The 56,719-nt window shown below is 45.7% G+C and carries 63 protein-coding genes (2 of these 63 cut by a window edge); 56 read left to right on the top strand and 7 right to left on the bottom strand.

Translation table 11 applies throughout. The features are described from left to right. Together H8R94_RS01160 and H8R94_RS01155 are read left to right on the top strand one after the other, a co-directional pair. On the top strand, positions 1–651 hold the end of the coding sequence (locus H8R94_RS01160; RefSeq protein ID WP_186853635.1) for a polyribonucleotide nucleotidyltransferase. 1,434 nt of this gene lie to the left of the window's left edge; 651 of the gene's 2,085 nt are visible here — the last part of the coding sequence; its start codon lies beyond the left edge, outside the window; the stop codon is at positions 649–651. Between the two features lie 79 nt (positions 652–730). Then, complete coding sequence (locus H8R94_RS01155) at positions 731–1,615, top strand: S8 family peptidase (RefSeq protein ID WP_186853634.1); 885 nt, start codon at positions 731–733, stop codon at positions 1,613–1,615. Here H8R94_RS01155 and H8R94_RS01150 read toward each other — a convergent pair. Further along, positions 1,582–2,790, bottom strand: a complete 1,209-nt coding sequence (locus H8R94_RS01150) for a D-alanyl-D-alanine carboxypeptidase family protein (protein ID WP_186853633.1) — start codon at positions 2,788–2,790, stop codon at positions 1,582–1,584. The genes H8R94_RS01155 and H8R94_RS01150 overlap by 34 nt on opposite strands. A 122-nt stretch (positions 2,791–2,912) precedes the next feature. Between H8R94_RS01150 and H8R94_RS01145 the strand changes: the two genes are divergently transcribed. From H8R94_RS01145 to H8R94_RS01080, 14 genes are all read left to right on the top strand, one after another. Continuing rightward, complete coding sequence (locus H8R94_RS01145) at positions 2,913–3,662, top strand: segregation and condensation protein A (protein ID WP_118534755.1); 750 nt, start codon at positions 2,913–2,915, stop codon at positions 3,660–3,662. A gap of 15 nt (positions 3,663–3,677) precedes the next feature. After that, a complete protein-coding gene (scpB, locus tag H8R94_RS01140) occupies positions 3,678–4,250 on the top strand; it encodes an SMC-Scp complex subunit ScpB (protein WP_186853632.1) in 573 nt (190 codons plus the stop codon). Between the two features lie 75 nt (positions 4,251–4,325). Continuing rightward, positions 4,326–5,570 (top strand): D-alanyl-D-alanine carboxypeptidase family protein, encoded by a 1,245-nt coding sequence (locus H8R94_RS01135; protein WP_243238427.1) that lies wholly within the window; start codon positions 4,326–4,328, stop codon positions 5,568–5,570. 129 nt (positions 5,571–5,699) lie between these two features. Further along, positions 5,700–7,127: an acyl-CoA carboxylase subunit beta gene (locus H8R94_RS01130; RefSeq protein WP_186853631.1), complete on the top strand. Its 1,428-nt coding sequence runs from the start codon at positions 5,700–5,702 to the stop codon at positions 7,125–7,127. A 12-nt stretch (positions 7,128–7,139) separates the two neighbouring features. Continuing rightward, the gene (locus H8R94_RS01125) at positions 7,140–7,853 is read left to right on the top strand and encodes an OadG family protein (RefSeq protein WP_118281135.1); all 714 of its coding nucleotides are present in this window, start codon (positions 7,140–7,142) and stop codon (positions 7,851–7,853) included. A gap of 17 nt (positions 7,854–7,870) precedes the next feature. Beyond that, positions 7,871–8,227: a biotin/lipoyl-containing protein gene (locus H8R94_RS01120; RefSeq protein WP_118281136.1), complete on the top strand. Its 357-nt coding sequence runs from the start codon at positions 7,871–7,873 to the stop codon at positions 8,225–8,227. A gap of 32 nt (positions 8,228–8,259) precedes the next feature. Continuing rightward, positions 8,260–9,408: a sodium ion-translocating decarboxylase subunit beta gene (locus H8R94_RS01115; protein WP_118281137.1), complete on the top strand. Its 1,149-nt coding sequence runs from the start codon at positions 8,260–8,262 to the stop codon at positions 9,406–9,408. A 15-nt stretch (positions 9,409–9,423) separates the two neighbouring features. Next, the gene (locus tag H8R94_RS01110; protein WP_118281138.1) at positions 9,424–10,842 is read left to right on the top strand and encodes an oxaloacetate decarboxylase subunit alpha; all 1,419 of its coding nucleotides are present in this window, start codon (positions 9,424–9,426) and stop codon (positions 10,840–10,842) included. Positions 10,843–10,930: 88 nt separating this feature from the next. Then, positions 10,931–11,857 (top strand): MurR/RpiR family transcriptional regulator, encoded by a 927-nt coding sequence (locus H8R94_RS01105; protein WP_118281139.1) that lies wholly within the window; start codon positions 10,931–10,933, stop codon positions 11,855–11,857. Then, positions 11,850–13,076, top strand: a complete 1,227-nt coding sequence (locus H8R94_RS01100) for a BaiN/RdsA family NAD(P)/FAD-dependent oxidoreductase (RefSeq protein ID WP_178009517.1) — start codon at positions 11,850–11,852, stop codon at positions 13,074–13,076. The genes H8R94_RS01105 and H8R94_RS01100 overlap by 8 nt, the downstream gene beginning before the upstream one ends. 13 nt (positions 13,077–13,089) lie before the next feature. Continuing rightward, the gene (gene cmk / locus H8R94_RS01095) at positions 13,090–13,758 is read left to right on the top strand and encodes a (d)CMP kinase (protein WP_118281141.1); all 669 of its coding nucleotides are present in this window, start codon (positions 13,090–13,092) and stop codon (positions 13,756–13,758) included. Next, positions 13,755–14,603, top strand: coding sequence for a 4-hydroxy-3-methylbut-2-enyl diphosphate reductase (gene ispH / locus H8R94_RS01090; protein ID WP_186853630.1), 849 nt, complete (start codon positions 13,755–13,757; stop codon positions 14,601–14,603). The genes cmk and ispH overlap by 4 nt, the downstream gene beginning before the upstream one ends. Further along, complete coding sequence (gene rpsA, locus H8R94_RS01085) at positions 14,591–15,733, top strand: 30S ribosomal protein S1 (RefSeq protein WP_186853629.1); 1,143 nt, start codon at positions 14,591–14,593, stop codon at positions 15,731–15,733. Before ispH ends, rpsA begins: the two co-directional genes overlap by 13 nt. A gap of 27 nt (positions 15,734–15,760) precedes the next feature. After that, positions 15,761–16,540 (top strand): CheR family methyltransferase, encoded by a 780-nt coding sequence (locus tag H8R94_RS01080; protein WP_178009521.1) that lies wholly within the window; start codon positions 15,761–15,763, stop codon positions 16,538–16,540. Positions 16,541–16,594: 54 nt separating this feature from the next. On the opposite strand, the gene H8R94_RS01075 is transcribed toward H8R94_RS01080, so the two are convergent. Next, positions 16,595–17,683 (bottom strand): ribonuclease H-like domain-containing protein, encoded by a 1,089-nt coding sequence (locus tag H8R94_RS01075; protein ID WP_186853628.1) that lies wholly within the window; start codon positions 17,681–17,683, stop codon positions 16,595–16,597. Between the two features lie 188 nt (positions 17,684–17,871). Between H8R94_RS01075 and rsxC the strand changes: the two genes are divergently transcribed. Genes rsxC through H8R94_RS01045 form a run of 6 tightly spaced genes read left to right on the top strand, consistent with a single transcriptional unit; the run spans position 17,872 to position 22,916 of the window. Beyond that, positions 17,872–19,194 carry an electron transport complex subunit RsxC gene (rsxC, locus tag H8R94_RS01070; protein ID WP_118281146.1) on the top strand — a complete coding sequence of 441 codons (1,323 nt, stop codon included), beginning with the start codon at positions 17,872–17,874 and terminating at the stop codon, positions 19,192–19,194. 15 nt (positions 19,195–19,209) lie between these two features. Next, on the top strand, positions 19,210–20,151 hold the full coding sequence (locus H8R94_RS01065) for an RnfABCDGE type electron transport complex subunit D (RefSeq protein ID WP_118281147.1): 942 nt from the start codon (positions 19,210–19,212) through the stop codon (positions 20,149–20,151). Next, positions 20,151–20,765, top strand: a complete 615-nt coding sequence (locus H8R94_RS01060) for an RnfABCDGE type electron transport complex subunit G (RefSeq protein ID WP_118534764.1) — start codon at positions 20,151–20,153, stop codon at positions 20,763–20,765. The genes H8R94_RS01065 and H8R94_RS01060 overlap by 1 nt, the downstream gene beginning before the upstream one ends. Continuing rightward, entirely contained in the window at positions 20,758–21,516 is a 759-nt protein-coding gene (rsxE, locus tag H8R94_RS01055) for an electron transport complex subunit RsxE (protein ID WP_186853627.1), read from the top strand. The genes H8R94_RS01060 and rsxE overlap by 8 nt, the downstream gene beginning before the upstream one ends. Before the next feature lie 11 nt (positions 21,517–21,527). Beyond that, positions 21,528–22,106 (top strand): electron transport complex subunit RsxA, encoded by a 579-nt coding sequence (rsxA, locus tag H8R94_RS01050; RefSeq protein ID WP_118281150.1) that lies wholly within the window; start codon positions 21,528–21,530, stop codon positions 22,104–22,106. A 12-nt stretch (positions 22,107–22,118) separates the two neighbouring features. Then, positions 22,119–22,916: an RnfABCDGE type electron transport complex subunit B gene (locus H8R94_RS01045; protein WP_118281151.1), complete on the top strand. Its 798-nt coding sequence runs from the start codon at positions 22,119–22,121 to the stop codon at positions 22,914–22,916. Positions 22,917–22,992: 76 nt separating this feature from the next. On the opposite strand, the gene H8R94_RS01040 is transcribed toward H8R94_RS01045, so the two are convergent. After that, on the bottom strand, positions 22,993–24,030 hold the full coding sequence (locus H8R94_RS01040) for an FAD:protein FMN transferase (protein WP_186853626.1): 1,038 nt from the start codon (positions 24,028–24,030) through the stop codon (positions 22,993–22,995). Positions 24,031–24,143: 113 nt separating this feature from the next. On the opposite strand from H8R94_RS01040, the gene proB reads away from it, so the two are divergent. The 17 genes from proB (at position 24,144) to H8R94_RS00955 (ending at position 38,997) form a co-directional block, all read left to right on the top strand. Next, complete coding sequence (proB, locus tag H8R94_RS01035) at positions 24,144–24,989, top strand: glutamate 5-kinase (RefSeq protein WP_186853625.1); 846 nt, start codon at positions 24,144–24,146, stop codon at positions 24,987–24,989. Further along, positions 24,989–25,207, top strand: coding sequence for a DUF896 domain-containing protein (locus H8R94_RS01030; protein ID WP_118281154.1), 219 nt, complete (start codon positions 24,989–24,991; stop codon positions 25,205–25,207). The genes proB and H8R94_RS01030 overlap by 1 nt, the downstream gene beginning before the upstream one ends. Next, the gene (locus tag H8R94_RS01025) at positions 25,200–25,775 is read left to right on the top strand and encodes a 5-formyltetrahydrofolate cyclo-ligase (protein WP_186853624.1); all 576 of its coding nucleotides are present in this window, start codon (positions 25,200–25,202) and stop codon (positions 25,773–25,775) included. The genes H8R94_RS01030 and H8R94_RS01025 overlap by 8 nt, the downstream gene beginning before the upstream one ends. Next, positions 25,772–27,019, top strand: a complete 1,248-nt coding sequence (locus H8R94_RS01020) for a glutamate-5-semialdehyde dehydrogenase (RefSeq protein WP_186853623.1) — start codon at positions 25,772–25,774, stop codon at positions 27,017–27,019. Before H8R94_RS01025 ends, H8R94_RS01020 begins: the two co-directional genes overlap by 4 nt. Before the next feature lie 22 nt (positions 27,020–27,041). Then, positions 27,042–28,478, top strand: a complete 1,437-nt coding sequence (gene miaB, locus H8R94_RS01015) for a tRNA (N6-isopentenyl adenosine(37)-C2)-methylthiotransferase MiaB (RefSeq protein WP_243238426.1) — start codon at positions 27,042–27,044, stop codon at positions 28,476–28,478. Next, on the top strand, positions 28,478–28,858 hold the full coding sequence (locus tag H8R94_RS01010; RefSeq protein WP_186853621.1) for a NusG domain II-containing protein: 381 nt from the start codon (positions 28,478–28,480) through the stop codon (positions 28,856–28,858). The genes miaB and H8R94_RS01010 overlap by 1 nt, the downstream gene beginning before the upstream one ends. An 8-nt stretch (positions 28,859–28,866) precedes the next feature. After that, the gene (locus tag H8R94_RS01005) at positions 28,867–29,358 is read left to right on the top strand and encodes a Gx transporter family protein (protein WP_186853620.1); all 492 of its coding nucleotides are present in this window, start codon (positions 28,867–28,869) and stop codon (positions 29,356–29,358) included. A 10-nt stretch (positions 29,359–29,368) separates the two neighbouring features. Beyond that, positions 29,369–29,971: a Holliday junction branch migration protein RuvA gene (gene ruvA, locus H8R94_RS01000; protein ID WP_186853619.1), complete on the top strand. Its 603-nt coding sequence runs from the start codon at positions 29,369–29,371 to the stop codon at positions 29,969–29,971. 9 nt (positions 29,972–29,980) lie between these two features. Continuing rightward, complete coding sequence (gene ruvB, locus H8R94_RS00995; RefSeq protein ID WP_118281161.1) at positions 29,981–30,973, top strand: Holliday junction branch migration DNA helicase RuvB; 993 nt, start codon at positions 29,981–29,983, stop codon at positions 30,971–30,973. Positions 30,974–31,045: 72 nt separating this feature from the next. After that, positions 31,046–31,474: a cell division protein ZapA gene (locus H8R94_RS00990; RefSeq protein WP_186853618.1), complete on the top strand. Its 429-nt coding sequence runs from the start codon at positions 31,046–31,048 to the stop codon at positions 31,472–31,474. A 44-nt stretch (positions 31,475–31,518) separates the two neighbouring features. After that, positions 31,519–33,738, top strand: a complete 2,220-nt coding sequence (locus H8R94_RS00985; protein ID WP_186853617.1) for a peptidase U32 family protein — start codon at positions 31,519–31,521, stop codon at positions 33,736–33,738. Then, positions 33,738–35,087, top strand: a complete 1,350-nt coding sequence (locus tag H8R94_RS00980) for an FtsW/RodA/SpoVE family cell cycle protein (RefSeq protein WP_186853616.1) — start codon at positions 33,738–33,740, stop codon at positions 35,085–35,087. The genes H8R94_RS00985 and H8R94_RS00980 overlap by 1 nt, the downstream gene beginning before the upstream one ends. Beyond that, complete coding sequence (locus tag H8R94_RS00975; protein WP_243238425.1) at positions 35,050–36,642, top strand: peptidoglycan D,D-transpeptidase FtsI family protein; 1,593 nt, start codon at positions 35,050–35,052, stop codon at positions 36,640–36,642. The genes H8R94_RS00980 and H8R94_RS00975 overlap by 38 nt, the downstream gene beginning before the upstream one ends. A 40-nt stretch (positions 36,643–36,682) precedes the next feature. Then, complete coding sequence (locus H8R94_RS00970; RefSeq protein ID WP_118281165.1) at positions 36,683–37,015, top strand: hypothetical protein; 333 nt, start codon at positions 36,683–36,685, stop codon at positions 37,013–37,015. After that, positions 37,016–37,960 (top strand): hypothetical protein, encoded by a 945-nt coding sequence (locus tag H8R94_RS00965; protein WP_186853615.1) that lies wholly within the window; start codon positions 37,016–37,018, stop codon positions 37,958–37,960. Between the two features lie 39 nt (positions 37,961–37,999). Beyond that, the gene (locus H8R94_RS00960; RefSeq protein ID WP_118281167.1) at positions 38,000–38,437 is read left to right on the top strand and encodes a GerW family sporulation protein; all 438 of its coding nucleotides are present in this window, start codon (positions 38,000–38,002) and stop codon (positions 38,435–38,437) included. A gap of 152 nt (positions 38,438–38,589) precedes the next feature. After that, the gene (locus H8R94_RS00955) at positions 38,590–38,997 is read left to right on the top strand and encodes a NifB/NifX family molybdenum-iron cluster-binding protein (RefSeq protein ID WP_118281168.1); all 408 of its coding nucleotides are present in this window, start codon (positions 38,590–38,592) and stop codon (positions 38,995–38,997) included. A gap of 387 nt (positions 38,998–39,384) precedes the next feature. On the opposite strand, the gene rpmB is transcribed toward H8R94_RS00955, so the two are convergent. Then, positions 39,385–39,570: a 50S ribosomal protein L28 gene (gene rpmB / locus H8R94_RS00950; protein ID WP_118281169.1), complete on the bottom strand. Its 186-nt coding sequence runs from the start codon at positions 39,568–39,570 to the stop codon at positions 39,385–39,387. Positions 39,571–39,794: 224 nt separating this feature from the next. Here rpmB and H8R94_RS00945 point away from each other — a divergent pair, with 224 nt between their 5' ends. The 3 genes from H8R94_RS00945 to recG are packed head-to-tail and all read left to right on the top strand — an operon-like array spanning position 39,795 to position 43,911. Continuing rightward, the gene (locus H8R94_RS00945; protein ID WP_118281170.1) at positions 39,795–40,154 is read left to right on the top strand and encodes an Asp23/Gls24 family envelope stress response protein; all 360 of its coding nucleotides are present in this window, start codon (positions 39,795–39,797) and stop codon (positions 40,152–40,154) included. A 15-nt stretch (positions 40,155–40,169) separates the two neighbouring features. Continuing rightward, positions 40,170–41,855: a DAK2 domain-containing protein gene (locus H8R94_RS00940; RefSeq protein ID WP_186853614.1), complete on the top strand. Its 1,686-nt coding sequence runs from the start codon at positions 40,170–40,172 to the stop codon at positions 41,853–41,855. A 7-nt stretch (positions 41,856–41,862) separates the two neighbouring features. Beyond that, positions 41,863–43,911: an ATP-dependent DNA helicase RecG gene (recG, locus tag H8R94_RS00935; protein ID WP_186853613.1), complete on the top strand. Its 2,049-nt coding sequence runs from the start codon at positions 41,863–41,865 to the stop codon at positions 43,909–43,911. Between the two features lie 35 nt (positions 43,912–43,946). On the opposite strand, the gene H8R94_RS00930 is transcribed toward recG, so the two are convergent. Further along, complete coding sequence (locus H8R94_RS00930; protein WP_158573031.1) at positions 43,947–44,147, bottom strand: small, acid-soluble spore protein, alpha/beta type; 201 nt, start codon at positions 44,145–44,147, stop codon at positions 43,947–43,949. Positions 44,148–44,241: 94 nt separating this feature from the next. Beyond that, entirely contained in the window at positions 44,242–45,996 is a 1,755-nt protein-coding gene (locus H8R94_RS00925; protein ID WP_186853612.1) for an Rqc2 family fibronectin-binding protein, read from the bottom strand. A 153-nt stretch (positions 45,997–46,149) separates the two neighbouring features. On the opposite strand from H8R94_RS00925, the gene H8R94_RS00920 reads away from it, so the two are divergent. The 10 genes from H8R94_RS00920 to H8R94_RS00875 are packed head-to-tail and all read left to right on the top strand — an operon-like array spanning position 46,150 to position 52,262. Next, positions 46,150–47,028, top strand: coding sequence for a YicC/YloC family endoribonuclease (locus H8R94_RS00920; protein WP_118281175.1), 879 nt, complete (start codon positions 46,150–46,152; stop codon positions 47,026–47,028). Positions 47,029–47,041: 13 nt separating this feature from the next. Then, positions 47,042–47,305, top strand: a complete 264-nt coding sequence (locus tag H8R94_RS00915) for a DUF370 domain-containing protein (protein WP_118281176.1) — start codon at positions 47,042–47,044, stop codon at positions 47,303–47,305. After that, the gene (gene gmk / locus H8R94_RS00910; RefSeq protein ID WP_186853611.1) at positions 47,302–47,934 is read left to right on the top strand and encodes a guanylate kinase; all 633 of its coding nucleotides are present in this window, start codon (positions 47,302–47,304) and stop codon (positions 47,932–47,934) included. The genes H8R94_RS00915 and gmk overlap by 4 nt, the downstream gene beginning before the upstream one ends. A gap of 5 nt (positions 47,935–47,939) precedes the next feature. Beyond that, positions 47,940–48,200: a DNA-directed RNA polymerase subunit omega gene (rpoZ, locus tag H8R94_RS00905; RefSeq protein WP_118281178.1), complete on the top strand. Its 261-nt coding sequence runs from the start codon at positions 47,940–47,942 to the stop codon at positions 48,198–48,200. Further along, on the top strand, positions 48,200–49,522 hold the full coding sequence (gene rimO / locus H8R94_RS00900) for a 30S ribosomal protein S12 methylthiotransferase RimO (RefSeq protein WP_186853610.1): 1,323 nt from the start codon (positions 48,200–48,202) through the stop codon (positions 49,520–49,522). The genes rpoZ and rimO overlap by 1 nt, the downstream gene beginning before the upstream one ends. Next, the gene (gene pgsA, locus H8R94_RS00895; protein WP_118281180.1) at positions 49,519–50,061 is read left to right on the top strand and encodes a CDP-diacylglycerol--glycerol-3-phosphate 3-phosphatidyltransferase; all 543 of its coding nucleotides are present in this window, start codon (positions 49,519–49,521) and stop codon (positions 50,059–50,061) included. Before rimO ends, pgsA begins: the two co-directional genes overlap by 4 nt. After that, positions 50,061–50,543, top strand: coding sequence for a CinA family protein (locus H8R94_RS00890; RefSeq protein WP_186853609.1), 483 nt, complete (start codon positions 50,061–50,063; stop codon positions 50,541–50,543). The genes pgsA and H8R94_RS00890 overlap by 1 nt, the downstream gene beginning before the upstream one ends. A gap of 1 nt (position 50,544) precedes the next feature. Beyond that, a complete protein-coding gene (rsmD, locus tag H8R94_RS00885) occupies positions 50,545–51,099 on the top strand; it encodes a 16S rRNA (guanine(966)-N(2))-methyltransferase RsmD (protein WP_118281182.1) in 555 nt (184 codons plus the stop codon). A 6-nt stretch (positions 51,100–51,105) separates the two neighbouring features. After that, on the top strand, positions 51,106–51,585 hold the full coding sequence (gene coaD / locus H8R94_RS00880) for a pantetheine-phosphate adenylyltransferase (protein WP_118281183.1): 480 nt from the start codon (positions 51,106–51,108) through the stop codon (positions 51,583–51,585). A 14-nt stretch (positions 51,586–51,599) separates the two neighbouring features. Continuing rightward, positions 51,600–52,262, top strand: coding sequence for an ATPase (locus H8R94_RS00875; RefSeq protein ID WP_118281184.1), 663 nt, complete (start codon positions 51,600–51,602; stop codon positions 52,260–52,262). Here H8R94_RS00875 and H8R94_RS00870 read toward each other — a convergent pair. Then, a complete protein-coding gene (locus tag H8R94_RS00870) occupies positions 52,249–53,184 on the bottom strand; it encodes a hypothetical protein (protein WP_118281185.1) in 936 nt (311 codons plus the stop codon). The two genes, H8R94_RS00875 and H8R94_RS00870, sit on opposite strands and share 14 nt — an antisense overlap. A 31-nt stretch (positions 53,185–53,215) precedes the next feature. On the opposite strand from H8R94_RS00870, the gene H8R94_RS00865 reads away from it, so the two are divergent. The 4 genes in view from H8R94_RS00865 to H8R94_RS00850 are tightly spaced (at most 14 nt apart) and all read left to right on the top strand, a layout consistent with a single transcriptional unit that may run on beyond the window. Beyond that, on the top strand, positions 53,216–53,938 hold the full coding sequence (locus H8R94_RS00865) for a pseudouridine synthase (protein WP_186853608.1): 723 nt from the start codon (positions 53,216–53,218) through the stop codon (positions 53,936–53,938). After that, positions 53,907–54,551 (top strand): HAD family hydrolase, encoded by a 645-nt coding sequence (locus H8R94_RS00860; RefSeq protein ID WP_186853607.1) that lies wholly within the window; start codon positions 53,907–53,909, stop codon positions 54,549–54,551. Before H8R94_RS00865 ends, H8R94_RS00860 begins: the two co-directional genes overlap by 32 nt. 14 nt (positions 54,552–54,565) lie before the next feature. Further along, entirely contained in the window at positions 54,566–56,497 is a 1,932-nt protein-coding gene (locus tag H8R94_RS00855; protein WP_186853606.1) for a YgiQ family radical SAM protein, read from the top strand. 5 nt (positions 56,498–56,502) lie between these two features. Further along, positions 56,503–56,719: the 5' end (the start) of an RluA family pseudouridine synthase gene (locus tag H8R94_RS00850; protein WP_186853605.1), read on the top strand. The gene runs 734 nt beyond the window's last position; 217 of the gene's 951 nt are visible here — the first part of the coding sequence; it begins with the start codon at positions 56,503–56,505; its stop codon lies off the right edge, out of view.

Here is a 56,719-nt window from a genome sequence, read left to right as displayed (position 1 = left end):
ACCGATATCCAGGGCTTGGAAGATTTCTTTGGTGATATGGACTTTAAGGTTACAGGAACCAAAGACGGTATTACAGCCATCCAGATGGATATCAAGATCCATGGTCTGACCAGACCGATCGTAGAAGAAGCGATCCGCAGAACCAGAGAAGCAAGATTCTTCATCATGGATGAGTGTATGTCAAAGGCAATCTCTGCACCTAGAGAGAGCGTTGGCAAGTATGCACCAAAGATCATCCAGATCCAGATCGATCCGGCAAAGATCGGCGATGTTGTAGGTCAGCGTGGGAAGACCATCAATGAGATCATTGAGCGTACCGGCGTTAAGATCGACATCACAGATGAAGGTAACGTATCTGTTTGCGGTACGGACAAGGAAAAGATGGACGAAGCCGTAGAGATGATCAAGATCATCACAACCGACTTTGAACAGGGACAGATCTTTACCGGTAAGGTCGTAAGTATCAAAGAATTCGGTGCATTCATCGAGTTCGCACCTGGCAAGGAAGGCATGGTTCACATTTCTAAGATCTCCAAAGAGAGAATCGAGCATGTAGAAGATGTACTTACCCTTGGCGATGTTGTTAAGGTTGTATGCCTTGGCAAGGACAAGATGGGAAGAATTTCCTTCTCTATCAAGGATGTAAAATAATCTATAAACACAGGAACTCTCATCGGTTTGAACCGATGGGAGTTTTTTTCATATACTGAAAAAAAGCGAAAAAATACAGATGAATCAGGTAAGGCATTGGATAGGATTTGAAGAAAACATGGATCGGCTGGGGGATAGAGAACAGCCGGTTGGTGTTTGTATTTTAGATAGCGGTGTGGAAGCACACCCTGATTTTGGAAAACGTATTGTTTTGTTCCGGGATTTTGTAGAGGAACGTCAGGGTTTATATGACGATTACGGACATGGCACCCATATTGCGGGCATCAGTTCCGGCAGCGGACTGCGTTCCAAGGGCAGGTATCGCGGAATTGCGGCACATAGCAATCTGATCATAGGAAAGGTCCTAAATCACCAGGGCGACGGACGTATTGAGGACTTTATCGCGGCAATTTATTGGTGTATGCAGATGCAGGAAAAATTCCACATTCGCATTTTAAATATTTCGGTCGGTCTGATCAAAAGTGTTGCCAAAGACTGGCAGAGAGACCTGTTAGGCGCAGTGGAAGCCGCCTGGGACAAAGGGATTGTCACGGTATGCGCGGCAGGCAACAATGGACCGGGCAAGGGGAGTGTCACCATACCGGGCACCCAGCCCAAGGTCATAACGGTAGGCAGTGCAGATTACCGGCAGGGTACTTTTTCTCCAAGCGATTACAGCGGGCGCGGACCGACAGCGGATTGCGTCAAAAAACCGGAAATCTATGCACCGGGAAGTAATATCACCAGTTGCAGCAAGCAGGGCTGGTATGTAAAAAAGACCGGCACTTCCATGTCAGTTCCTGTTGTAACGGGAGCCATTGCCTTGCTCTTACAACAGGAACCATATCTTAGCCCGGTCGATGTCAAACTCCGCCTCTATGAACGGGCGAAGCGGGGGCATATGGACGGTGGTGGCAACTGGGGCACCATTTACCTGCCGACACTCTTGGATACAAAGCAGTAATAGCAGAACAGTTCCTGTAAAATATCTCCATAACCGGCGGCTGCAATGGACTCCTTGGCTACGACCGGGATGGATCCGATCTGCTTGTCACCCAGGTAATAGTCGATGGAGCCGACGGTATCACCTTTTTTGATGGGAGCCGTGAGGTTTTCAGGCAGGTTTTGTTTACTGGTGATCTGGCTGAGATCTGCCTTCTTTTGATCCAGATAGGAAAAATCCTGCTTGGCAACTGCATGCAGGGTATCGGCGACTCCTTTTTTGACCGGAATCTGCAGGATCTTTTCGGTCGTTTTGTCCTGATAGATGGCAGTGTTGGCAAAGCCATAGGCAAACAGTGACTGGGCATCCCGAATACGGTCTTTGGAGGTCGGTGCCGCCATGATCACAGCGATCAGATCGATATTATCTTTGCTGGCTGTGGCGGACAGACAGAATTTGGCAAGACTGGTCGAACCGGTCTTAAGACCTGTGGCATAAGGATAGGATTTGAGCAGTTTATTGGTGTTGGTCAGTGTAAAAGGAGTCTGTCCTTTCTTGGTCGTATGGGTAATATCTTCCTGCCAGATCTGGCAATAGTCGTAGATGGCTGGAAAACGCAGGATCAACTGGCGGCTTAAAAGGGCAAGATCCTTGGCACAGGAGTAATGGTCGGTGTCATCCAGACCGCAGCAGTTTACAAAATGCGTGTTTTCCATGGAAAGGGCGGCGGCTTTTTCGTTCATAAGGGCAACAAAGGCTTCTTCCGAGCCGGCGACAGTCTCTGCCATGGCAACGGCTGCATCGTTGGCAGAGGCGATGCTGATACATTTGATCAGTGTCTCTACGGTCTGTATCTCGCCGGCTTCCAAAAAGACCTGTGATCCGCCCATGGAGGCAGCGTGTTCCGAAACGCTGACCTGGGTTTCCGGAGAGATCTGTCCGTTTTCGATGGCTTCAAAGATCAAAAGCAGGGTCATGACCTTGGTCACACTTGCCATGGGAAGTCTTGCGACCGCATCCTTTTCGTATAGGATACAGCCGGTCGAGGCTTCCATCAAAACCGCGGAAGGACAGGACAAGGTCAGGGCAGTATCCTGCGTCTCGTCTGCTTCTTCTGCAAGTGCGGGCATACAAAAAAGAGGCAGGAGCAAAAGAAGCGATAGAAGCAGACATAAGAGGGATTTATAGGATTTCATAAAATACCTCAGGAAATTACATTATTACCTAGTATATAAAAAGAAATGTCTCCTATGCCAAAAACTTGAAATTCATGGGAAAACCCAGTATAATAGAAAAGATTTTGCAAAGAGGTAGGCATATGGAATTAGAATTCAAGTTACAGGTGTTTGAAGGACCTCTGGATCTTCTTTTACACCTGCTAGATAAGAATAAAGTCAGCATTTATGATATTCCCATCGTGGAGATTACAAATCAATATATGGAATATATCCGACAGATGCAAAAACATGATCTGAATGTCGTCAGTGAATTTATGGTCATGGCTGCAACACTTCTGGATATCAAGTCCAAGATGCTGCTTCCGGCAGATCCTTCCGAGGAAGAGGATGAGGAAGATCCGCGGGCAGAATTGGTGCAACAGTTGCTGGAATACAAATTATATAAATGCATGGCGTTTGAATTAAAGGATCGCCAGGTGGATGCCTCCCATATTTTTTACAAAGAGCCGACCGTTCCGGAGGAGGTCCTGGCATACACACCGCCCATTGATACCAAGGAACTGGTATCAGACCTGACCTTGAACCAGTTGAACGATATTTTTAAATCCGTATTGAAACGACAGAAGGACAAGATCGATCCCATCCGTTCCAAATTCGGAGAGATCCGCAAGGAAGAAGTATCACTGGAGGACAAGATGGGCTATTTGTCAGAGTACGCCGGCCAGCATAAAAACTTTAGTTTTCGTCAGTTATTGGAAAAACAGAGCAGTAAGATGGAAGTGATCGTGACTTTCTTGGCGATATTGGAATTGATGAAATCGGGAAAGATTCTGATCTCGCAGGAGCATACCTTTGATGATATTCTGATCGAGTCGAAGATCGCGGCATAGAATAGGAGTGACGTTATGGATCAAAAACAGATGGAGTCCATCATAGAAGGGATTCTTTTTACCTTTGGCGAGGCGGTGGAACCGTCACGTATCGCAAAGGCACTGGAAGTAGAGACAAAAGATGTCGTAAAGGCATTGGAACATATGAAAGAAACATGGGCAGAAGAAGGACGCGGGGTGCAACTGACGGAACTGGACGGTTCTTACCAGATGTGCACGAAGCCGGAACTCTATGAATACCTGATCCGCATGGCAAAGCAGCCACGCAAGCAGGTGTTGACGGATGTCCTTTTGGAAACCTTATCCATCATTGCCTACAAGCAGCCGATCACCAAATCGGAGATCGAAAAGATCCGAGGCGTATCCAGCGATCATGCCGTCAGCAAACTGGTGGAATATTCCCTGGTGACCGAACTTGGACGTCTGGATGCACCAGGAAGACCGATGCTTTTTGGAACCACGGAAGAATTCCTACGTTCCTTTGGCGTATCGTCCATTGATGAACTGCCGACGCCGACGACCGACCAGGTGGAGACCTTTAAGCAGGAGGCTGAGCAGGAAATTAAACTGGATGTAGGCGGAGAATAGTTTTTCTACCGAAAATGTCATAAAAGAAAGAAGATCTCATAGTTTTTTATAAAGTCTGTTTGGGAGGATTTTGCCTTGCTTTTTATAAAAAAGATGCGGTCTTTTTTTATTGTCCTTTTTGTCATCCTGTTATGGCAGCCGCAAACCATCTGCGCAGCAGAAAAGCAAACGATCGATGCAAATTCTATCCATGCCTTGTCTGCGGTACTTTTAGATGGAGACAGCGGCAGGGTGCTTTATGAAAAAGAGGGTGAGTGCAAGCGTGCCAATGCCAGCACGACCAAGATCATGACCTGTATTCTGGCACTGGAAAACGGAAAGGAAGATGATATCGTCACGGTATCTGCCTATGCGGCATCCATGCCCAATGTGCAGTTAAATATCGAGGAAGGCGAGCAGTATTACCTCAAAGACCTTTTGTATTCTCTTATGTTGGAATCCCATAATGATTCTGCCGTTGCGATCGCAGAACACATTGGCGGGAGTGTGGAGGGCTTTTCTGCCCTGATGAATGAAAAGGCAAAAGAACTGGGCTGCAGCAATACCTGTTTTTTGACACCAAACGGTCTGGATGCTTCGGTTGGAGAAGATACCCATGGTACGACGGCACATGATCTGGCGCTTATCATGCGTTACTGTAGCTGGCAGTCGCCCCGGGCGGAGCGCTTTTTAGAGATCACGCAGACAAATGCTTATTCTTTTACGTCGCTGACGGAGCAGGCAGACGGCAGTATGATCCCGGGGACACGGAACTTTTCCTGTACCAACCACAACGCCTATTTGAGCCAGAACCCTGACTGCCTGTCGGGAAAGACAGGATTTACCGCGGATGCCGGATACTGCTATGTGACTTCACTTTCTTCCGGCGGGCGGAAATTTGTCATTGCCTTGCTGGCGAGCGGCTGGCCAAACAATAAGACCTACAAATGGCAGGACTGCAATAAGATCTACCAATATGCCACGACCTATTATCAGATGCGCAAGGTCATGGATCCGGCAGAGGGATTACAAAGCGTAAGGCTCCAAAGAGCCCAGAACCCGGACTATGATCTCAAAGCCCAAAAGTCTGCCATGCCACAACTGACGGATATGCGAAAGGAAGTACTTCTGGCAGACTGGGAGACCATGGCGATCCGCTTACATTATCCGCGCAGTATCGAAGCGACAGGCAAGGGACTTCGAGCGATCGGAAACGCAGAACTTCTGGTGGATGATGTGGTCATAGATACCTGTGACATCCTTTTGGAGGATAGTCTTGCAGTAAAAAATATGCCATGGTTCTTCCAGGCGATCCTGAAAAAATGGGCTATGTTTTTCTAACAAAAGATAGCAAAATAACTTTGTAAAAATATAGTGAAATAATTAACAAAAGTGGTTGAAAAAGGAAGGACAAAACGTTATTATTACGGTAGAGAAATTTTGAATTTATATATATGGAGGAAAAGTAGCATGAGTAATGTAACAAACAATCCTGCTATTCAGAGGATGAATGAATTACTTGATGAGCACAGTTTTGTCGAATTAGGCGCGCTGGTAACATCAAGAAACACAGATTTTGATCTGAACCAGCAGCAGACACCTTCTGATGGTGTAGTGATCGGACATGGTCTGATCGATGGCAATCTGGTATTCGTATTCAGTCAGGATGCTTCTGTATTAAACGGAAGCATTGGTGAGATGCATGCAAAGAAGATCATGTCTGTGTATGATATGGCTATGAAGATGGGAGCACCGGTCATTGGACTTTTGGATTCCACAGGTGTCAGATTACAGGAATCTGTAGACGCACTTGAGAGCATCGGAGCCATTTATGCAAAGGCAGTTTCCGCATCCGGCGTGATCCCACAGATCATGGGTGTTTTCGGCTCTTGTGGCGGTGGACTCAGCGTACTTACTTCTGTCAGCGATTTCGCACTTATGACAAAGGATGCCAAGTTATTTGTCAATTCCGCAGATGCTATTTCCGGCAATCGTGCAGACAAACTTGACACAGCAAGCGCAGACTTCCAGTATGCAGAGGCTGGCAATGTTGATTTTGTCGGTGATGAGGCAGAGGTCATGGAAGAGATCCGTCGTTTCGTTACCATCCTTCCGGGATGCAATGTCGAAGAAGGCTGTGTTGAGGAATGTATGGATGATCTCAACCGTGCCGCAGAAGGCTTAGATGGCAAGGTTAAAAATCTTGCACTTTTTGCAGAGGAGATCTCAGACAATCATCTCTTTGTTGAGACCAAGGCTGGATTTGCAAAAGAAATGCTTACCGGTTTTATCAAGTTAAACGGTATTACCGTTGGCGTGGTAGGCAACCGTGAGGAGACTATGGCAGGTGATGAAGTCGTAGATCTTGGAACCAAACTTACGTCTGACGGATGCGAAAAGGCAGCAGATTTCGTTTCTTTCTGTGATGCTTTTGATATCCCGGTACTTTCACTTACCAATACAACAGGTTACGAGGCTTCCGTATGTGCTGAAAAGCATCTGGCAAAGGCACTTGGCAAGATGGTATATGCATTCGCAAATGCCACAGTACCAAAGATCTCTTTCCTCTGTGGACAGGCACTTGGTAGTGCTTATGTGACCATGAACGCAAAATCACTCGGCGCAGATCTTGTATTTGCTTTTGCTGATGCAGATGTTGCACCGATGGATGCTGAACTTGCAGCCAAGATCATGTACGCAGATGCTTCCGCAGATGTGATCGCTGCAAAGGCTGAGGAATATGCAAACACGAATTGCGGTGTGGCAAATGCGGCAAGACGTGGTTATGTAGATCGCATTGTAGAGCCGGCAGATGCCAGAAAGTATCTGATCGCCGGATTTGAGATGCTCTTTACAAAGAGGGTAGATGGCCCATACAAGAAACACGGAACAAAATAGAAAGGTGAGCATATGAAAAAGAAAATCATATTAATGGTCAGTACTTTAGTATGTATGCTCGCGTTATGCTCCTGCGGTAAGAGTCAGGTAGATCTGAACGGTTTATCTGAGACTCAGTTACAAAGCGCATGTGAGCAGACAGCAGGAGTTTTGGAAGGACTCGATGCAAACGAGAGCGAACAGTACTATTCTTACTATGCATCACAGGATGATGGTAAGATCTATGCCGATCTGATGGAACAGTGGATTGACGTACAGCCACAGATCGGAGATTTCGTTGGATATAAGGACTTTAGCGTGACGAAGGCAGGAAAGACAATTTCTGCGGTAGAGACGATCTCTTATACCAAGCGAGACATCAAACTTACTTATGTTATCAACGCCAACAGTCTGGAGACGACAGCGATCAATGTTGAGATCGTTTATTCTCTGGGAGAGACGATGGCAAAGGCAGGACTTAATACGGTCATGTCAATCTCCATCGTATTTGTGATCCTGATCCTGATCTCACTGGTCATCAGTGCGTTTAAGGTGATCCCGGTCATTCAGGCGAAGTTCTCCAAGGAAGAAAGTGCTCCGGCAGTCAAGGTTGCCCCGGCTGCACCAGTTGCCGCAGAGGAGACGGATGATACAGAATTGATCGCAGTTATTGCTGCAGCAATCGCTGCAAGCACAGGAAGTTCTACAGATGACTTTGTAGTACGTTCCATCAAGAGAAGATATTAATTTAGGAGGAATTATAAATGAAGAATTATACAATTACTGTAAATGGAAATGTTTATGATGTTACTGTAGAAGAAAAGGGAAGCACAGGAGCAGCACCGGTCGCTGCAAGCGCACCTGCACCAAAGGCAGCAGCACCTAAGGCTGCTACAGGCGCCGGAAGCATCAAGATCGAAGCAGGCGCAGCCGGAAAGGTATTCAAGTTGGAGGCAACTCCTGGTACAAAGGTTAAGGCTGGCGATACCGTATTAGTTCTTGAAGTTATGAAGATGGAGACTCCTGTTGTTGCACCTAAGGATGGTGTGGTTGCAACAATTGATGTAGCAGAAGGACAGGCTGTAGAATCAGGCGATCTGCTTGCAACAATGAACGAGTAACAGGCAACAGGTATTATTAGGAGGAACAATTCATGAGTTACGTTACAGAAACGTTAAGTAACCTTCTATCCCAGACGGCGTTTGCAAATTTGGACTACAAGAACTTTATCATGATCGCAGTTGCATGCGTGTTCTTGTATCTGGCTATCCGCAAGGGATTTGAGCCATTACTTCTGGTTCCGATCGCTTTCGGTATGCTTCTTGTTAATATCTACCCGGATATTATTGCAAGCCCGGAGGAAACGTCTAACGGTGTAGGCGGTTTGCTTTATTACTTTTATACATTGGACGAGTGGTCCATCCTGCCATCCCTTATTTTCCTTGGTGTTGGTGCGATGACCGACTTCGGTCCTTTGATCGCCAATCCGATCAGTTTCCTGCTCGGCGCGGCAGCTCAGTTCGGTATCTTTACCGCATATCTTCTGGCTATCCTGCTCGGATTCAGTGATCAGGCAGCAGCAGCGGTTTCCATCATTGGTGGTGCCGATGGTCCGACATCTATCTTCCTTGCCGGTAAGTTAGGACAGAGTAGTCTGATGGGACCGATCGCGGTGGCGGCATATTCTTACATGGCACTTGTGCCGATTATCCAGCCACCGATCATGAAGTTATTTACAACGAAAAAGGAACGTGCGATCCATATGGAGAACCTGCGTCCGGTTTCCAAGTTGGAAAAGATCTTATTCCCGATCGTAGTAACCATTATCGTATGTTTACTGCTTCCTACCACAGCACCACTGGTTGGTATGCTGATGTTAGGTAACCTTTTCCGCGAGTCAGGCGTGGTTCGTCAGTTGACCGAGACTGCATCCAATGCTCTTATGTATATCGTTGTTATCTTGCTGGGAACCTCTGTAGGTGCTTCTACAAGTGCAGAAGCCTTCCTGAACATCACAACGATCAAGATCGTTGTTTTGGGTCTGGTTGCCTTTGCGGTTGGTACCGCTGCAGGTGTACTCTTTGGTAAGTTGCTTTGCTTCCTTACTAAGGGCAAGATCAATCCGCTCATCGGTTCCGCAGGTGTATCGGCAGTACCTATGGCAGCACGTGTATCACAGAAGGTCGGTGCAGAAGAAGATCCTACCAACTTCCTGTTGATGCATGCAATGGGACCAAACGTTGCCGGAGTTATCGGTACAGCAGTTGCCGCTGGTGTATTCATGGCTATTTTCGGTGTATAATATAAGGAGGATGACATGGCAGAAGTAGTTAAAAAACCTGTAAAGATTACAGAAACAATATTAAGAGATGCACATCAGTCTCTGATCGCTACCAGAATGACGACAGAGCAGATGTTACCAATCATTGATAAAATGGATAAGGTTGGATACCACGCAGTAGAGTGCTGGGGTGGTGCTACCTTCGACGCTTCCCTGCGTTTCTTGAAAGAGGATCCATGGGAGCGTTTGAGAAAACTTCGTGATGGCTTCAAGAATACGAAGTTACAGATGCTTTTCAGAGGACAGAACATCTTAGGATACAGCCATTATCCGGATGATGTTGTAGAATATTTCGTTCAGAAGTCTATCGCTAATGGTATTGATATCATTCGTATCTTTGACTGTCTGAATGATGTCCGCAACTTACAGACAGCAGTAGATGCCTGCAAGAAGGAAAAAGGACATGCACAGGTTGCCCTTTCTTATACCTTAGGTGATGCTTACACACTGGATTACTGGAAAGAAATGGCAAAGCGTGTTGAGGATATGGGCGCTGATTCTTTGTGTATCAAAGATATGGCAGGACTTTTAGTTCCACAGAAGGCTGACGAACTTGTCCGTACCTTAAAGGAAGCAACTTCACTTCCGATCGACCTGCATACACACTATACTTCCGGTGTTGCTTCTATGACTTACTTAAAGGCTGTAGAGGCAGGCTGCGATATCATTGATACCGCAATCTCTCCATTTGCACTGGGAACCAGTCAGCCGGCAACAGAAGTTATGGTTGAGACCTTCAAGGGTACAGAGTTTGATACCGGATTAGATCAGAACCAACTGGCTGAGATCGCTGATTACTTCCGTCCGATGAGAGAGGAAGCATTGGCATCCGGTCTTATGAATCCAAAGGTACTTGGCGTAAACATCAACACCTTACGTTATCAGGTACCTGGTGGTATGCTTTCTAACCTGATCTCCCAGTTGAAGGAGCAGGGCAAGGAAGACAAATACGAAGAAGTACTTGCAGAAGTACCACGTGTTCGTAAAGACCTTGGTGAGCCGCCACTGGTAACACCTTCTTCCCAGATCGTTGGTACACAGGCTGTATTCAATGTCCTCATGGGCGAGAGATACAAGGTTGCTACCAAAGAGACCAAGGATATGCTTCTCGGAAAGTATGGACAGACCGTTCGTCCGTTCAATCCGGAAGTGGTAGAAAAGGTTCTTGGCGATGAGAAGGATCAGGCGATCACTTGTCGTCCGGCTGATCTTTTAGAGCCGGGACTGGCTAAGTTTGAGGAAGAAATGAAGCAGTGGAAGCAGCAGGATGAGGATGTTCTTTCCTATGCACTCTTCCCAAAGGTTGCTACCGAGTTCTTCAAGTATCGTGAAGCACAGCAGACAGGTGTTGATCCGGCTGTTGCTGATACAAAAAATGGTGCTTATCCAGTTTAATTTTTAAAAGAAAAGTAGTATAATAAAATCCATTGGTGTGTTTTGCGACATGCCAGTGGATTTTTTATGTTTAGAAGGAATCGTTATTATGTCAAATAAAAGTGATCTGAATACAAAGATGAACGAACTCTACAAGTCCATGAGCAAGGGTCAGAAACTTCTGACAAATTACATCACGGACAATTATGATAAAGCGGCATTTCTTACGGCAGCAAAATTGGGTGAGACCGTCGGCGTCAGTGAATCTACCGTGGTGCGATTTGCCATGTTCTTAGGCTACAAGGGTTATCCGGAGTTTCAAAAGGCATTGGAGGAGACTGTCCGCAATAAATTAAATTCCGTGCAGCGTATGGAAGTTACCTATGGCAGGATCGAAAAAAATGCTGTACTCAGTTCTGTTTTGTCCTCTGATGCGGACAAGATCCGGGAGACCATGGAGTCTATGGATGAGGATGTCTTTGAACAGGCGGTTGATACCATTTTAAATGCAAGAAAGATCTATGTGATCGGTATTCGCAGCTGCGCACCGCTGGCATCTTTTCTGGCTTTTTACCTCAATCTGATGTTTGATAATGTCATCCTTTTGCAGACCAACAATTCCAGTGAGATCTTTGAACAGATGATACATATGAATGAGTCTGATGTCATCATTGGCATCAGTTTTCCGCGCTATTCCATGCGTACCTTAAAGGCGATGGAATTTGCCAACAACCGCAGTGCCAAGGTCATTACCTTGACAGACAGCGTACATTCCCCGATGAACCTCTATTCCTCCTGTAATCTGATCGCCAGCAGTGATATGGCATCTATTGTGGATTCCCTGGTGGCACCGCTGAGCGTGATCAATGCCCTGATCGTTGCCCTTTGCATGAAAAAACAGGATTCGGTCGCAGAGACCTTAGAAGCCTTAGAGGATATCTGGGACGAGTATCAGGTCTATGAAAATGACGAGATCGACCAGGTGGACGACTCGCTGAAGATGCGCTATGCAAAGATAGGAGATGGGGATGAGTAAGGTTCTTGTGATCGGTGGCGGCGCTGCCGGAATGATGGCGGCTTATGCGGCAGGTATGTGCGGTCATGAGGTGACCCTCTTAGAGCAGAATGAAAAATTAGGCAAAAAGATCTACATTACGGGAAAGGGCAGATGCAATTTTACCAATGCCTCGCCATTAGAAGAGATCATGCAGGCAGTGGTTTCCAATCCCAAGTTTTTGTACAGTGCCTTTTATACCTTTTCCAATGATGCGGTCATGGATTTCTTTGAAAATCAGGGCATGCCCTATAAAATAGAAAGGGGCAACCGTGCCTTTCCGGTATCGGATCATGCATCTGATGTCATCCGTGCGCTGGAGCGTGCCATGAAAGAACAGGACGTGCGCATCCGTTTGCATACCCAGGTGCGTGAACTTCTTATAGAGGATGATAAGGCGACTGGGGTTCTTTTGACAGATGGGGGTAAGATCATGGCAGACAGCCTGATCCTTGCGACCGGCGGACTGTCTTATCCGACGACAGGATCGACCGGCGATGGTCATACTATGGCAAAAAATAGTGGGCACAAAATCGTCACACCGAGACCGGCACTGGTGCCGCTGACGACGAAAGAAGAATACATCCTGCGGATGCAGGGACTTTCCTTAAAAAATGTTTCCCTAAAGATCAAGGATGAAAAAAGAGTTATTTATGATGCTTTTGGTGAGATGCTTTTTACGCATTTTGGTGTGAGCGGACCTCTGGTCTTATCTGCGAGTTCTGTATTGAGCCGGCATTTCCCGAGAGAATACCAGGCTTATATCGACCTGAAACCGGCGCTTTCCGAGGAAGTTTTGAATGAACGCTTGCTGCGTGAATTTTCGGAACGTCCAAATCAGCATATCAAGGCAGTTTTCCAGCAATTACTACCTGCAAAAATGATACCGGTTATGATAGAATTGAGTCAGATATCCATGGACAAACCGGTCAATGCGATCACAAAAGAGGAGCGCAGGCGTCTGGTCGGACTTTTTAAGGCATTTCCTTTTACCATCACCGGTACGCGGGGCTTTAAGGAAGCCATCATTACCCAGGGCGGTGTTTCGGTCAAGGATATCGATCCGGCGACCATGGAATCCAAGCGGATCAAGGATCTATATCTGGTCGGAGAACTGCTGGATCTTGATGCACTGACCGGAGGTTACAATTTACAAATTGCCTGGTCAACGGGATATTTGGCTGGGATCAGTATAAAATAAAGGTGGAAAGATTATGAGTATGAATATTGCAATTGACGGACCGGCAGGTGCCGGAAAAAGCACGATCGCAAAGAGAGTGGCAAAAGAATTGGGATTTATCTATGTCGATACCGGGGCAATGTACCGTGCTATGGCACTCTACATTTTGCGCCACGGTGTCAATGAAAAAGAAGAGAGTGCGGTTGCTGCAGTCTGCGATCGGATCGACGTGGCACTGCGCTATGTGGATGGCAACCAGATGGTTCTTTTGTGCGGAGAAGATGTATCTACAGAGATTCGTAAGGAAGAAGTCGGCAATATGGCATCCGTAACAAGCGTTTATCCTTGTGTGCGTCAAAAACTTTTGTCTTTGCAACAGGATTTGGCGGCGCGTGAGGATGTCATCATGGATGGCAGGGATATCGGCACCTGTGTCCTGCCGGATGCACCGCTTAAGATATATCTGACCGCAAGTGTTGAGACAAGGGCAAAGAGACGTTATCAGGAATTGCAGGAAAAGGGACAGACCTGTGATCTGACCGAGATCATGAAGGATATCGAAGACCGTGATTACCGGGATATGCATCGCGAGATTTCCCCGCTTGCACAGGCAGAGGATGCCATTCTGGTAGATTCATCGGATATGACGATCGAGGAAGTGGTAGCAAAGATCACAGACCTTGCAAAGGAGCGTATGGCATGAAGGTGACATTGGCAAAGAGTGCAGGTTTTTGCTTTGGTGTAAAAAGGGCTGTGGATATGGTCTATGAGCAGATCGAGGATGCAAAAGAAGGACCTATCTATACCTATGGTCCTATCATCCACAATGAAGAAGTGGTAAAGGAACTTGCCGAAAAAGGTGTTCGGGTCATTGCGGAGGATGAAGATCTGCATGGGCTGGAACCGGGGACAGTCATCATCCGGTCTCACGGCGTGGGACGCAAGGTCAAGGAAGACTTGGAAAATGCAGGCTTTACCATTGTAGATGCCACCTGTCCCTTTGTGCAAAAGATCCACAGATATGTGGCAAAATATGCCGAAGAAGGTTATTTCGTCCTGATCGTCGGAAGCGAGAGCCACCCGGAAGTACAGGGGATCGTCGGCTGGATGCCAAACGATTCTTATGCCGTTATTTCTACGCCGCAGGATCTTGAGGATCTGGCTTTGGCTGGAGAAAAAATCTGTATTGTCTCACAAACGACATTTAACTACAATAAATTTCAAGAATTAGTTGAAATTATCCGAAAAAAAGGGTATGATATACTTGTTTTGAATACTATCTGTAATGCTACTGAGGAGCGCCAGAGCGAGGCGGCTACGATCGCAAGAGATGTAGATGCCATGATCGTGATCGGCGGCAAGCACAGTTCCAACACACAGAAGTTATTTGAAATATGCAAAAAAGAATGCCAAGATACTTACTATATACAGACAAAAGAAGATCTCGATTTGTCGGTACTTCAATCCATTAGCAACGTAGGTATTACCGCAGGGGCTTCTACCCCAAACAAAATTATTGAGGAGGTTCAAAAGATATGTCAGAAATGAGTTTTGAACAAATGTTAGAAGAATCATTTAAAACAATAAGAAATGGAGAGGTAGTTGAAGGTACCGTTATCAATGTTAAGCCTGATGAGATCGCTGTAGACATTGGATACAAATCAGACGGAATCATCCATCGTAGCGAATACACAAACGAATCAAACGTTGACCTGACACAGCTTGTATCTGTTGGTGACAAGATCGACGCTATGGTCATCAAGGTAAACGATGGCGAAGGACAGGTTGCACTTTCTTACAAGAGACTTGCTGCTGAAAAGGGCAACAAGCGTCTGGAAGAAGCATTTGAGAATCATGAAGTACTTACCGCTAAGGTGGCACAGGTATTAAACGGTGGTCTTAGCGTTGTTATCGACGAAGCAAAGATCTTTATCCCAGCCAGCCTTGTATCAGACACCTACGAGAAGGATCTGAACAAGTACAATGGTCAGGAAATCTCATTCGTTATTACAGAGTTTAATCCTAGAAGAAGACGTATTATCGGTGATAGAAAACAGTTATTGGTTGCTGAAAAGGAAAAACTTGCAGAAGAATTATTCGCAAGAATCCATGTTGGTGATGTTGTAGAAGGTACTGTCAAGAACGTGACAGATTTCGGCGCATTCATCGATCTCGGTGGAGCAGACGGACTTTTACATATCTCTGAGATGTCTTGGGGCAGAGTTGAGAACCCTAAGAAGGTATTCCATGTAGGAGATCAGGTCAAGGTATTCATCAAGGATATCAACGACAAGAAGATCGCACTTTCTATGAAGTTTGATGATGAGAACCCATGGAAGGATGCTTCTGAGCGTTTTGCAGTAGGAACAATTGTAACTGGTAAGGTTGCAAGAATGACAGACTTCGGTGCATTCGTTGAACTTGCTCCTGGTGTAGATGCACTTCTTCATGTATCACAGATCGCAAAGGAACACATCGACAAGCCTTCAGATGTTCTTTCTGTAGGACAGGAAGTAGAAGCAAAGATCGTAGAGTTCCGTGAGGAAGACAAGAAGATCAGCCTGAGCATGAAAGCACTTCTTACAACACCGGAAGAAGACAAGGCTGCTGATGATGCGGAGTTCGCTGATGTTGACATCGATGCAGTAGCAAATGAAATGGAAGAGACAGAAGAATAATTCTTTTCCACTTGGGGACATATAAGTATGGATGATTATGAATCTTTCAAGAAAGCGGTATATTCGCTGACAAAGATCGACCTCAGTTCCTATAAAGAAAAGCAGATGCGCAGACGTATCGATTCTCTGGTGCGAAAGCGCAAATGCGCATCTTATGATGCTTATGTCAAGTTATTGAAGTCAGATCCGGTCGTCTTTGAGGAGTTTGTCAACTTCCTGACGATCAATGTGTCAGAGTTTTATCGTAATCCGGAACAATGGGATTTACTGGTGCGGGAATTTGTACCGGAACTCATTAAGAAATTCGGGACCAATTTGCATATCTGGTCAGCAGCCTGTTCTACAGGCGATGAGCCGTATTCGCTGGTCATGGCTTTATCCAAGCATTTAGATCTGAGCAAGATCAAGATCACGGCAACGGATATTGACAAGCAGGTGATCGCGACAGCCAAGGTTGGTCTGTATTCCGAAAAGAGTATTGCCAATGTGCCGGATGAGTTCAAACGTAAATATTTTACCAAGGTAGGAAATTCATACCAGATCTCGGAACAGATCAAGAAGTGCGTGGATTTCAGAGAACACAACTTATTATCTGATCCGTATCCGAGAGACTGCCACATGATCGTGTGCCGCAATGTATTGATCTACTTTACAGAAGAAGCCAAGAATGAGGTTTACGAGAAATTCGCAAAAGCTCTCAAAGATGGCGGTATCCTCTTTATCGGCAGTACAGAGCAGGTGACAGATTACAAGGGCATGGGCTATAAGCGTAGATATTCTTTCTACTACGAAAAAGGTCAGGAATAAAATAAGGATCCTAACTTCCTTTGGGAGGTTAGGATCTTTTTGTATTAAGAATACTCAATTTAGGAGACAGGAAATGTAGCGGGCGATGAAAGTCTCATCCACATAGGATTTCTTGTAAGGGATGAAAGATTTCTTATCCTTGTATGCTCTGGCAAAGAAATAGATGTCATCACTGCATTCTAAAGCATCCGGCACCATGAGATAGGTGTCGACTTTGGCAATGTAACATGTCGCCGGGGTGGCTTTCTGCTTTTTTTCTTTGGCAATATGGGATGCCAGTTCTTTGGGGATGACCATGTCTTCTTCCGGCAGGTAGACATAGGACTTTACATCCGGCAGGAAATGATACATTTTCTCGTGATAAAGTGAAATCGTGCCTTTGATGCTATCGTCTTCTAAGATGATGTAATAATCATCCGTGTGCAGACGCAGGGGTGCGGGCAGACGAAAAGAAGTGGAAGCGGTAAAAGTGAGTTCCTGATTTTGTATGCCCTGATAATCGGTATAGGAGGACAGGGAGAGATCTGTAATCCTTATCTGCATGTCCTTTAAGTGGGCATAGGATAGGATGGGCAGGATCTCGACCATGCCAGCCACATCTTCGTAGTTATGTAGTTTCAAAAGTGTCAAAGCCTCGTCATCCGGCTCATTGCAGTAGGACTGGTAGACAGCGATCAACTCGCCGCCGGAGTATTTGTCCTCCCGGTGGATACCAAGGAAGGATTCGATGGCTTTTTGACGGTAGGATGGCAGATTTAAGATGGATTTCATGCCGCGGCATGCCTTATAGATGTCAAAATGCTGATCGGGCAGAGCGTCGGTAGGAATTTGCAGTTTCTGGCAGCGGTCAAGGATAAATCTTTCATCAAAACGGATGCCGTTAAAGGAAAGAAGACCTTGAAAATCTTTACACAGTTCCAAAAAGGCTCCTAAGACCTCAGATTCCTCGGCGGGTGTCTCGGCAAGGTATTGCAGTAAGGTAATCTTCCTGCCTTTGTGATAGGCACAGCCGATCAGATATATGGTGTTATATTTTGCAGAAAGACCGGTGGTCTCGATGTCAAACAGGAGTTGATCTTCCTGCCAAAAGTCCAGTTCTTGATAGCGGGGCGTATAAGTATAGGTGTCCGTAAATGTAAGCATGAGAGCCTCCTTTTGGTTAAAAATTTAACAGACAAAGCCTGTATATTCCATAGTATAACACATATGGAAAAGGTACTCAAAAAGATACAAAAAGATGCGTCTGTATGTCTTGATTTGTTTACAAAAGTGATATAATGTATTCAAAGTGTGTAATCACATAAGTATCGAAAGAAAGAGGGGTACAGTTCATGGGCCTAAAGACATTTAAGGGCGGCGTTCATCCTAAGGATGGCAAAGACTTATCCAAGTCCAAGCCGATTAAAGAATTGCTGCCGGAAGGAGACTTAGTCTTTCCTTTATCTCAGCATATTGGTGCTCCAGCAACACCTATCGTTGCTGTTGGCGATGCTGTATTAAAAGGACAGAAGATCGCAGAGGCAGGTGGCTTTGTGTCATCTCCAATCTACTCATCTGTTTCAGGAACGGTCAAGGCGATCGAGCCTAGACGTGTAACTGTTGGTGATATGGTCAATTCCATTATTATCGAGAGTGACGGTGAGTTCAATGAGGTTACCTACGAAGAGACAGAAGATGTGACCAAACTTTCTAATGAAGAGATCATTGGAAAGATCAAGGAAGCCGGCGTTGTCGGTATGGGTGGTGCAGGTTTCCCAACCCATGTCAAGTTGTCTCCGAAGGAGCCGGACAAAATCGAGTATATTATTGCAAACTGCGCAGAGTGTGAACCATATTTGACATCCGATTATCGTAGAATGATCGAGGAACCGGAAAAGTTGGTCGAAGGTATGAAGATTATCTTGCAGTTGTTCCCACATGCCAAGGGTATCTTTGGTGTCGAGGACAACAAGCCGGATTGTATCGAAAAGTTACAGGCACTGGTTGCAGGAGAGGCCCGTATGGAAGTTTGTCCGTTGCAGACAAAGTATCCACAGGGTGGTGAGCGTCAGTTGATCTTTGCTACCACAGGCAGAAGCATCAACTCCAAGATGTTGCCGGCAGACGCAGGCTGTATCGTTGATAACGTAGAGACCATGGTCGCTATTTATAATGCAGTACGTTTTGGTCGTCCGCTGACCAACCGTATTTTCACAGTTACCGGTGATGCGGTATGTGAGCCGAGAAACTTCTATATCAGCATTGGTACAAGTTACAGCCAGTTGTTAGAGGCAGCAGGCGGACTGGTAGCACCAGCGAAAAAGATGATCGCCGGTGGTCCTATGATGGGATTTGCTTTATTTGGCGTAGATGTTCCTACAACAAAGACAACGTCAGCCCTGCTTTGTATGACAGAGGATGAGGCTTCTAAGTATGAGACAACCGCCTGCATCAACTGTGGACGTTGTGTGGAGGCTTGTCCTGAGGCATTGGTTCCATCCAGACTTGCTGATTACTCTGAGCACAAGCAGATGGATAAATTTGAAGAATGGTATGGTCTTGAGTGTGTAGAATGTGGCAGTTGCAGTTATGTATGCCCGGCACGCAGACCTTTGGCACAGTCAGTCAAGACAATGAAAAAGTTTGTTCTTGCTGAAAAGAGAAAGAAAAATTAGGAAGGGGTGAATCTTGTGAGTGATTTATTAAACGTTACATCTTCGCCACACGTTAGAGATAAAATGGATACCCAGAAGATCATGGCATTGGTAGTGATCTCTTTGCTTCCGGCATCTATCTTTGGTATCTGCAATTTTGGATTGCATGCACTGGTATTGATCCTTGTGACTATCGCATCCTGTGTGGCTTCTGAATGGATCTACGAGAAGATCGTACATAAAAAGAGCACAATCAATGATCTGAGTGCAGTTGTTACAGGACTTCTGTTAGCACTCAACTTACCACCAACATTACCATGGTGGCAGGCAGTCCTTGGCGGTGTATTTGCTATTGTTATCGTCAAGATGTTATTTGGAGGACTGGGACAGAACTTCATGAACCCGGCACTGGGAGCAAGATGTTTCCTTTTGATCTCCTTTACCGGATCTATGACAAGTTTTACTTATGACGGCGTGACAGGTGCAACACCACTTGCTGCTTTAAAGGCTGGTGAGAGCGTAGATACCATGTCAATGCTTCTTGGTACGACAGCCGGAACCATCGGTGAGACATCTGTTATCGCACTTTTGATCGGTGCGATCATCCTGATCTTATTCGGGGTTATCGATCTTCGTATTCCGGGATCTTATATCATTACTTTTGCCATCTTTGTATTGATCTTTGGTGGACATGGATTTGATATGAACTATCTGGTTGCACAGTTATGTGGTGGTGGACTTATGCTTGGTGCCTTCTTTATGGCAACCGACTACGTGACTTCACCGATCACACCAAACGGCAAGATCCTTTACGGTATCGTTCTTGGTATTTTGACCGGTATCTTCCGTATCTATGGTGCATCCGCAGAAGGTGTTTCCTATGCGATCATCTTCAGTAACCTTTTGGTTCCTTTGATCGAGCGCATCACAATACCAAGAGCCTTTGGCGTTGTCAAGGAGAAGGGAGGCAACAAATAATGAATAAATTAGTAAAAGACGCATTAGTCCTTACTGCAATTACTCTTATTGCCGGTGTCTGCCTTGGTGGTGTATATGAGATCACAAAGGATCCGATCGCAAAGGCACAGGAGTCTGCAACCCAGGAGTCTTACAAGGCTGTATTTGCAGATGCTGCTTCCTTTGAAGATTTGGAAGGATTTGATGCTGACGCAGCAACAAAGATCGCTGCTGATGCAGGTTATACAGATGATGATATTACAAATTGCGTGGTTGCAAAAGATGATGCAGGGCAGGCGATCGGTTATGTCATCACGATCACATCTCATGCCGGATACGGCGGAGACATCACATTCTCTATGGGTGTGACAAACGATGGTACTTTAAATGGTTATTCCATTACAGATATTAGTGAGACAGCAGGTCTTGGTATGAAGGCAAAAGAAGATGGCTTTATGAGCCAGTTCGCCGGGATCCCTGCGCAGATCTTGGAAGTTACCAAGTCTGGCAAGACAGCCGATACAGAGATCGAAGCCATCAGTGGTGCAACGATCACATCTAAGGCAGTTACCTATGGTGTCGATGCTGGTCTTACTTATTACAACAGCCTTGTAGGAGGTGCGTCAAATGAATAAGATCGTAGAACGTTTACAGAACGGTATTATCAAAGAAAATCCTACCTTCGTCCTGATGCTTGGTATGTGTCCGACACTTGCTGTTACCACATCTGCGATCAACGGACTTGGTATGGGACTTTCCACAACCGTTGTACTTGTTATGTCCAACTTAATGATTTCCTTGTTGAGACATATTATTCCGGACCGTGTACGTGTGCCGGCATTTATCGTTATCGTTGCATCTTTCGTAACGATCGTACAGTTCCTGGTACAGGGATTTATTCCAAGTCTTTACTCAGCACTTGGTATCTATATTCCGCTTATCGTAGTAAACTGTATCATCTTAGGAAGAGCAGAGTCATATGCTTCTAAGAATCCTGTCATTCCGTCTATCTTTGATGGACTTGGTATGGGACTTGGATTTACCGTAGGTCTTACCTCTATCGGTATCGTACGTGAGATCCTGGGAGCAGGTCAGATCTTTGGTTTCCAGATCCTTCCGCTTGCAGATGCTGCAACAGGAAAAGCAGGTTATACACCGATCACTATTTTTGTTCTTGCTCCTGGAGCATTCTTCGTACTGGCATTCTTGATCGCACTGATGAATGTGATCCGTGCAAATGCAGAGAAGAAGGGCAAACATATCACACCGGCTACCGGATGTCTTGCAGGAGACTGCGAGTCTTGTGGTATGGGATCTTGCTCAGGCAAGTCTAATGTCAGCGTAGCAAAGGCAGAAACAAAGACAGAAGCAAAGGATAAGGAATAGGAGGAAGAGCAATGAAAGAATTACTTTTGATATTGGTTGCATCTGCAATCGTAAATAACGTTGTGCTTAGCCAGTTCCTTGGACTGTGTCCTTTCCTTGGCGTTTCCAAGAAGATTGAGACAGCTGCCGGTATGGGCGGTGCCATTATTTTCGTTATTACCATTTCAAGTTTTGTAACAGGACTTATTTACAAGTTTATTTTGGAGCCGACTGGATTTTCTTATTTGCAGACGATCGTATTCATCCTTGTGATCGCTGCATTGGTTCAGTTTGTTGAGATGTTCTTAAAGAAGCAGATCCCTGCACTGTATCGGTCACTTGGTGTATATCTGCCGCTGATCACAACAAACTGTGCTGTACTTGGTATCGCACTTAAGAACGTAACCAAGGGATACAATATCTTAGAGGGCGTGATCAACGGATTTGGTACAGCAGTAGGCTTCACCATCGCTATCGTGATCATGGCTGGTATCCGTGAGAAGATCGAATTCAATGATATTCCAAAGCCATTTAAGGGATCTGCCATCGTTGTTGTTACAGCAGGACTTATGGCGATCGCATTCTTTGGATTCTCAGGAATTATTAAGTAGGAGGGCTGACAGATGAGCGTAACAGGAGTTATTGTAGCCGCTGTCATTGTCGGCTGCACAGGATGTTTGATGGGATTTTTCTTATGCTTTGCATCAGAAAAGTTCAAGGTTGAAGTAGACGAAAGAGAAGAAGCAATTATTGGTGTTCTGCCGGGAAATAACTGTGGTGGATGTGGTTATGCCGGATGTTCCGGTCTGGCTGCTGCCATCGTCAAGGGAGAAGCACCGGTCAATGGTTGTCCGGTCGGTGGCGCTGCGGTTGGAGCCAAGGTTGGCGAGATCATGGGAGTTGCTGCTGAAGACAGCGTTAGGCAGGTTGCTTTTGTAAAGTGTGCCGGTACTTGTGAAAAGGCTGGCAAGGACTATGAGTATGCCGGTGTAGAAGACTGCCAGGCAATGGCATTCGTACCGGGCGGCGGTCCAAAGTCTTGTAACTATGGATGTATGGGATTTGGTTCCTGCGTAAAGGCTTGTCCTTTTGACGCTATCCATATCGTAGACGGTATTGCAAAGGTTGATCCGGAAGCATGTAAGGCTTGTGGTAAGTGCGTGAGCACCTGTCCGAAGCATTTGATCGAACTGGTTCCTTACGAGGCTACCACATTAGTACAGTGTAGTTCTAAGGACAAGGGTAAAGATGTCATGAAGGCATGTTCGGTTGGATGTATCGGATGTCATCTTTGTGAGAAGAACTGTGAGCATGATGCCGTACATGTCATTGACAATGTGGCATACATCGATCAGGAGAAGTGCGTAGGCTGTGGTGTCTGTGCACAGAAGTGTCCGAAGAAGATCATTCTTTCCAAGTAAGATCATCTTTTTAAAAGAGTTTTGGAAAATAATAAAACGGATAGGAGAGATCGTAAATGTCTTTCCTATCCGTTTTTTACTTTACTACTATATTATAATCCTTATCTAATAATTCAAAAGGGATGGTTTTTCCGATGCCGGAAGTGTATTGGATGGATCCGTCGCTTGTCACAAAGATGGCTTCTACATCGGAAAGACTTTCTACATAGGCAAGACCATCGTCAAGCCCCATGAGAAAGACCGTCGTGCTTAAGGCATCACAGGTAAGAGAGTCATGGCTGATGATCGTTACGGAATCCAGATCATTGTCACATGGATAACCGGTGGAAAGATCCAGGATGTGATGGTAACGCTTGCCATCTATTTCAAAGTATCTTTGGTAGGTGCCGGAGGTGACGACCGAGTCGTCAGCCACCTTTACTGTGGCAAGTGCCGTACCGTCCTCGGAAAATGGTTTTTGAATGGCTATCTTATAAGATTTTTCATCGCCGTCCTTCGGACCGACACATAAGACATTGCCCCCCAGATTGATCAGCCCACTTTGAACGCCCTGGTCATTCAGGTAGGCTTTCATCTGATCGGCGATGTAGCCTTTGGCGATACCGCCAAGATCTATGGCAGCATTCGGATCTGTCAGGCTGACCATATTGCCGTCAATGACAATATTTTGGTAGTTGATAGTGGCAAGGGCTTCCTGGATGGCTTCTACGGATGGGATTTCCTTGGAAGACGATTCGGAGAAATCCCAAAGGGAAGATAATTTTCCGACCGTGATATCAAACTTGCCATTGCTGGACTTGCTGTAAGCAATACCGGCATTTAGGATGTCGATTGTCTCATCACTGACTTCCACGGCTTGTCCTTGGCTGTGATTGATCTTCCAGATATCTGTACCTTCCTTTTGGGTACTGAAAAGATTCTCATATTTTTCTGCCATAGAAAAGCAGTGATCCAGTTCCTTTTCATAGGATGCGTCATATAAGGTAATGGTTATGACCGTATCAAAATAAAAGCCTGTCTTTGAGATCGGCTCTGTCGTCTTTCCACACCCGCCCAGTGAGAGCAAGGTCAAAAAGAGGCAAAAAGATAAGCCGAGTGCATGTATTTTTTTCATGGTAAACACCTCATTTTTATCGTCCTATTATGATAGCATAAATGAATTGCATAAAAAAGAGATATTCGCTATAATTACATTGGTTTATTAGGGATTTGGAAGGATAAGATCTTATGAAGAAAAATAGATTTAAAAATAAGAAGCGGATCGTTGTCAAGATCGGGTCTTCTTCTTTACAACATAAAAAAACAGGCCAGCTGGATTTTATCAAACTGGAAAAACTGGTCAGGGAACTTTGTGACTTGAAAAATCAGGATATCGATGTCTGCCTGGTATCTTCCGGTGCCATCGCCGTCGGACGAAAGATGCTCGGTATCACCAAGCGTCCCAAGAACCTTTCGACCAAACAGGCATGTGCTGCGGTAGGACAGGCCAGTCTCATGATGACCTATCAGAAACTTTTCGCAGAATACCACCAGCAGTGCGGTCAGGTCCTGATGACCAAAAAGACCATGATCGATAACGTATCCCGCAAAAATGCACAGAATACGTTTGAAGAACTCTTTCGTCTGGGCGTGATCCCGGTCGTCAATGAAAACGATACGGTAAACACCTATGAGATCCAGTTTGGTGACAATGACTCACTGGCAGCGATCGTTGCCTCTTTGATCGGGGCGGATCTTCTGATCCTGCTTTCCGATATTGACGGTCTGTTTACGGCAGATCCCAAGACAGATCCGGAGGCAAAACTGGTTGACGTGGTAGAACAGTTGGATGAAAGGTATCTGCATATGGCAAGTTCTAAGGCAGGCAGTGATGTGGGCACCGGCGGCATGACGACTAAACTCAATGCTGCGCGGATCGCTACTTATTCCGGCGCGGATATGATCATCGCCAATGGTAAGGAGGTGGGTGTCCTGCATCAGATTTTAGAGGATGATTTTGTGGGAACCGTCTTTAAAGCAGACAAAAAGGATGACTTTTTCATCGCAGATTTTATAGAGGAGAATATGAACTAATGACAGAGGAAAAGATTGCAAGGATCAATGAATTATATAAAAAGTCCAAGGCAGAGGGGCTGACAGAGGAAGAAGCAAAGGAACAACATGCACTCCGTCAGGAATATCTGGATAGTGTAAGAAAGAATCTGAGAAGTCAGTTAAACAATATTGATGTCAAAGAAGCAGACGGAACGATCGTCAACCTGGGAGAAAAATACGGCAAGAAGCATGAATAAGCAGGAACTGCGAAAAGAACTCAAAAAAAGGCGGGATGCCCTGCTACAAGATGTGCGGGAGACTTACAGCAGACAGATCTGTCAAAATCTGTTGGATCTGCCTATGGTAAAAGAGACAGATATTATCTATGCATATAGTGCCACCAGATCCGAGGTGTCTTTGCAGATACTGATTGAAGATGCTTTGGAGAGACATAGCAGGATAGGCATGCCCAAGGTCTTTGGTGATACCATGGATTTTTATGTTATCCGGCAACTGTTAGATCTAAAAAAAGGAGCCTTTGGTATCTTAGAACCGCAGGCGGACGAAAAAGATCTTTTGACAGACAATCGGGGCATATGCTTGGTCCCGGGACTGGGATTTGATGCCGCAGGCGGCAGGATCGGCTATGGCAAGGGCTATTATGACAGATATCTACAGGCATTTCCGGGGCTGATACGCATCGGATGCTGCTTTGAGGAACAGTTAGTAGAAAAGATCCCAAAAGAGGCGCAGGATATATCCATGGATTATCTGATGATGCCATCCGGTCTTTTGGTGTGCAAGGGAAATGAGGAGAGAGCATGAGTGATTTAAAACAGTTAGGAAGTCTGGCAAAAGAGGCATCCAGAGTCTTAGCGACCATGGGAACAAATGAGAAGAACCATGCACTGACAATGGTTGCAGATGGTCTGGAAGCGGATGCAGCTGAGATCTTAGCAGAAAATGAAAAAGATATGGAAAAAGGCAGAGAGGGAGGCATGCCGGAGGGACTTTTGGACCGTCTGCTCCTGACCCCGTCCCGTATCAGGCAGATGGCAGAGGGCTTACGTCAGGTCGTCGCTTTGGATGACCCGATCGGAGAAGTACTTTCCATGAAAAATCGTCCGAATGGTCTGACCATCGGAAAAAAACGTGTACCGATCGGTGTGGTCGGCATGATCTATGAGGCAAGGCCAAATGTCACGGCAGATGCTTTCGGACTCTGCTTTAAGACCGGAAATGCCGTGATCTTAAAAGGCGGCAGTGATGCTCTTTACTCTAATATGGCAATGGTTGCCAGCATCAAACGAAGCCTGAAAAAGGCGGGCGTGACAGAACATGCATTAGAACTCATTACTGATACGGATCGCGAGGTTACCAACCGGTTTATGAAGATGAACGAATATCTGGATGTTCTCATTCCGCGTGGGGGAGCAGGACTCATCCGTGCCGTGGTGAACAATGCGACCGTCCCTGTCATTGAGACCGGTACCGGAAATTGTCATATCTATGTCGATGAGACCGCTGACCTTTCCATGGCGGTAGACATCATCGAAAATGCCAAGACACAGCGTATTGGGGTCTGCAATGCCTGCGAATCCCTTGTGATCCATAAGGATGTGGCAGAAAAAGTCCTTCCTATGATAAAGACGAGATTATTTGCCCACAATGTCGAGATCCGAGGGGATGCCAGAGCAAAGAATATCTGCCCGGATATTTCTATGGCAAATGATGAGGATTGGGGAACGGAATATCTGGATTACAAGATCTCCGTCAAGATCGTATCGGATATTGATCAGGCGATCAATCATATCAACAAGTATAATACCGGACATTCGGAAGCCATTATCACGCAGGACTATAACCATGCCCGGAAATTCTTAAATGAGATTGATGCAGCATGCGTCTATGTCAATGCGTCTACCCGCTTTACGGATGGCTTTGAATTTGGATTTGGCGCAGAGATCGGCATCAGCACACAAAAACTGCATGCCAGAGGTCCGATGGGCTTAGAAGCGCTTACCAGCACAAAATATATTATTTACGGAAATGGACAGATCCGTCCATAGCCTTTTGAAGGAGAATAACTTTATGATGAGATTAGAAGATGTGCTTTCGGAAGACAAGATTCCTGCTACCGAAGTAGAAAGACAGTATTATTTTATTGACGTAGCAAAGCAGATCCTGGAAGATAAGGAAAAGGAAGCCGGACGCAAACTGACCTTTTGTGTCAATACTTTCGGGTGCCAGATGAATGCCAGAGATTCTGAGAAACTGATCGGTATCTTAGAGCAGGTCGGCTATGTGCAGGCGGATTCCGAGGATGCGGATTTTGTGCTCTACAATACCTGTACCGTGCGTGAAAATGCCAACAACAAGGTCTATGGACATTTGGGCTATCTGCACAATAAGAAAAAGAAAAATCCTCATATGATGATCGCCCTGTGCGGTTGTATGATGCAGGAAGAGCATGTGGTTGAGACCATCCGCAAGAAATATCGTTTTGTCGATCTGGTCTTTGGTACACATAATATTTACAAATTCGCAGAACTTTTGGTGCGGTCGCTTTTATCCGAGTCTATGATCGTAGACATCTGGAAAGATACCGACCAGATCGTAGAAGACCTGCCGATTGAGAGAAAATACAGTTTCAAATCCGGTGTCAATATCATGTTCGGTTGCAATAATTTTTGCAGTTATTGTATTGTACCTTATGTCCGGGGCAGGGAGCGCAGCCGTAAGCCGATCGATATTATCCGTGAGATTGAAAAACTGGTCGCAGACGGCGTGGTAGAAGTCATGCTCTTGGGACAGAATGTCAATTCCTACGGAAAGAATTTGGACGAGCCGGTGACTTTTGCCCAGTTGTTGGAGCAGGTGGAGCAGATCGAGGGCTTGGAACGTATCCGTTTTATGACATCCCATCCAAAGGATTTATCCGATGAACTGATCGAGGTTCTGGGAAAATCCAAAAAGGTCTGCAAGCACTTACACCTGCCACTGCAATCCGGCAGCAGCAAGATCTTGCAAAAGATGAACCGCCATTACACCAAGGAAGATTATTTGACTCTGGTAGATAAGATCCGCGCGGCAGTGCCGGATATGGCGATCACAACCGATATCATTGTCGGTTTCCCGGGCGAGACCGAGGAAGATTTCTTGGAGACTTTAGACGTCGTAGAAAAAGTGCGCTATGACAGTGCCTTTACATTTATCTATTCCAAGAGAACCGGTACGCCTGCTGCATCCATGGACGATCAGATCCCGTCAGATGTGGTAAAAGACCGTTTTGACCGCTTGCTTAGCCGTGTGCAGGCGATCTCCGCAGAAAAGGCAAAGGTCTATGAAGGCAAGACTGTAGATGTTTTGGTAGAAGAAATCAACCAGCATGATGCCAGCCTGATGACCGGACGTATGAGCAATAACTCTACCGTACATTTCCCGGGAGAAGCCGATCTGATCGGGCAGATCCTTCCGATAAAACTGGTAGAGTGTAAAGGATTTTACTATATTGGAGAGCGGGTTTGATGAGACAGCACTTTGGTAAGAGAGATTGGATTCTGTTGGGAGTCTTAGCAATCATTGCTATCGCTATCTGGGGCTATACGAGTTTTTGGCAAAAGGAAAGTGCAGAAAAAGCCATTGTCACGCTGGATGGTGAAACCTATGGTACTTATGATCTGAAAAGAGACCAGACGATCGAAATCAAAAAGGATGATTCTGTATGCAATGTCCTTTGTATTCAGGATGGAGAGATCTTTATGCAGGATGCCACTTGTCCGGACAAACTCTGTGAAAAGCAGGGGAAAAAGAGCCACGATAAGGAGACCATCGTCTGCCTTCCCAATAAGGTAGTGGTTACCGTGGTCTCTGCGGATACATCCGGGATCGACTCGGTGGCAAACTAGAGGTGGATATGAGAAAAAAAGTCGCATTGCTGGGTGTTTTTTTAGCACTGGCATTGATCTGTAGTTATATTGAATCCCTGATCCCTTTTTATTTCGGGGTGCCGGGCATGAAACTGGGACTGACCAATATTGTCGTTGTGCTTCTTCTTTACTTTTATGGGACAAAAGAGGCACTGGCGGTATCTTTCATGCGTATTTTGCTTGCCGGTTTTATGTTTGGAAATGCCTTTAGTATCCTCTATAGTCTGGCGGGCGGACTGCTCAGTTTGTTTGTCATGACACTTTTAAAAAAGACAGGCTGGTTTCATATGATCGCCGTCAGTATCTGTGGAGGGATAACCCATAATCTGGGGCAGATCTTGGTGGCTATGGTGGTCGTTAAGAATTACTATATCTTCGGCTATTTTCCCTTCCTTTTTGTCGGTGGCTGGATCACGGGACTTTTGATCGGACTTTTAGCCCAGGAAATCTATACGAGAACAAAACATTTTATAAGATGATGGAGAGATTATGTATTCCTATATTTCAGGTCAGTTGGTTGAAGTAAATGAAGAAACGATTGTGGTGGATAATCATGGGATTGGCTATGAATTTTTTATACCAAAATCTGTGGTCTACCAGTTGCCAAATGTGGGCGGCAATGTCAAGATCTATACCTATTTGTATGTAAGAGAAGATGCTATGCAGTTTTTTGGTTTCCGCACCAAGGAAGAACTGGCTCTGTTTAAACTCTTGATCGGTGTCAATGGGATCGGGCCCAAGGGGGCTTTGGCAGTCCTTGGTGTCTTAAGTGCGCAGGATCTGCGCTTTGCCATATTAGCAGAGGATGCCAAGGCGATCGCGGCAGCACCGGGGATCGGTTCTAAGACAGCCCAGCGTGTTATCATTGACCTCAAAGACAAGATTGATAAGATCGCACCGGCGGGCAGTGCCAGCGGCATGCCGGTAAATGATGCTGCCTCTGCGATCAAGACGGATGTGATCGATGCCATGACCTCACTCGGTTACTCGGCATCCCAGGCACTGCGTGCCATGGAAGATATGGAGATCACGGAGGACGATACCGTGGAAGTGGTCTTGAAAGAAGTCTTAAAGAAAATGTCTTTTTTATAGGAGCAGGATATGGAAAAGCGTGTTATATCAACAGAAGTTCTGACAGAAGAACGCAGTGTGGAATCCTCCCTTCGTCCGGTCAAATTGGCGGAATATGTCGGGCAGGATCGCATCAAGGATAATTTAAAAGTATATATCGAAGCGGCAAAGAACCGTGGAGAGGCACTGGATCATGTGCTTTTCTACGGACCGCCGGGACTTGGTAAGACCACTCTTGCCTGCATCATTGCAAGTGAGATGGGCTCCAACATCAAGATCACATCCGGCCCTGCCATTGCAAAGACAGGGGACATGGCATCGATCCTATCCAACCTGCGCGAGGGGGATGTCTTATTTATTGACGAGATCCATCGTTTGAACAAGCAGGTAGAGGAATTTTTATATACCGCCATGGAAGATTATGCCATGGACGTTTTGATCGGCAAAGAAAATTCAGCCAAATCCGTGCGTATCGAACTGCCTCGCTATACGCTGGTGGGAGCGACGACAAGAGCAGGACTTTTGTCGGCACCGCTGCGTGACCGTTTTGGCGTGGTACATCATCTGGAATACTACAACGCAAAGGAGTTGCAGACCATTGTCTTACAGTCGGCGGGAAAATTAAATGTCAAGATTGATGAGGAAGGTGCCTACGAACTGGCAAGACGATCCAGAGGAACGCCACGTATCGCCAACCGCTTTTTGCGCCGTGTGCGTGATTTTGCGGAGGTACGTTATGACGGCGTGGTGACAAAGGAAGTGGCTGCGGCGGCACTTGACCTTTTGGATGTGGACTCTATGGGCTTAGATCGCAATGACAGAAGGATCTTAGAGACCATCATTCATAATTTTTCCGGTGGCCCGGTAGGTCTTGAAACCTTGGCAGCGACGATCGGCGAGGATTCGGGAACGATCGAGGATGTGATCGAGCCATATCTGGTCATGAACGGACTGATCATGCGGACGCCAAAGGGACGTGTGGCGACCGATCTGGCATATCAGCAGTTGGGATTGGAAAAATAAGGGAATAGTCTTGTAATTCTAAAAATAACCCGATATAATAGATATATTGTAGACAGTAGGAGGAAGCGTTTTATGGCTGCGAAAAAAAGCGCGGAAGTCATTATTGATGGTAAGGTATATACCTTAAGTGGATACGAAGAAGAAGATTATCTGCAAAAAGTAGGTACCTACATCAACAATAAAATAAACGAGTTTAATGAGATGGAGGAGTTCCGTAGATTATCTGCGGATACCCGGAGTACGCTTCTTGCCCTCAATATTGCAGACGATTATTTTAAGGCAAAGGAATCTGTCGACAAATATCAGATGGATATGGATCAAAAAGAAAAAGAGATCTATGATCTTAAGCATGACTTGATCGCAGATCAGATCAAACTCGAAAACTACGAGGAAAAGATCAAGGCTTTAGAAGCGGATAAGCAGGAATTGCTGGTCCAGAAGTCCAAGTTGGAGGCATCGCTTGAAGATGCATTGCTTGGAGATATAGCGGAAGATAAGTAAGGACAGTGTAAACTGTCCTTTTTGTATAATAGGAAAGAGGATGTATGAGAGCAAAAGAACTGGAACTATTGTCTCCGGCGGGGAATATTGAGATCTTTAAAAGTGCGATCGATGCCGGGGCGGATGCGGTCTATTTTGGGGGCGATCTCTTTGGTGCCAGAGCCTATGCAAAGAATTTCAGTATAGAGGAAGGAACAGAGGCTATCCGCTATGCGCATTTGTATGGCAGACAGGCATATCTGACGGTCAATACCCTTTTAAAAAATCTAGAGATCGAACGGGATTTATACAAGTATATACGTGCCTATTATGAGGCGGGACTGGATGCGGTCATCGTGCAGGATATGGGCGTTTTTGCTATGCTCCGATCTTATTTTCCGGATCTGGTACTCCACGCCAGCACCCAGATGACACTTGCGGGAGCAGACGGAGCTGCCCTTTTACAAAAGCAGGGAGCCAGCCGTATTGTCACTTCGCGTGAGTTGTCTATTGCGGAGATCGCAGAGATCTACCAAAAGACTGGCATCGAGATCGAGACCTTTATCCATGGGGCGCTCTGTGTCTGTTATTCCGGTCAATGTCTGATGAGCAGTATGCTGGGCGGGCGCAGTGGTAATCGTGGTCGCTGTGCACAGCCATGCCGTCTGCCTTATGATCTGCTGGATGAACATGGAAAAAAATCCAGCATGCCGGGGCAGTATCTGCTCAGTCCAAAAGACCTCTGTGGCATAGATTATATCAAGGCACTGGCAGAGGCGGGCGTTTACTCCTTTAAGATCGAAGGACGCATGAAACAAAAGGAATATGCAACAGGTGTGGTTAGTTTATATCGAAGGTATATGGATGCTTATCTGGAGGGCAGAGACCTGCCTGTCAGCAAGGCAGACCGTCAGCGGATCTTTGATCTTGGCAATCGCAAGGGCTTTACCAACGCCTATTTTACCAGGCAAAATGACCCGGATATGATCACCTATACCAAGCCGTCCCATGAGAAGGCAGACCTTGCAGCCACGGAGCCTGTGGCAGAAAAATTAGGCGTATCCGGCAGATGTTACTTACAGATCGGCTGTCCTGCCAGACTCTGTGTGTCATATCAGGATGGAAAACGTGCGGCAAGTGTAGAAGTCTTTGGAGATGTGGTAGAGACTGCCGGTAAAACGCCGATCACAGAGGAACAGGTAGAGGTGAAATTAAAAAAAACGGGAAACACACCTTTTACTTTTTCAGATCTGGAGATCACATTGGAATCGGGCGCCTTTCTTCCGATGGGGCGTATCAATGAAATCCGCCGGAATGCTTTAGATGCCTTACTGGAACAAATAGAAAAAGGATCAGGCAAGAGAGAACCGGCACTTGACTTTGAAAAGTTGGAAATGGAGGAAAATGGAAAAAAGGCGGACGCTTTGCTGCATCTGCTTGTCACCTGTCAGACCAAAGACCAGTATGTGCTTGCCTTAGAGGACAATCTGGTAAAAACAATCGGTCTGCCGCTTGCCTTCTTTATATGGGAGCAGGATAAGAGACTTTCTAAAGATGCATGTCTTGAAAAGGTAACAAGGATCTGCGAAAACGCTCACGCAAAGAATAAAGAGATCTATCTGCTAATGCCACCGATCTGTCGCAAAAAGGAGACAGATCTTTTGCGGGCATGGGATTTTCTTTTTGCGGATTCCTATTTTGACGGCATGATCGTAGCCTCCTATGATGGACTGGGATTTTTGGAAAGCATAGCATATCCTAGGGACCGCGTGATCTTAGATCACAGGCTCTATACGTTTTCTGACCGGAGCCAGCAGGCTTTTGCGCAGATGGGCTATCCACGCAATACAGCACCATTGGAACTCAATGCCAAAGAACTGCGCCACCGCTACAATGCAGCATCTTATATGTTACTCTATGGCAGGATACCGCTCATGATCACGGCAAACTGTCAGAATGCAAATGCAAGAGGCTGCGATCATAGGCCGCGGACATATTATCTGCAAGACCGCTACAAAGAGAGATTTCCAGTTAAAAACTGCTGTGCTTTTTGTTATAATGAGATATACAACAGCAAGATCTATCAGACCATTTCTGAAAACAAGACCTTAGAGAGTCTGGGCTTTTTCGGATATCGCATGGACTTTTCTTTTGAGACAAAAGAGGAGATGAAGCAGGTCTTAGCGCGATATGAGAATGCCTTTTATCATAAGGGTTTTGGCACAGAGGATGCCAAAGATGACGGTAACTATACCAAAGGCCATTTTAAACGAGGAGTAGAATAATGGTTCATTTGATCGTTTCGGTGAGTCGCTTTTCCATGCTTTTTATGATAGCGATCTATACCTATTATTGTTTTGCAACACTGAAAAAGAATATTTCGGAGCGCAGACAGACGAGGCTATACAAAAAACAGACGACCCTGATGTATGGGCTTTTGATCAATGCCAATCTGGTATTGTATCTGGTCATGCAGGATATCCGGGTCTTAGGGCTTTGCCTGTGTGAGATCCTTTTGTTTGCCATCACGCTTTTGATCTATCAGAAGATCTATGCCCATGCCTCCAAGGCATTGGTAAATAATATGTGCATGCTGCTGGCAATCAGTTTTTTGATCCTGACAAGACTGGATATCGATAAGGCGATCAAGCAGTTTGCCTTTGCGGGCGTAGCGGTCGTGATCACCTGTTTTGTGCCGATTCTGGTTGCCAAGTTAAAGGTCTGGGATAAACTGGGCTTTTTGTATGGTCTGATCGGTATCGGTGGACTGGCTTTTGTATGCCTTGCAGCATCGACGACTTACGGTGCCAAACTCAGCATCAGCATCGGACCGGTCGTTTTGCAGCCATCGGAGTTTATCAAGATCTTATTTATCTTTTTCTCCGCATGCATGCTTTACAAATCGACGGAGTTTCATCATGTGGTAAAGGTGACGATCCTAGCGGCATTGCATGTTTTGATCCTGGTGGCATCGCGTGATCTGGGTGGGGCGCTGATCTATCTGATCACCTATCTGGTCATGCTCTATGTGGCGAGCCGAAAGCCCATCTATATGGTCTTGGGACTTGGCTCCGGGGCATTAGCCTCTGTTGTGGCATATCACTTGTTTGCCCATGTCAGAGACCGTGTGATCGCCTGGAAAGATCCTTTAAGCGTGATCGACGACCAGGGCTATCAGATCTCACAATCCCTCTTTGCCATTGGTTCTGGCGGCTGGTTTGGCGTCGGTCTGGGTCAGGGGATGCCGGATAAGATCCCGGTCGTAAAAACGGACTTTGTCTTTTCAGCGATCGCTGAGGAATTCGGCGTGGTATTTGCAATCTGTATCATCTTTATCTGCATTTCCTGTTTCCTCATGTTTTTCAATATCTCAATGCAGGTAAAGGACATCTTTTATAAATTGATTGCTCTGGGGATCGGTACCTTGTATGGCACGCAGGTCTTTTTGGCACTGGGCGGCGTGACAAAGTTCATACCGTCTACAGGAGTCACCCTGCCACTGGTAAGTTATGGTGGTAGTTCCCTGCTCAGCACGATCATATTATTTGCGATTATTCAGGGCTTGTATGTAATGCAGGTGGATAAAGGAGAGTCTGATGAAAGAATGGAACGCGCACGAAAGAAACGAAGATAAAGAAGTTGAGATCCTAGATTTCAACGATAAGCAGAAAAAGAAGCGCAGAGATAAAACAAAGACAAGTACAAGAGGGGCAAAGTACGAGCAGTCTCGTCAGATGCAGACACCGAGAAAGGCAAAGAATGAGCGGCGGACGACGACACGCAATAAGGAATATGCGATCGTCACCTATGTATTTTTGGCACTCTTTATCTGTATGACGGGCTGGATCATTTATTTTATGCAGTTTAAAAGCGAAGATTTTATCAATAATTCCTACAATGCGAGACTGGCAAAACTTTCCGATTATACCGTGCGGGGCGATATCCTTGCAAATGACGGTACGGTGCTTGCTACGACAAATGTGGATGAAGCGGGCAACGAGACCCGAAAATATCCTTATGGCAGTGTTTTTGCCCATGCCGTCGGTTATTCGGTCAACGGTATGTCCGGGGTGGAACTGGATGCCAACTACAATCTGCTCCGTTCCAATGCCTTTATCTTGACCCGTATTTTTAACGAGATCCGTGACGAGAAGAATCCGGGGGATGATGTCGTTACAACCCTGGATGTGTCCTTACAGCAGGCATGTTATGATGCCATGGGTTCCCAGGATGGTGCGGCGATTGTCATTGATCCTGCAACAGGCAAGATCCTTGCCATGGTCTCCAAACCGGACTATGATCCCAATACCATCGCACAGAACTGGGATTCTTATGTGGCGGCAGATTCCGATTCTACTGTGCTTTTGAACCGTGCGACACAGGGCTTGTATGCACCGGGATCGACCTTTAAGATCTTTACCTTGCTTTCTTATTTAAAGCAGGGCAATGATCCGAATGCATTTTCCTATGATTGTAACGGCACTTTTGAATACAACAATTATGCCATGCATTGCTATAATAATAAGGCACACGGCAGTGAGAACCTCATGGATGCCTTTGGCAATTCCTGCAATTGTGCTTTTTCCAATATCGGGCTGTCTCTGGATCTGGATGCTTACCATAAGTTGTGCCAGAAGATGCTCTTTAACCAGGACTTGCCGACAGCCTTAAAAAATACCGCCGTCAGCAAAATGACCTTGGAGGATGGAGCATCATCTTCTTTGATCATGCAGACAGCCATCGGTCAGGGAGATACCATGGTTTCGCCGCTGCATATGTCAATGGTCGCCAGTGCGATCGCAAATAACGGTACTTTGATGGAACCATATATCATCGATCATACACAAAACGAGAGTGGAACGATCGTCAAGCAGTTTGATGCGACTTCTTACGGCGAACTTTTGTCATCTTCGGATGCTGCGACTTTGCAGGAATATATGCGTTTTGTTGTCACGAACGGAACCGGCAGTGTCTTGAACAGTGACCTGTATGAAGCATACGGAAAGACAGGAACGGCTGAATTTTCATCCAACAAAAATGAGGATCACTCCTGGTTTGTAGGCTTTGCCAAGAATGCGGAAGGCAAGCAGATCGCCGTGGCTGTTGTCATGGAGGGTGTGGAATCCGGCGGACATTATGCCGTACCGGCGACCAAAAAGATCTTTGATGCTTATTTTGGCGCATATTAGAAATAAAACCGGTAAATTCTGGATAAATGGGTAATACTATATGAGATGGTACAAGGATTTATATGTCAGTGAAAATATCACAGGAAGCCTAAAGTATATACAGTTTATGGTCGATCATGGCTTGCAGGTCAGACCCTTATATCTGATCGTCCTGTCTGAGATCAGTGACGGACAATTAGAGATCATTCCGGTTGCAACCTTAAAAATCCCGATTTTTCGCCATAAGTCTTATGATATCATTGGCGTGGCAAAGGGCTATTATCATGCAAGAAGTCTGGTAGAACGCATTTATGGGGATGTGTACAGTCAGACCGGAGACTGTCAGGTGAAAGCGTATTTCCGGCAGAAATTTGAGAAAGAGGAGCGTGCGTAAATGGGTGTATTAACAATTATCTTATCCATTTTAAAAGTAATCGGCATGATTCTTCTTATCCTGCTGGGCTTGGTCGTTTTCATCCTTTTGTACCTCTTGTTTTTGCCTTTCCACTATGAACTCTCCGGCAGTCATAGCATAGAGGACGGCTGGGAAGGACAGGTATATTTCGCCGGCTTTTTGCATTTCTGGCAGTTGCGCTTTGCCAAGTTTGCAGAGGAATACGAAGTGCGGATCTATGCTTTCTGGGGGATGTTGCAGATCTATCCTTGGAAGAAAAAGGCGAAGGCTGTTTCAGATGATGAGGCGGATGCAGAGGATTTTGCCGAGGATATGCCGGCGGAGGATACTCTGGATGAGGATGATATAGCGGAGATTTTAGAAGATAAAACCGTATCGAAAGCAGATGTAAAACGTATGGCAGAGTCGAGCAAGACGGCATCTGCGACAAAGGCGACATCTGCTCAGGCAGATAATGAGTCTGCGGAGGATGCCGGAAATCAGGCAGGGGCGCAGGAAAAACAGACGAAAAAGACTGCTGCAAAAAAGAAGAACAAGTCCAAAACAAAAAAGCCGAGTGGCGGTCTGAAAGAAAAATGGCAGACATTTCATAAAAATGTGACGGATGAGCATAATAAGAATGCCGTATTCTTTCTGCTGCAAAAGGCACTCTGGATTTTAGGGCGCGTCAAGCCGACGATCATGGAAGCGGATGTCGATTTTTCGCTGGGAGATCCGGCACTGACCGGCGGGGCGACCGGAGTCATCAGCCTTTGCCCGGTATGTTATGGAAAGAAATGTCGTATCATTCCGGACTTTGAAAGCACTGAACTATATCTTCTGGGCAGTATTTCCTTAAAGGGAATTGTATTTTTATGGCATTTCGTTTATCTTATAGTTAGCGTATATTTTAATAAAGATTGTAAAAAATTATTTCATTTATAAAGATGTACAGGGATGCAGAGATCATAAAGGAGAGGTAATATGGAAAAGAATAATGAAGTATTTAATGAGACAGTCAATACACTCTTTCAGGGGATGGATGGTTTTATTTCCACCAAGACCGTTGTCGGTGATGCCATCCATATCGGCGATACGATCATCGTACCGCTTGTCAATGTAACCTTTGGCGTGGCTGCGGGGGCATTTCGTGCAGAAAAGAAAAATAACTCCGGTGGTGGTATGGGCGGAAAACTTACACCGAGCGCTGTGCTGGTGATCCATAATGGCATTACCCGCATGATCAGTGTGGAGCGCAATTCCGGTATCGAAAAGATCCTGGATATGGTGCCTGACTTTGTAGACAAGTTCGTGAGCAAGAAGGAAGGAGCCGAGCAGGATCCTGAGGCAAGAAAGGCTGCCCATGAGGAGATGGAAGATATTTTAAGTGATGCTGTCAATAATGCTACGGTAGAGGAGTAGGTTTAGACAGAGCTGCGAAAGTTAACTTTATTTGGATCCAGAGCAAGTCAGACAAACAGATCTGATTGATGTAGGCCAGGTGGTGGAATTATATGCAGCGTAGAGATAGGATTGGAAAGTACAAAATAATTTTATAAATAGAGGAGACAAAAATGGTAGTAGCAATTACTTATGACAAGGAAACAGGAAATGTAGGGCAGCACTTTGGTCATGCTGATTTCTTCAAATTGTATGAAATCGAAAATGGCAGGATCATGGATTCGGCAGTGGTAGCCCCTTTTGGACAGGGACATGAAGCAGTGGCAAGTACCATGGATGATTATTCGGTATCTTTGGTCATCTGTCAGAACATCGGTGACGGAGCCATGCAGGCACTTTCCGCCTATGGCATTGCCGTGTGTCCGAATGTAGAAGGCTTGGCAGATGATGCGATCGAGGCTTTTATGCAGGGAAGCCTTTTGATCGAAAATGCACCGAATTGTGACTGTGATCATGGCGCGGGAAGTTGCTGCGGCGGAGAAAGTTCCTGCGGCTCCACTTGCGGGGGCTGTTGTCACTGATAGACAATAGCAAACAGCCCGAGTTCTTCCGGCGGCGGAGGTTCTGCCGGTGGTGGATCCGGCGGTGGCGGTGGCGGCGCCTGGTAAAGGTTTTTTTCATGCAATAATGTAAAAGAAAAGGCATATAATATATGTAAGATCACATATTTTATATGTCTTTTTTATTATGAAAAAAGTAATCGGCTTCGGCATGTTTTTTACAGGCGTGGGGATTTTTATCGGAAATTGCATCGGAAACGGATGCATCTGTATTTTACTGACGATAGGACTTTTGTGTGTCGGATTTAAACTCTTTTGTTGTGACTGAGTAGAAGGGGAGAGCGTGAGGAGTATTTTGGTAACAAAAAAAGGAACTGTCTAAAAGACAATTCCCTGATTGACGAAATATTAAACTCGCTCAACTTTACCAGAACGTAAGCAAGAAGCACATACGTACAACTTCTTAGGTGTTCCGTTTACGTTACACTTAACAGACTTGATGTTTGATTTCCACATTCTGTTTGATCTTCTATGAGAATGGCTCACATTATTTCCGAAATGAGCGCCTTTTCCACAAACTGCACACTTAGCCATGACTGCACCTCCTTGGATTATGGTTTTGTAATTTCTGTATTCGATACAAAATCGCAACACGCATATTATATCAGAGCATTTTCTAAAAAGCAACGTTTTTTTGCTTCTTTTTTTCAAAAAATATAGGGAAAGCCAAAAATTAGATTGTATTTTATGGAAAAACGTTTATAATAAATACATATTATGTCATTTATATTATGGACGATTATTGTGGAGGTATATATATGCAAGGTCAAATGGAAACCAATTTGGGTAAGATCGTGATCGAATCAGACGTTATCGCAACTTATGCAGGATCTGTAGCAGTAGAGTGCTTCGGTATTGTAGGCATGGCTGCTGTCAATATGAAGGATGGTCTTGTAAAGTTATTAAAGAAGGATTATCTGAATCATGGAATCGCTGTCTCTATTGATGAAAACAATGAGATCACACTTGATTTCCATGTGATTATTTCTTATGGTGTCAGCGTGGCTACCGTTGCTGACAATTTGATGGAGACTGTCAAGTACAAAGTAGAATCATTTACCGGTATGACAGTCAAGGCAATGAATATCTACGTTGAAGGCGTAAGAGTAATTGACTAAGGAGGATATACGATAGTGGAAGCCAATACAATTAACGCATCTACATTAGCCAAGATGTTTTTAGCAGGTGCAAAGAACTTAGAGTCTAAAAAAGAATGGATCAATGAACTGAATGTATTCCCGGTACCGGACGGAGATACCGGAACTAATATGACAATGACGATCATGTCAGCAGCCAAGGAAGTCAGTGCATTGGAGCAGGTCGATATGAAGACTCTTGCCAAGGCAATCTCATCCGGTTCCCTTCGCGGTGCACGCGGAAATTCCGGCGTTATTCTTTCACAGCTTTTACGTGGATTTACAAAGGCTATCAAAGAGGTAGATCAGGTAGATGTCGATGTTTTGTGTGAAGCGTTGCAGCGCGCCGTTGAGACCGCTTATAAGGCTGTTATGAAGCCAAAGGAAGGTACGATCCTTACTGTTGCCAAGGGCGCTGCGGACAAGGCATTGGAATTAGTCGATACGACAGATGATATTGTTTACTTTATTGATGAAGTGATCAAAGAGGCTGATTATGTCCTTGGAAAGACACCGGATATGCTTCCCGTATTAAAGCAGGCCGGCGTTGTAGATTCCGGCGGACAGGGACTTGTCGTTGTTATGCAGGGTGCTTATGACTGTCTGCTTGGCAAAGAAGTAGACTATACGATCGAAACAGAATCCGGATCCGGCAATGTGGCAAAGACTGCTCCGGAGGCTGAGGCAGAGATCAAGTATGGTTATTGTACAGAATTTATTATTGTTTTAGATAAACCATTGACTGAGGCACAAGAGCAGGAGTACAAGGGCTATCTCGAATCCATCGGTGATTCTATCGTCGTTGTTGCAGATGATGAGATTGTTAAGACCCATGTACATACCAATGATCCGGGACTTGCCATTCAAAAAGCCCTGACACATGGTTCTCTTAGCAAGATCAAGATTGACAATATGCGTGAGGAGCATCAGGAGCGTCTGCTCAAGGATGCAGAGAAGGCGGTTGCACAGCAGGCTGAGGAAAAGAAAACTGAAGAAGAGACACCTGCCATCGCAGAACCGGAAAAGGAAATGGGATTTGTTGCCGTATCGATCGGCGAAGGTCTCAATGAGATCTTTAAGGAACTGGGCGTAGATCACATGATCGAAGGCGGTCAGACCATGAATCCTAGCACAGAGGATGTCTTGGGTGCGATTGCTAAAGTACCTGCCAAGACCGTTTTTGTATTGCCAAACAATAAAAATATCATACTGGCTGCAAATCAGGCGGCTTCTTTGTGTGAGGATAAGGAAGTCATCGTTCTTCCGACCAAGACGATCCCACAGGGAATTACAGCATTGATCAACTTCATTCCGGAGCAGAGTGCCAAGGAAAATGAAGATCGTATGATCGAGGAACTTTCCAATGTCAAGACCGGTCAGGTCACTTATGCAGTGCGTGATACCGTGATCGACGACAAGGAGATCCATGAGGGAGATTATATGGGTATCGGTGATGCCGGCATCCTTGCCGTGAATACTGACATCCAGACCGTATTCCTTGATATGATCGCTGAAATGATAGACGAAGATTCTGCTATCGTTAGCATTTATTATGGTGCAGATGTGACAGAGGAAGATGCAGAGGCACTTGCCGCTGCTGTTGGCGAGAAGTTTGCTGATCTGGAAGTAGAGTTACAGATGGGTGGACAGCCGGTTTACTATTACATTGCATCAGTAGAATAGGAGCATTATGGATTTACATTCTTCATTACGCGAGATCAAGGGCGTGGGAGAAAAAACTGAACAATTATTTCAAAAGATAGGAGTATATACCCTTGGGGATATACTCCTTCATTTTCCCAGAACTTATCAGGAATATCCGCAGCCGGAAGACCCGGATGAGGAAAATATAGGGCAGATCGTGGCTGTCTGCGGTTCCCTTCGCACCCCAGCCATCTTTCGTAGGGGAAAACGCATGGATATTACTTTGGCAAGCCTCTTTTGTAAGAATCAGGTCGTAGAATGTGTCTGGTTTCATATGCCTTACATTGCCAAACAGTTGCAGGTGGGACAGCCCTATATTTTTTATGGGCGGCTTTTGAAAGAAAAACAGGGCTACAAGATGGAACAACCGGCTATATTTACACCGGAAAAATATCTTACGCTTCGGGACAGCTTACAGCCGATCTATAGCCTTACCAAGGGTATGACACAACAGATGGTGCGCAAACTTACCCTGGCGGCATGCGATAGTCTGGCGGATTATTCTGAGGAAAACCTGCCGGATTTTGTAGAACAAAGAGAGGGCTTTCCTTCCTATATGCAGGCGATACGCCAAGTCCATTTTCCTATGCATTTTGAGGCATTGGCAGAAGGGCGCCGACGGCTCGTATATCAGGAGTTCTTCTACTTTATCTTACATAGCAGGATCTTAGAAGCAGGGACGACAGGCATTGAAAATCCCTGGCATTTTACAGAGACCGCACTGACGGATGAGACCATCCAAAAGTTACCTTACACCCTTACCAAAGGGCAGATGGATACACTATCACAGATCCGCAGCGACTTGCAGGGACCTTATGTGTCCCAGCGTCTGATACAGGGGGATGTCGGTTCCGGTAAGACGATTGTTGCCTTTCTTGCCATGCTGGATGTGGTTGCCAGCGGCTATCAGGCTGCCATCATGGCACCGACAGAGGTACTTGCTATGCAGCATGCGGCTGGTTTCCGGGAGATGTGCGCAGATTATGGGCTGCCTTATCAGGTTGTCTGCCTGACTGGTTCCATGACGGCATCCCAGAAGAAAAAGGCATATGAGATCATAGCGACCAGACCACAGATCTTTGTGGTAGGCACGCACGCCTTGATCCAGGAAAAGGTCGATTATCTGAATCTGGCATTGGTGGTAACGGATGAACAGCATCGTTTCGGTGTCAAGCAAAGGGAGAGCCTTTCAAAGAAGGGTATGACACCCCATATGCTTGTCATGAGTGCGACACCGATCCCGCGAACCCTTGCCATGATCTTATATGGGAATATGCAGATATCTGCCATCCATGAATTGCCTGCAGACCGTATTCCGATCAAGACCTGTGTTATCAAAGAAGATCTGCGGCAAAAAGCCTATGAAATGATCGGGCGGGAACTGGCAGGCGGGCATCAGGCGTATATTATCTGTCCACTGGTGGAAGCAAGCGAGCAGACGGAGGCGGAAAATGTGACCGACTACGTGGAGCGGATCCGTCCGATCTTTGGCGCACAGGTTTCCATCGCAGCCTTACACGGAAAAATGCCGCCCAAGGAGAAAAATGCGATCATGCAGGCATTCGCCGAGGGAAAGACGCAGATCCTTGTATCTACGACCGTTGTTGAAGTCGGGGTCAATGTCCCGAATGCGACTCTGATCATGATCGAAGATGCCAATCGATTCGGACTGGCACAACTGCATCAGTTGCGCGGTCGTGTCGGACGTGGAAAATGGCAGTCCTATTGCATACTAATGGACAAGTCCAAGGAAAAGAAAAAGACCGATCGTCTGGAAGTCATGCACAAGTCCAACGATGGATTTTTTATCGCCCAGGAAGACCTGCGTCTGCGCGGACCGGGAGACTTTTTTGGCATCCGCCAGAGTGGCGAACTTGGTTTTCGACTGGCGGACATCATAGGAGATGCAGACTTGCTGCAAAAGGCATCCCAGGATGTGGCAGATTTTTTGAAGGAAGATGAGAGTCTGGAAAATTATCCTGCCATCCGAAAAAATCTGTCCTCTTTTGCAAGTGATAACAATATGATCTTATAAAAAACTACCTGTGATTTTTCACAGGTAGTTTTTTCTTAGGGGTCTATTTTGTTTTTCTGGGACCGGATCATCTGCTGCACCATATAAGAGCCGATGGATTGTGAGTCTTTTGCACGTTGTACCTTGGTTTTCGAATGAAGAACCGTGCCGAGTTCTTGGGATAATTCGCATTTGAACTGTTGCAAAGCCTCTTTTGCCGCAGGATCCAGTCGTTTGGTCTCGGGCTTTCTTTTCATTTGTGCTCCTTGTTGCAGGACTATGGTTACAATCATAGTATATGAGCAAAAAATCATATCATCCTAGCACAATTTACTAGAAAAAACAAAAGTCTTATTTATCACTGACCAAAGTGACGTGCGCCAGAGATGGCGTTGCCACTAGGGAATAATTGGTGTAATAGACAACAAATCCCGGCGCGCTGCCGTTTGGCTTTTTGACGTTTTTCTTTTGCAGATAATCGATCTCCACTTTTTCGTTATCCCTGCCACTGGAGTAGTAGGCTGCAAGCGCAGCGGCGTACTCATAAGTGGAATCCGGCAATTCTTTGTTTTCGGATTTGACGATCACATGCGAGCCTGTCATCTGCTTGGCATGGAACCACCAATCATTGCCGGTCGCAAATTTAAAAGTCAACTGATCGTTCTGATAATTGTTCTTCCCGACATAGATATGAAAACCGTTGTCATCCACAAAGTGAAGGGGCTGACTTTTGGAAATCCGGTTCGTTTTCTTTCCACTGTGTTTTTTGATAAAACCGTATTCCTGCAATTCTTCCTTGATGGCGGCAAGATCGCCCTCTGTTTCAGCAATGGAAAGGGAAGTCTCGATCGACTCTAAATGTTTGATCTCGTTTTCAGTTTCTAGAATATAAGAGGAGAGGGCATTTCCGGTTCTTTTTAACTTGGCATATTTATCAAAATATTTCTTGGCATTTTCCATGGCATCCAGTGTCGGATCCAAAGGGATGACGAAAGGCTCGTTGGTATAATAATTTGTGACCTCGATGGATTTATCACCGGGGCTTGCGGCATAGCCGTAGGTGTGGAGCATTTCCCCGTAAATACGGTATTTATCCTTCTTCTCTGTATCAGCCAACTGCTTTTTCTGCAAAAGATATTTCTTGCGGTCACGCTCTAAATGAATGCTGACGATCTTGCGTAGGTCTGTGGACTTCTGATGGATCACAGTGTGCTTGTTGCGCTGAGCATAAAAGGCTTCCAAGACCTCGGATATAGAAGAAAATGTCTTATATTCCATGTCGGAATAGATAGTCAGTGGGATCGGGGCAAATTCTTTTGGCGCGCCGGTGACGGGATCGTAGTAAATACCATAAGAAAAATTCCCGTCGGACAGATCCTGTAATAAAGAACGAAAGACATCATACAAGCGCTCTACATCTGCCTGCGTCAGTGCGGCGGTAGAATCATCGGCATCCAAGCCGCTACGATAGGCAAGTTCGGTTGCTATGAACGGTGAAAAACCGACTAAGGACGTATAGATAGCCTTTGTCACAGAGCAAGGTTTCTTTAAGATCTGCTCGACGAATTGTTCTTTTGCAATCTGCCAAGGATCGAAGCGATCCTGCTGTGCCGGGATAAAATAAGGTCGTCCCGGAAGGACTTCACGGATGGAACTCATCTGCCCGGATACATGCTTGATGCTGTCGATGATCTGCCCATCTTTATCACAAAAAATAATATTGCTGTGCTTGCCCATGATCTCCACATAGAGATATTTTACCGCAGGATCGCCCATTTCATCCAAATGCTCGATGGTAAAGCAGAGCACACGTTCCATAGAAGGCTGGCTGATCGCACTGATGCGTCCGTTTCCGATATATTTGCGAAGGAGCATACAAAAATTAGGCGCATTCAAAGGGCTGGTCTTGTTTTCTTTTGTCATATATAAAAAGGGCAGGGAAGCATTGGCAGAGATCAGAAGGCGGTTGCTGCCTTCATTTAATGCTTTAAAGGTAAAAAGCAGTTCCTCGCGCTCCGGCTGGGCAATCTTGCTAATACGCTGTCCTGCCAGTAGATGATTTAATTCCTGCATAATGCAATTTGTCGTGATCCCGTCAAATGCCATGAGATGATCTCCTTTTTCTTCTTATCTTTTTCTATTTATTATAAATGTTTATATTAAAAAAACAAATACAAATAATTTGACCTTTTGCCATGGATTTAATATAATATAGACATCTATGCATAGGTATTTATGCAAATGGGAGGTGCCGATGGCATGATAAAGAGCATGACAGGTTTCGGGAGAGGCGAAGCCGGTGATGAAACAAGAAAAATAGTTGTGGAGATCAAATCCGTAAATCATCGTTACCTGGACTTGAATGTGAAACTCCCTAGAAAATTAAACGCTTTTGAAGTGGAGATACGCAATTTTATCAAATCCCGTATTGTGCGCGGCAAGGTTGATGTTTATATCACCTTGGAAGAGACCAAAGAAGCATCCGATATCCTGCATTACAACACACATATCGCCGATATGTATATGGAAAACATCCGCAAGATGTCGCAGGATTACGGTATTCCTTTTGATGTCACAGCGACTTCGCTGGCGCGTTTCCCGGATGTCTTGGAGATGACGGATGCAGAGGATGATGATGAGATGCTTCACTTATTCCTTATGGATGCACTGACCACTGCAACAGACCAGTTCGTTGAGAACCGTTCCCAGGAGGGCATGCGCCTGCGTCAGGATATGCTTGCCAAAATGGATGAGATGTCGTCTTATGTGACGACCTTAGAAGAACGTTCCCCGCAGATCATCGAGGAATACCGGGAGCGTTTACAGACCAAGATCACAGATCTCTTAGGAGATCATGCCATAGATGAGACCCGGATCGCATCCGAAGTTGTCTTGTATGCAGATAAGGTTTGTATCGACGAAGAAATGGTACGTTTGCGCAGCCATGTGGAAGAAACCAAGCACATGTTAGCAGATGGTGGCGAAGTCGGTCGTAAACTGGACTTTATCGCCCAGGAGATGAACCGCGAAGCCAATACGATTCTTTCCAAGTCTACAGACGTAGAGATCGCAGGCATTGGGATTTCTCTCAAGACCCTGATCGAAAAAGTAAGAGAACAGATCCAGAATTTAGAATAGGACAGACAAGAATATGGCATTTATCAATATCGGATTTGGCAATATCATCAATACAGATAAAGTGGTGTCTATCGTGACACCGGATTCCGCGCCTGCCAAACGCCTGGTGCAACGTGCCAAGGAGGAAGGCAATATCATTGATGCGACGCAGGGGCGCCGCACCAGAGGAATCATCATTACAGACCAACACATCGTGCTTTCCGCGCTTTTGCCGGACACGATCGCGACAAGATCCAAAGAAGCAGCAACAAAAAAGAAGGAGGCTGATGTTTTATGACAAGGAAGGGAATGATCATTGTTTTATCTGGTTTTTCAGGCGCCGGTAAAGGCACGATCATGAAGAACCTGTTAAAAGCACATCCCGGTCAGTATCACCTGTCTATTTCTGCAACGACCAGACAAAAGCGTCAGGGCGAAGAAGATGGCAGGGAATATTTCTTTAAGACCAGGGAAGAATTCGATCAGATGATCGCAGATAATCAGTTACTGGAATACGCCACCTTCAATGGCAATTCTTATGGAACACCGCGTTCTTATGTGGAGCAGTTGGTAAACGAGGGCAAGGATGTTATCTTAGAGATTGAGATTCAGGGAGCGCTTCAGGTCAAAAAATTATACCCGGAAGCCCTGCTTCTCTTTGTGATGCCGCCATCTGCAGATGCCTTAAAGGAGCGTCTGGTCGGCAGAGGAACCGAGACACCGGATGTGATCGCACAGCGTTTGGCGATCTCTTCCAAGGAGTCACAATACATGAATGGCTATGATTATCTGGTCATCAACGATCAGATCGAAAATAGTGTAGAACAAGTGCATGCTATTATTTCTTGCGAGCATTTTAAGACAGCGAGAAATGAAGATACAATAGACATGATCCAAAAAGATTTAAAGAAGTTTGAAGGGAGATAGGAAACATGTTACATCCATCATATGTAGAATTAATGAAAGTAGTAAACAAGAACAGCGACGAGATCGGTGAAGAACCGGTAGTAAACAGCCGTTACAGCATCGTTTGCGCTACCGCAAAAAGAGCAAGACAGATCATCGACGGACAAGAGCCGCTGATCCGCGTATCTAAGGGAGAAAAGCCACTTTCTATCGCAGTAGATGAACTCTATCGCGGAGAATTACAGATCATCTCTGAGGATGATGAGGAGCAGGAAGAGGAAGCATAATGAAACTTCTTTTTATATCGCTTGGCTGTGATAAGAACCTGGTCGATACCGAGCATATGCTTTCTATGATCACAAAAGATGGCATTACCATCACCAATGATGAGAATGAGGCAGATGTCATCGTTGTCAATTCCTGTTGTTTTATCAGTGATGCCATGGAAGAAAGTATCCAGACCCTGATCGACATGGGCAGTCTCAAAGAAACCGCAAATCTCAAAGCTTTGATCGTGACCGGCTGTCTGGCAGAGCGTTACGCTAAAGAGATCGCAGAGCAGATCCCTGAAGTGGATGCCGTGATCGGCACTAATGCTTATGATGAGATCGTATCTGTCATACATGAGGTCATGGAAGGTCATAAGACCAGTGTCAAAAAGCCTTTGAACGGCTTGCCAAAAAACTATGCCGGCAGGACACTTACGACCGGCGGACATTTTGCCCACCTAAAGATCGCCGAGGGCTGTGATAAGCACTGTACCTATTGCGTGATCCCATCTGTCCGTGGCAATTATCGTTCCGTACCGATGGAAGATATTCTGGCGGAGGCTGCATCACTTGCGGCAGACGGTGTCAAGGAACTGATCTTAGTTGCCCAAGAGACAACGCTTTATGGCGTGGATCTTTATGGCAAAAAAACACTGCCGACCTTATTAAAAAAGTTAAGCGAGATCGAGGGGATCCGCTGGATCCGTTTACAATATTGCTATCCGGAGGAGATCACAGACGAATTGATCAGGATGATGGCAGACAACCCAAAAGTATGCCACTATATTGATATTCCCATCCAGCATGCCAATGATGAAGTCTTAAAACGCATGGGACGAAAGACTTCGCAGGCTGACCTGCGCCGGATCGTTGGCGCACTGCGCCAGGCTATGCCGGACATCTGTATCCGCACGACTTTGATCTGTGGATTTCCTGGTGAGACCGAACAGGCACATGAGGAACTCAAAACGTTTGTCAGTGATATGAAGTTTGACCGTCTGGGCTGCTTTGCTTATTCCAGACAGGAAGGCACACCGGCAGATACTTTCCCGGATCAGGTACCGGAGGAGATCAAGCAGGTGCGTGTGGCAGAGATCATGGAATTACAGCAGGATATCTCGGCTGCCTGCAATGAGACCTATATCGGCATGACCTTAGATGCCTTTGTGGAAGGCAAGGTTGCAGACGAGAATGTCTATGTTGCCAGAACCTACCGGGATGCACCGGATGTAGACGGTTATGTTTTTATTCAGACGACCAGAGAACTCATGACAGGTGATATCGTATCGGTTCATGTGACAGGTTCGTATGAATATGATTTGATAGGAGAATTAGCATGAATTTACCAAATAAATTAACCATTTTCAGAGTAATTTTAATTCCGTTTTTTGTTGTATTTTTGCTCTTGGATCCGTCCAACCAGACCTATCGCTATATTGCAGATGCGATCTTTATCATTGCAAGTCTGACGGATATGTTGGATGGCAAGATCGCAAGAAAATACAATTTAGTGACAAATTTCGGCAAATTTATGGATCCGCTTGCAGATAAATTATTAGTCAGTGCGGCTATGATCTGCCTGATCGCAACAGGACAACTGGCTGCCTGGATCGTGATCGTTATTATCAGCCGTGAGTTTATCATCAGTGGCTTCCGTCTGATCGCATCCGATAACGGTATCGTTATTGCCGCAAGTTATTGGGGCAAGTTCAAGACCGTATTCCAGATGCTTATGATTATTGTTTTGATTGCCAATATCCAGATGCCTTTCTTTACGGTTTTAGGTACGATCCTTATCTATGTAGCACTTGTGCTTACCATCGTATCTTTGATCGATTATATCGTAAAGAATAAAGACGTATTAAAAGAGCAGAACTAATGCAGGATATCATAGAAAAAATCGTAAAAGAATTAGAAAAAGCGCAGGCAACTGTTGCAGTTGCAGAGTCCTGCACCGGCGGAATGGTCAGTGCCAGTCTGGTCGATTATCCGGGCGTTTCCGCCTGTTTTAAAGAAGGCTATGTCACTTATTCCAATGAGGCAAAAGAGAAAAATCTCGGTGTCTTACATACGACTTTAGAAGCCTACGGCGCCGTCAGCAGGCAGACTGCAGAGCAGATGGCAGAGGGCGTGCGAAAACGGGCTGGAGCCACTTACGGACTTGCCACCACAGGCATCGCAGGACCGGATGGTGGGACAGAGGACAAGCCGGTCGGACTGGTATATATTGCGTGTGCCGGCAGCAAGAAAACACTTGTCAAAGAATGTCATTTTTCCGGTTGCAGGCAATGCGTGCGCAGGCAGGCGACAGAAATGGTCCTGCAATTATTACTTACATGTATCAAGGAGTTAAATTGCTAAGATGAGAGTGATTTCCGGTACGAGAAAACGTTTGCAGTTACATACGGTATCAGGCATGCATACCAGACCAACCCAGGACCGCATCAAAGAGACCCTTTTTAATATGATCCAGAATGACCTGTGTGATGCACAGTTTCTGGACGTTTTTGCAGGAAGCGGTCAGATGGGGATCGAGGCGCTCAGCCGGGGCGCGGCATGTGCTTATTTTATTGAGAACAACAAATTAGCCTTAGACTGCATCCATCACAATATCACGCATACACGTTTTGATGATGAAGCCTTTGTATTGCCGGGGGATGTGATTTATGAACTCCGCAATTTAGAGGGGCGGATGCAGTTTGATATTATTTTTATAGACCCGCCTTATCATGGTGGATATGAGCATGACGTATTAGAGACGATTGCACAATGTGATCTCCTGGCAGAGGATGGATATGTGATCGTAGAAGCAGATCTGCACACGGATTTTACCTTTGTCACGGATCTGGGCTATCAGATCTTAAACGAAAAGGATTACAAGACAAACAAGCATGTCTTTTTAGCAAAGGATGAGTAGAGACAAATGAAAAGAGCAATTTATCCGGGAAGTTTTGATCCGGTCACTTTCGGACATTTAGACATCATTGAGCGGTCTGCAAAGATCTTTGACGAAGTGATCATCGGTGTTCTCAACAACAGTGCCAAAAATGCATTGTTTACTGTCGAAGAAAGGGTTGCCATGATCGAAGATCTGGTTAGGCAGTATCCAAATGTGACCGTGGATTCTTTTGACGGACTTCTGGTCGACTATGCCAAGAAAAAAGAGGCTGCAGTCATCATCCGTGGACTGCGTGCCGTGACCGACTTTGAATATGAAATTCAGATTGCACAGACCAACAAAGTCGAGTATCCTGAACTTGAGACAATCTTTTTGACGACCGGATTGCACTATTCTTATCTGAGTTCGACCATTGTAAGAGAATTTGCTTCTTATGGTGGAGATATTAGTAGATTTGTACCTGCGGAGATCATTCCGCTGATTCAGGCAAAGTATAATTCATAAAAGGAGATTCTATTATGTCAAGTGGTATTGAAGAAATCATCGAAGAAATTGAAGAATATGTAGACGGATGCAAGCCATCTGCATTTTCTCCATCCAAGATCATCGTCAACAGAGACGAGTTAGAGAGTCTTTTGGAAGAACTGCGCACCAAGACGCCGGAAGAGATCAAGCGTTACCAGAAGATCATCAGCAATAAGGAAGCCATTTTGGCAGATGCACAGAACAAGGCAGATGCCATCATCGCACAGGCACAGATTCAGACCAACGAACTGGTCAGCGAGCATCAGATCATGCAACAGGCATATGCCAAAGCCAATGAGATCATTATGCTGGCGACCAAGAATGCGCAGGATATGCTGGACAAGGCAACAGAGGATGCCAACAGCATCCGTATGGGAGCCATTGCCTATACCGATGATATGTTAAATACCATCGAGAGCGTGATCTCCAATTCCATGGAGACAACACAGGCAAGAACAGAGACCTTCATGCAGACTATGCAGGGCTATCTGGATATCGTTGTTGCCAACCGTCAGGAACTGGCACCGCAGGAAGTAAAAGAGCCGGAAGCACCGGCAGACCAGCCGCAGACACCAGAACCAAAGGCAGAGGAGACGGCTTCTGAGGACAATGTACCGGCACTCGACATCCCGGAATCCTTCTTCAATAAAGAATAAAAAAATACAAGATGGTGAGCAGACCACTTATGAGGGCAAAGAGCAGGCGTTCTTTGATATAATTTCTCATAGAAAAGGGGGCGCCCATGCAAACGGACCAGGTCTGCATAGCCGTACATAAGCCGCCAAAGGAAAGCAAGGGGATGGCACACAGGTATTTGACCATACCGGATATTTCTAGTATGGATATCTCATGTATACCGATTGTGATCTCCAAAAAAGCAAGTATGCATGCCCGAAGCCCGGTCGGCAGAAATTGGATTTCTTTAACAAAGGCACAAAAGATACCAAAAAGGATCAGATAACCGCCAAGAATGGTTATGGTTTCAAATCCATTCATGATAGCGACATTTAAGATTTGAAAGCAGTTTCGAAGTCTTGGTGTCGCTTTTCTTGTCGTTTTGCCATAGGATGTGATATGTATTTTTTGTTCTGTAGTTGCCTCTTTTTTAGAGAAAAAACATACAAGACAAAGGATATGGGGCAGGTATAAGAGCAAAAGGCTGATGCCAAAGAGGTCGGGAAGGTCCAGTTTTTTCGTCAGGACATAAGAGCCGACGAAGGACGGTCCGATCAGATTACAGTGGTTTAAAAGGATCTGTCCTTCCCTGGCGTCGATGAGATTTTTTTGATAGAGGTCTTTTGCCATTTTTGCACCGATCGGTAGTCCAAAGGTCAGTCCCGCTAAGACAGCAAAAAGGATGCGGATTTTTTTCGCACGCAGGGGTGACATCCGGGCAAAGATATATTCCTGCACAGGATCCGACAAGAGGATATTGGATAGGATCATAAAGGGAAGTAGGGTCGGCAACAACTGAAAAAACCAGATATTGAGACCGCTAACGGCTCCGGAAAAGGTGATCTGGGGCTGACACAGGGCGATCAGGATGGCAATGATTACGAAAACAAGTCCAAACTTCATATAGTTAATCTATGAAAGTGATACAGAAAATATGATGCGATTAGATAAATTTTTGAGCAATGCAGGGATTGCTTCCCGGTCTGAGATCAAGAAAATACTAAAAAAGGGCGCGGTCCGCGTCAATGGAAATGTCGTCAGTGACGGTAAATTACAGATCGATGAAACTGCAGATCAGGTCTTATATCAGGGAAAGAAAGTGGAATATGAGACTTTTGTCTATTATGCCTTCCACAAACCGGCAGGCTGTGTCTGCGCCGCCAGGGATGCCCTGCATCCGACGGTTTTTAACTATGTACCCATGAATGCAAAGCAAGATCTTTTTACGGTAGGACGACTGGATCTGGATACGGAAGGGCTTTTACTGATCACTAATGACGGTGCCTTATCCCACGCTTTGCTCAGTCCCAAAAAACACGTAAAAAAGACTTATCTTGCCTATTTAGATGCGCCGGCAGATCCAGCAGATATCCGGCTTTTTGCGGAGGGGATCGATATCGGCGAAAAAAGACCAACCAAGCCGGCAGAACTTGTCATAGACCAAAATGATCCGACACACGTCTATATCACGATCTCGGAGGGGATGTATCATCAAGTGAAACGCATGGTGCACGCATGCGGCAAGGAAGTCCTTTATTTGAAACGTTTATCTATGGGCGAGTTTAGTTTAGAAGATACTTTGGACAAGGGTGCTTATCGCACATTGACAGAAAAGGAAATGAATTATGTTAGAGAATATAAAGGCAGTACTCTTTGATCTGGACGGCACACTGGTCGACTCCATGTGGGTCTGGAGGCAGATCGATCTGGATTATCTGGGAAAGCGGCATCTGCAAATGCCTAAAAGCCTACAAAAGGATATTGAGGGGATGAGTATGCGGGAGACCGCCTGCTTTTTTCAAAAACAGTTTGGCATCACAGATGATATTGATACCATGATGGCAGAGTGGAATGCCATGGCAATGGATGCCTATGCCAATCATGTGACTTGGAAGCCTGGGGCAGAGGCATTTTTACAAAGACTGCGCAGGGATGGCATCGCCACAGGCATTGCGACCAGCAATTCCAAGGAATTGTTACAGGCAGTCGCAGATGCACTGGGAATGCAGGACTATATTGATTATTTTTTGACCGGAAATGAAGTAGAACGCGGCAAACCGGCACCGGATATCTATTTAAAAGTGGCAGAGCATTTAGGCGTGCAGCCCAATGACTGTCTGGTATTTGAAGACATCTGTCCGGGCATCATGGCGGCAAAAAATGCCGGGATGAAGGTCTGCGCGGTCTATGATGACTATTCCAAGGACATCACGGCAGAGAAGAAGACCCTGGCAGACTATTACATTACAGATTACAGGCAGATCGACTAGAACAGGACGTTAGTATGGAAGCAATACATGATTTTTTACCGATTTCAAAAGAAGATATGAAAAGACGCGGCATAGACCGGTTGGATTTTGTCTATGTATGTGGGGATGCCTATGTGGATCATCCTTCCTTTGGGCATGCCATTATCACACGTCTCTTGGAATCCTATGGCTATAGCGTGGGGATCATTGCCCAGCCGGACTGGAAAGACGATGCGTCTATTTCTGTTCTGGGAGAACCGCGTCTTGGCTTTTTGGTTTCCGGTGGCAATATGGACTCTATGGTCAACCATTATTCGGTATCCAAAAAGAGACGACAGACTGATGCCTTTTCTCCGGGCGGTGTCATGGGAAAACGTCCGGATTATGCATCCATCGTATATTGCAACCTGATCCGCCGGACTTACAAGCACACACCGATCATCATAGGTGGGATCGAAGGCAGTCTGCGCCGTCTGGCACATTATGACTACTGGTCAAATAAGGTCAAACGGTCCATTCTGATGGATTCCGGTGCAGACCTGATCTCCTATGGTATGGGCGAGCGTTCGATCATTGAGATCGCAGAGGCACTTGCCGCCGGCATCGACGTTAAGGATATCACCTATATCCGCGGGACAGTCTTTCGGACACAAGACACTTCCTTTATCGAAGATGCCATCCTTTTGCCGTCTTATGAGGAGATTTCGACCAATAAAGAGGCATATGCCAAGAGTTTTTATACCCAGTATCAGAATACAGATGCCTTTAGTGCCAAAAAGATGGCAGAAGCTTATCCGCACGGTGTCTATGTGGTGCAAAATCCACCGCAAAAGCCGCTTTCCATGCAGGAAATGGATGATGTTTATGCCTTGCCTTATATGCGCACCTATCACCCGATCTATGAAAAAGATGGCGGGATCCCGGCTATTTCCGAGGTCAAGTTCAGCCTGATCAGTAACCGCGGCTGTTTTGGCGGCTGTAATTTCTGTGCCCTGACTTTCCATCAGGGACGCATTGTGCAAACGCGCAGTCATGCTTCCATTCTTGCAGAGGCAGAGTGTATGATAAAGGATAAGGATTTCAAGGGCTATATTCATGATGTTGGAGGCCCGACCGCCAATTTCCGGCACCCATCCTGCCAAAAGCAACTGACCAAGGGTGTCTGCATGAACCGCCAGTGTCTTTTTCCAAAGCCTTGCAAAAACCTGACGGTCGACCACAAGGATTATTTAAAACTGCTCCGCAAACTGCGTGCTTTGCCGGGCGTAAAAAAGGTCTTTGTGCGATCCGGTATCCGTTTTGATTATTTGCTGGAAGATCCGGATGAGTCCTTTTTCCGGGAATTGTGCCAATATCATGTCAGCGGCCAGTTAAAAGTGGCACCGGAGCATATCAGTGACAATGTCTTAAAATATATGGGAAAGCCGCCGGTAGCCGTCTATGATCGCTTTAAGGATAAATACCGCAAGATCAATGAAAAGATCGGAAAGAAGCAATACCTGGTGCCATATCTGATGTCGTCGCATCCGGGATCTACCTTAAAGGATGCCATTGCTCTGGCAGAATATCTGCGGGATCTTGGTTATATGCCGGAACAGGTACAGGATTTTTACCCGACACCGTCGACCATATCGACCTGTATGTACTATACGGGGCTGGATCCGGCGACCATGGAACCGGTCTATGTGGCGCACAATCCGCATGAAAAAGCCATGCAGCGTGCCCTCATCCAGTACCGAAATCCAAAGAATTATGATCTGGTCTATGAAGCACTTAAGAAAGAACATCGGGAAGATCTGATCGGTTTTGATAAGCACTGTCTGATCCGCCCGCGCAAATTAGCGGAAGAAAGGCAAGGGCAGAGCCGTAAGAAAAAGCAGGATAGTAAATATCAATCCAAAGATATGCGGCAGCATAGTAAAAAAGCCACGCAGCGACCACGCGCAAACAGGAAAGGAAAACGATAGGTCTTATGACAGAAATTCAGATTACTTCCGGTCAGGAAAAACAACGTTTTGATAAGTTCTTAAAGAAATACTTTAAGGCTGCCAGTGGCGGATTTTTATATAAGATGCTGCGCAAAAAGAACATTACCCTCAACAAGAAAAAGGCGGACGGATCCGAGATCTTACAGGCAGGCGATATGATCCAGGTGTTTTTCTCCGATGAGACCTTTTCCAAGATGCGGG

The organism is Roseburia lenta, from assembly GCF_014287435.1.
GTDB lineage: Bacteria > Bacillota > Clostridia > Lachnospirales > Lachnospiraceae > Pararoseburia > Pararoseburia lenta.
This window is presented reverse-complemented; position numbering and strand designations above follow the sequence as displayed.

Bases quoted from the DNA above. Each gene is read 5' to 3' on its own strand.
- H8R94_RS01155 (WP_186853634.1), top strand. From the start codon at position 731: ATGAATCAGGTAAGGCATTGGATAGGATTTGAAGAAAACATGGATCGG.
- H8R94_RS01150 (WP_186853633.1), bottom strand. From the start codon at position 2,790: ATGAAATCCTATAAATCCCTCTTATGTCTGCTTCTATCGCTTCTTTTG.
- H8R94_RS01145 (WP_118534755.1), top strand. From the start codon at position 2,913: ATGGAATTAGAATTCAAGTTACAGGTGTTTGAAGGACCTCTGGATCTT.
- scpB (WP_186853632.1), top strand. From the start codon at position 3,678: ATGGATCAAAAACAGATGGAGTCCATCATAGAAGGGATTCTTTTTACC.
- H8R94_RS01130 (WP_186853631.1), top strand. From the start codon at position 5,700: ATGAGTAATGTAACAAACAATCCTGCTATTCAGAGGATGAATGAATTA.
- H8R94_RS01125 (WP_118281135.1), top strand. From the start codon at position 7,140: ATGAAAAAGAAAATCATATTAATGGTCAGTACTTTAGTATGTATGCTC.
- H8R94_RS01120 (WP_118281136.1), top strand. From the start codon at position 7,871: ATGAAGAATTATACAATTACTGTAAATGGAAATGTTTATGATGTTACT.
- H8R94_RS01115 (WP_118281137.1), top strand. From the start codon at position 8,260: ATGAGTTACGTTACAGAAACGTTAAGTAACCTTCTATCCCAGACGGCG.
- H8R94_RS01110 (WP_118281138.1), top strand. From the start codon at position 9,424: ATGGCAGAAGTAGTTAAAAAACCTGTAAAGATTACAGAAACAATATTA.
- H8R94_RS01105 (WP_118281139.1), top strand. From the start codon at position 10,931: ATGTCAAATAAAAGTGATCTGAATACAAAGATGAACGAACTCTACAAG.
- H8R94_RS01100 (WP_178009517.1), top strand. From the start codon at position 11,850: ATGAGTAAGGTTCTTGTGATCGGTGGCGGCGCTGCCGGAATGATGGCG.
- cmk (WP_118281141.1), top strand. From the start codon at position 13,090: ATGAGTATGAATATTGCAATTGACGGACCGGCAGGTGCCGGAAAAAGC.
- ispH (WP_186853630.1), top strand. From the start codon at position 13,755: ATGAAGGTGACATTGGCAAAGAGTGCAGGTTTTTGCTTTGGTGTAAAA.
- rpsA (WP_186853629.1), top strand. From the start codon at position 14,591: ATGTCAGAAATGAGTTTTGAACAAATGTTAGAAGAATCATTTAAAACA.
- H8R94_RS01080 (WP_178009521.1), top strand. From the start codon at position 15,761: ATGGATGATTATGAATCTTTCAAGAAAGCGGTATATTCGCTGACAAAG.
- H8R94_RS01075 (WP_186853628.1), bottom strand. From the start codon at position 17,683: ATGCTTACATTTACGGACACCTATACTTATACGCCCCGCTATCAAGAA.
- rsxC (WP_118281146.1), top strand. From the start codon at position 17,872: ATGGGCCTAAAGACATTTAAGGGCGGCGTTCATCCTAAGGATGGCAAA.
- H8R94_RS01060 (WP_118534764.1), top strand. From the start codon at position 20,151: ATGAATAAATTAGTAAAAGACGCATTAGTCCTTACTGCAATTACTCTT.
- rsxE (WP_186853627.1), top strand. From the start codon at position 20,758: ATGAATAAGATCGTAGAACGTTTACAGAACGGTATTATCAAAGAAAAT.
- rsxA (WP_118281150.1), top strand. From the start codon at position 21,528: ATGAAAGAATTACTTTTGATATTGGTTGCATCTGCAATCGTAAATAAC.
- H8R94_RS01045 (WP_118281151.1), top strand. From the start codon at position 22,119: ATGAGCGTAACAGGAGTTATTGTAGCCGCTGTCATTGTCGGCTGCACA.
- H8R94_RS01040 (WP_186853626.1), bottom strand. From the start codon at position 24,030: ATGAAAAAAATACATGCACTCGGCTTATCTTTTTGCCTCTTTTTGACC.
- proB (WP_186853625.1), top strand. From the start codon at position 24,144: ATGAAGAAAAATAGATTTAAAAATAAGAAGCGGATCGTTGTCAAGATC.
- H8R94_RS01030 (WP_118281154.1), top strand. From the start codon at position 24,989: ATGACAGAGGAAAAGATTGCAAGGATCAATGAATTATATAAAAAGTCC.
- H8R94_RS01025 (WP_186853624.1), top strand. From the start codon at position 25,200: ATGAATAAGCAGGAACTGCGAAAAGAACTCAAAAAAAGGCGGGATGCC.
- H8R94_RS01020 (WP_186853623.1), top strand. From the start codon at position 25,772: ATGAGTGATTTAAAACAGTTAGGAAGTCTGGCAAAAGAGGCATCCAGA.
- miaB (WP_243238426.1), top strand. From the start codon at position 27,042: ATGATGAGATTAGAAGATGTGCTTTCGGAAGACAAGATTCCTGCTACC.
- H8R94_RS01010 (WP_186853621.1), top strand. From the start codon at position 28,478: ATGAGACAGCACTTTGGTAAGAGAGATTGGATTCTGTTGGGAGTCTTA.
- H8R94_RS01005 (WP_186853620.1), top strand. From the start codon at position 28,867: ATGAGAAAAAAAGTCGCATTGCTGGGTGTTTTTTTAGCACTGGCATTG.
- ruvA (WP_186853619.1), top strand. From the start codon at position 29,369: ATGTATTCCTATATTTCAGGTCAGTTGGTTGAAGTAAATGAAGAAACG.
- ruvB (WP_118281161.1), top strand. From the start codon at position 29,981: ATGGAAAAGCGTGTTATATCAACAGAAGTTCTGACAGAAGAACGCAGT.
- H8R94_RS00990 (WP_186853618.1), top strand. From the start codon at position 31,046: ATGGCTGCGAAAAAAAGCGCGGAAGTCATTATTGATGGTAAGGTATAT.
- H8R94_RS00985 (WP_186853617.1), top strand. From the start codon at position 31,519: ATGAGAGCAAAAGAACTGGAACTATTGTCTCCGGCGGGGAATATTGAG.
- H8R94_RS00980 (WP_186853616.1), top strand. From the start codon at position 33,738: ATGGTTCATTTGATCGTTTCGGTGAGTCGCTTTTCCATGCTTTTTATG.
- H8R94_RS00975 (WP_243238425.1), top strand. From the start codon at position 35,050: ATGAAAGAATGGAACGCGCACGAAAGAAACGAAGATAAAGAAGTTGAG.
- H8R94_RS00970 (WP_118281165.1), top strand. From the start codon at position 36,683: ATGAGATGGTACAAGGATTTATATGTCAGTGAAAATATCACAGGAAGC.
- H8R94_RS00965 (WP_186853615.1), top strand. From the start codon at position 37,016: ATGGGTGTATTAACAATTATCTTATCCATTTTAAAAGTAATCGGCATG.
- H8R94_RS00960 (WP_118281167.1), top strand. From the start codon at position 38,000: ATGGAAAAGAATAATGAAGTATTTAATGAGACAGTCAATACACTCTTT.
- H8R94_RS00955 (WP_118281168.1), top strand. From the start codon at position 38,590: ATGGTAGTAGCAATTACTTATGACAAGGAAACAGGAAATGTAGGGCAG.
- rpmB (WP_118281169.1), bottom strand. From the start codon at position 39,570: ATGGCTAAGTGTGCAGTTTGTGGAAAAGGCGCTCATTTCGGAAATAAT.
- H8R94_RS00945 (WP_118281170.1), top strand. From the start codon at position 39,795: ATGCAAGGTCAAATGGAAACCAATTTGGGTAAGATCGTGATCGAATCA.
- recG (WP_186853613.1), top strand. From the start codon at position 41,863: ATGGATTTACATTCTTCATTACGCGAGATCAAGGGCGTGGGAGAAAAA.
- H8R94_RS00930 (WP_158573031.1), bottom strand. From the start codon at position 44,147: ATGAAAAGAAAGCCCGAGACCAAACGACTGGATCCTGCGGCAAAAGAG.
- H8R94_RS00925 (WP_186853612.1), bottom strand. From the start codon at position 45,996: ATGGCATTTGACGGGATCACGACAAATTGCATTATGCAGGAATTAAAT.
- H8R94_RS00920 (WP_118281175.1), top strand. From the start codon at position 46,150: ATGATAAAGAGCATGACAGGTTTCGGGAGAGGCGAAGCCGGTGATGAA.
- H8R94_RS00915 (WP_118281176.1), top strand. From the start codon at position 47,042: ATGGCATTTATCAATATCGGATTTGGCAATATCATCAATACAGATAAA.
- gmk (WP_186853611.1), top strand. From the start codon at position 47,302: ATGACAAGGAAGGGAATGATCATTGTTTTATCTGGTTTTTCAGGCGCC.
- rpoZ (WP_118281178.1), top strand. From the start codon at position 47,940: ATGTTACATCCATCATATGTAGAATTAATGAAAGTAGTAAACAAGAAC.
- rimO (WP_186853610.1), top strand. From the start codon at position 48,200: ATGAAACTTCTTTTTATATCGCTTGGCTGTGATAAGAACCTGGTCGAT.
- pgsA (WP_118281180.1), top strand. From the start codon at position 49,519: ATGAATTTACCAAATAAATTAACCATTTTCAGAGTAATTTTAATTCCG.
- H8R94_RS00890 (WP_186853609.1), top strand. From the start codon at position 50,061: ATGCAGGATATCATAGAAAAAATCGTAAAAGAATTAGAAAAAGCGCAG.
- rsmD (WP_118281182.1), top strand. From the start codon at position 50,545: ATGAGAGTGATTTCCGGTACGAGAAAACGTTTGCAGTTACATACGGTA.
- coaD (WP_118281183.1), top strand. From the start codon at position 51,106: ATGAAAAGAGCAATTTATCCGGGAAGTTTTGATCCGGTCACTTTCGGA.
- H8R94_RS00875 (WP_118281184.1), top strand. From the start codon at position 51,600: ATGTCAAGTGGTATTGAAGAAATCATCGAAGAAATTGAAGAATATGTA.
- H8R94_RS00870 (WP_118281185.1), bottom strand. From the start codon at position 53,184: ATGAAGTTTGGACTTGTTTTCGTAATCATTGCCATCCTGATCGCCCTG.
- H8R94_RS00865 (WP_186853608.1), top strand. From the start codon at position 53,216: ATGATGCGATTAGATAAATTTTTGAGCAATGCAGGGATTGCTTCCCGG.
- H8R94_RS00860 (WP_186853607.1), top strand. From the start codon at position 53,907: ATGTTAGAGAATATAAAGGCAGTACTCTTTGATCTGGACGGCACACTG.
- H8R94_RS00855 (WP_186853606.1), top strand. From the start codon at position 54,566: ATGGAAGCAATACATGATTTTTTACCGATTTCAAAAGAAGATATGAAA.